Consider the following 57,671-nt stretch of genomic DNA (forward strand, 5'->3'; position numbering starts at 1 on the left):
TATATTAATGAGCAAGGATTAGCAGGATTTGATGATCCTACTTCTAGCTCACCAGGAATGGCAGTTGCTTTTCCAAAGGGAAGTGAACTAGTGGACGAAGTAAACCAAGTCCTAAAGGAAATGGAAGAGAACGGGAAGCTAGACGAATTAAAAGCAAAATGGTTATCTGAAGAATAATTTAACCAGAAAAATATTAAAGTGAGGTGTAAGGCATGAATTTGGATTTTAACCAAATTGTGCCTTATATTCCTTTTATCTTAGAAGGAATATGGGTTACATTACAGTTTGTCATTATATCAATTATCTTTGGTTTTATTTTAGGAACCCTATTAGCATTATGTAAAATTTCAAAAATAAAAGCGTTGAACTGGTTTGGGGATGCATACACCTCTATATTCCGTGGTACGCCATTAATTTTACAGTTAATGATCATTTATTTTGCCATTCCACAATTGACAGGCTATGATATTTCTCCGTTTTTATCAGCTATCCTTGCTTTTGGTCTGAATTCCTCTGCGTATGTATCGGAAATTATCCGTGCGGGAATTCAAGCAGTAGATAAGGGTCAAACAGAGGCTGCTCAAGCTCTTGGGGTACCTTATCGATTGATGATGAAGGATATCATTTTGCCACAGGCTTTAAAAAATATTTTACCTGCACTCATGAATGAATTTATTACATTAACGAAGGAATCGGCGATTGTCTCAACTATTGGGTATTTAGATCTTATGCGCCGAGCTCAAGTAGTCGGTGCTGATATTTATCGAAACTTTGAACCTTTGATTTTTGTAGGGGTCATTTATTGGCTACTTGTTATGGTATTAACGATCATTGGGAAAGTTGTTGAAAGGAGGTTGAAGTACAGTGATTAAAGTGGAAAACCTCTATAAACAATTCGGTGATAATGAAGTACTAAAGGGTATTTCGACCAATATTAATAGCGGTGAAGTTGTTTCAATTATTGGACCATCCGGGTCTGGTAAGTCAACTTTTCTTCGCTGTATCAACTTATTAGAAGTGCCAACAAAGGGCACCATCTCGATAGATGGTCAAAGTATTACAGATAAAAATACAAATATACTTAAGGTGCGCCAACAAATTGGAATGGTTTTTCAGCATTTTAACTTATTTCCGCATTTAAATGTACTTGATAACTTAACGTACGCTCCAATCAAAGTAAAAGGAGAAAGTCGACAAGTAGCGGAAGATAAGGCTCGTAAATTACTTGCGAAAGTGGGACTTACTGAGAAGGAAAAAGCATTTCCAAGTAACCTGTCAGGTGGACAAAAGCAACGTGTGGCTATTGCTCGTGCTCTAGCGATGGAGCCGAACTTAATGCTTTTTGATGAACCAACATCCGCACTTGACCCTGAAATGGTTAAAGAAGTTTTGAATGTAATGAAGGACCTAGCAAAGTCAGGTATGACGATGGCGATCGTGACTCATGAAATGGGATTTGCTCGTGAAGTGGCTGACAGAGTATTATTCCTTGATGGTGGGGTATTGCTTGAAGATGCAAGTCCAGCTGAGTTTTTTAGTAATCCTAAAACAGCAAGAGCGAAAGATTTCTTAGAGAAGGTATTATAAATATGTTATGTTAAGGGCTATCCAAATGGATGGCTCTTTTTATTTGTAAAAAAGTTTATATTTTTGCCAAATTAAAGGGCTTTTTATTATTGTGAAATTATTCCCAGGAAACAATTTTGGACCTGATTTTATTAAGGGAATAAAAGCACCACTTCCACAAGTAAATATTATGCCTACGGGTGGTGTTAGTCTTGAAAATGTCGACCAATGGATTAAAAACGGATGTGTAGCAGTAGGAGTAGGAGGAAATCTATTAGCACCAGCTAAAACAGGAGATTATGACCTTATTAAAGAGTATGCTATGCAGTATGTTGAAAAAGTTAAAGCTGCACGTGGGGAAAATGTGTTACAAGCGAAAACTATATAAATATGAAAGAAGGGTATTCAGGACATGAATACCCTTTTACTAGATTACATATTTTCCATTAAACGTTTGGCGATCTTTGCGTAATCGTCTCGGTCTATTCCTGGAGCAAATTCCTCCGGTAATTCCTCTAAATTTGGAATCGGTGCACCCTTAGGAGCTCCAGTAATTACTTTGAGTTGGTTTCCATTTTCAGGGTTTGTTCCTTTCCAAATTTTTGAGATATCAGTATAATGGCCCACATCATTCCAGGTATATAAAACATTAGATAATCCTTGATCCTCAAACTTTTTCGCATGGTCGAACTTTCTATTAGATAGATCAGGAATTGGTACCATTTTTTTGACATCTACACCAGTAGCAATTTCTAATGCTTTAGCATAAGCGAGTACATGTGTCCCACCTCTAACAAGTAAGTAACCTATCATTTCACGAGCAGTTTCATGTTCTGTCATTTCATATACTCGCATCTTATGTGTGCGTGCTCCAACCTCTAAAAAGAAATTATGAAGTAAATCTAGCACTAAGTTTCCGCTGCTAAACACATTGTCTCCGGTCCAAGGACGCCCCATAGAATCACCTGCTATTGCCGTTTGAGCAGTAGCTATAAAGTGATAGGTACTACGAGCATCCATGCCTTCACGTAAAGGGGTAACATCTGGATCCCCTGGAAAAGTGTTCCCACGTGATAACAAATTTATGGTATTACTAACAAGCTCCACATGACCAAATTCTTCAGCCGTAATACTTGCAACGAGATCGTAAAAAGGTTTTAATTTATCCTTCTGACGGAAGTTAAATGACTGATACATGTAATTGTTTAAAGTTGACATTTCTCCAAATTTTCCACCTAACAACTCCTGAACAGCTGCGGCTGCATTCGGATCACCATGCTCTGGAACGGGTAGGTCAATCAACAATTTATTTTCACGTTTAAACATCGAATGACCTCCTTATGCTCTAGGAATAACCCAGATAATTTGTTGTGTACGAATAAAGAATGGAGAACCACCTGATTCCACGACAATATGGTCAGGCATAACAGACTTAAGTAATCCAGTTACAGTCCCTCTGACTGTTTGGACAGCAACCATTCGCCCTATAATCCCTTGGAATGCATGATACACATACGAGTCAATATGACTGACAAAAGATGGTGTTTGTTGATTCATGAAGTTTCACTCCTTTGTTTTGTATATCAAACAGTTATATGTATGAAGAAATAGGAAAAATTATACATAATTAAATATAAACTATTATTTTATTCAGAAGTTTCTTGACATTATTTTTATAGATTGGTAAGGTTGAAAAAATTTCAATCCAAGTTTGAGATGGAAGGGAGTCGCATACGTTGAAGAATATCAACCCAATTGATGCTATTATACAAGAGCATTCACTAGTTATATTAGATGGAGCAATGGCTACCGAACTTGAATCGCAAGGATGCAATTTGGATGATCCTCTATGGTCTGCTCGTGTGTTACTTGAGAATCCGCAGCTGATTTATCAGGTGCATTTAGACTATTTTCGGGCAGGTGCAGATTGTGCGATCACTGCAAGCTATCAAGCAACAGTAGAAGGATTTATTAAACGTGGATTACAAGAAGAAGAAGCCTTGAAATTGATAAAAAAGACAGTAGTGCTTGCGAAGCGTGCAAGAGATGACTTTTGGCATGAAGAGCAACAACTTGATAGACCCAAACCATTGGTAGCAGCATCTGTGGGTCCATATGGTGCGTTCTTAGCAGATGGCTCAGAGTATGTGGGGAACTATGGAGTAAGCGATAAAATCCTTAGAAGTTTCCACCGTCAGAGAATGGCGGTACTTATTGAAGCTGGAGCTGATATTTTGGCATTTGAAACCATTCCTTCCCTTCAAGAGGCGAAAATATTAATCTCTTTATTGCAGGAGTTTCCTGGAACTTATGCCTGGCTTTCTTTCTCCTTGAAGGACGAAAGGTCAATAAGTGACGGTACGTTGTTACAAGAATGTGCTGAACTTACGGAGAAATGTGAACAAATTGCTGCTATTGGATTCAACTGTGCTCCATTAGATTATGTTACAGGTGCCATTAGCTATCTGAGTAACTATACAGAAAAACCTATCATTGTTTATCCAAACTCTGGGGAAACGTATGATCCTGAGACAAAAACTTGGCACGGTCAAGAATCATGCAATACCCTCGAGTCGAAATCAAAAGAGTGGTACGAAGCTGGAGCTCGTTTAATTGGAGGATGTTGCCGAACATCACCAAAGGATATTGAAGCTGTAGCGGGGAAGTGGCGCTAATTTCCGAGGAAATATCAAAAACTTCGTGAGGATTTTCCATAATTCGCTAAAAGTATTTACAACTATATTGCAAAAAACGCAAGTGACATTGAAAAGTCACTTGCGTTTTTTTATGAAATTAAAGCCCTTGGCTTAATAGCCATGCTGCCTCACTTATCTCAACAGTATCCTCAGTGGGCGTCCTATAAGAAGATGTTTGTTGAACATTTGCGTTTGAATTATTTCCTTGGAGTCTTTGGATTTCTGTTTTAATTTGCTGGATTTGTTTTTCAAGTTGTTGTATCTCTTTTTGTTTTTTGTCCTCGTCTTCTTTCGACGCTTTTACATTTTTCATTTGGTTTTGAAGTTGTTGCTTTTGCTTTTCTAATGCTGCAATGGAAGTGCATGATTGATTCGTAGAATAATATGTTGTAGAGTTTGATGCAACGGATATTTGCATAAATTAATACACGATCCTAAAAATTAAATAGGGATTTTACCCAGTCCCAAAATGATCCCGAATTTTCTGATGTTTGATCAGACGTTTGCATTGCTTGTTTGTTTTGACCTCGTGGATCTCCTGACATGTTTGACTGAGCAACTGTAGAATTGGTGGTACTCGATACAGAAGCTTCGGTAGTTTCAACCGTATTAGAGGTTTCCGTATTTTCTACTTCTTCAATCTCTTTATCAAAAACTAAAACATAAGTTTTTCGGTCATCTCCATTTGTTACGGATACAGAGATTGCGGTTTTTGCTTGATCCGGTAGAGCAACTGTCGTATTCGTGCTACCTTCGATTTCAACCTCTGCCTCACTTTCATCCGTTGTAGCCGCAATCGTAACACTAGTTACGTCTGTACCGACAGCAATATGATAGGTATAGGTATCTGAATCAAAGGCTTTATTCCAGGTTCCTGATGAAACGGTTAGAGCTGATAGATTAGCAGTAGTTGGAGTTTCCGTTTGTGCTCCAGTACTACTTGTCGAAGTTCCCTGAACAGTCGATGAAGATCGAGTCGACCCAGAGCTAGTTTGTGCAGTTGATACAAGATTGGTCATAGTCGGTTGGCTCGTAGTTGTTGTAGTTTGATTGGTATTGGTTTTTGTATTGTCAGTCGTATTTGTATCAATAGAATTGCTTACCATAGCCGCTCTTGTGATCGTAACAGTATACGTAGACTGATTTCCATTTTCTGCTTTGACCACGAATGACACGGTGGTTTTGCCTACTGGAAGTTCGATGGTATGGCCTTTTTGGGGATCCACAGTAGTTCCTTCCACATTAACAGTAGATGTGTCGACTGAGGTTTCAGGTTTAATTGTTATTGAGCTTATGGAATTTTCTACAGCAACTGAATAGCTTGTTATAGAAGGAGAAAAATTCAGAGTTCCACTAGAAAGAGTAAGATTTGATAGGTTGCTATTTTCATTTAATGCTCGAAAAATAGTTAGAGTATATGTAGTTACTTGACTACCATTTAGGAGCGTTATTGTGAAAATATTTTCACCTGTATTAAGTGAATAGCTCAGCTGCTCTTTACTGGTAACTTCCTCTCCATTTACCGTTACAAGTGTGCCAACGATTTCAGTATCCAGAAGTAAACTCATGCTATTTGTATCATTTGAAACAGTTGCTGTGTAGGTGGTAACATCTTTCGAAAACGTTTGATCGAGCTCAAACTCAAGTATTTCAAGTGCAGACAATCGAGTTGTACTTTCTGTTGTTAGGCTTTCCTCGGCACTAGCGTGATGAATAGGGAAAGCAGAAAAAGTAGCGAAGGTAATCATGGATCCAACAATTGCTACATTTAGCCCTTTTTTTATATGCATGATGCACCTCATTTCATAGTTTCTCTTAAAATATCATCTGGCCATGATCATCATGGCCAGTGAAAACTTATTCCTGACGAAGCGCTTGAATCGGATTTAATTTTGATGCTTTGTTAGCTGGGAACACCCCAAAAACAATTCCTATTAGTAGGGAAAATAGGAAAGCAAGTAATGCAACAAATGGAGAGTAAGAAATGGTGATGCTAGAGAATACCTCCATTAGTTTTGATACTCCTAATCCAATGACAACTCCAATAAAACCTCCGAGTGTACTTAAAACAACTGCCTCTATTAAAAATTGTAATAAAATTGATTTTCGATTGGCTCCAATGGCTTTTCGTATTCCGATTTCTTTCGTTCGCTCAGAAACGGAAACGAGCATGATGTTCATAATTCCGATACCGCCTACAAGTAAGGAGATGCTTGCTATGCCACCAAGCATAAGGGTCATCGTATCGGACACAGAAGTCATCGTTTCCATTAAATCCTCTTGACTTGATACAGAATAATAGTCACTTGAATTCGGAAAAAGGGTAGTCAGCACACCCTGTACTTGGAACATGGCACGATTTACATAATCTTCGCTCTCCGCTTGAAAATAGACGGTTCCGATTGCTGTACTCTGTGTTATTCTCTGAGTGGTTGAAAGGGGAGCGATCATAACGTTATCCCCACTCGTACCGAGAGAGGTACCAACGGAGTCTAGCACTCCCACTACTTGGAAGGATACACCTTCAATTTGTACACTCCGTCCAACTGGGTTTTCATATGGAAACAAGGTTTCAGAAGTAGTTGATCCAAGTACAACCACCTTCTGTCGTAGTACATCATCCATATCGGTAATAAATCGACCTTGACTGAGAGTTAAATTTCTAACGGTTAAGTAAGAAGGGGTGGTACCTGTAATTGATACTTGTGCTGTATTATCCTGATTTTTAGCATTTATACGCCCAGTAACAACAGGGGCCACCTCTGATATACCATTTAATTCTTGAAATTCGAGAATATGATCGTCCTTTAATTGGACTGATTCCGTATCATTTACACTCAAGGTAATCAGGTTTGTTCCTAAGCTTCCGATTTCATCCGTTACAGACTGAGAGGAGCCTTGTCCAACCCCGACAAGAGTGATAACGGAGGCAACCCCGATAATAATTCCCAACATCGTTAAAATGGCTCGGATTTTATTGCTCTTGATACTCTTGAGTGCCATTTTGATAGATTCGACTAGGTTCAAACCAATCACCTCCGTTTTCGTATAGCTGTCCATCATGGATACGAACGATTCGATTGGTTTCCTTTGCAACCTCTAAGTCATGAGTAATAATGACAATCGTCTGTCCGCGTTTGTTTAATTCTTTTAACATCTGCAATAATTCTTTACTAGTTTTGCTGTCAAGTGCACCAGTAGGCTCGTCAGCAAGAAGTACAGGAGGATCACCAGCTAAGGCTCTTGCTATGGCAACCCTTTGCTGCTGTCCACCTGAAAGTTGTGTAGGCATATGGTGGATTCGTTCACCCAGGCCCACTCTTTCTAGACTATTAATGGCTTTTTCTCTACGTTCTTTTGCACTTAATCCTCGATACACAAGAGGAAGTTCGACATTTTCAAGGGCGGTCAATTTATTGAGTAAATTAAAGTTTTGAAAAATAAACCCGATTTTTACATTTCTTATCGCTGCAAGCTCATGGTCCTTCATATTGTTGACTTTTTTTCCGTCAAGCAAATATTCACCTGAGTCTGGTTTGTCGAGGCAGCCAATCATATTCATAAAAGTAGATTTTCCTGAACCAGATGGTCCGATGATAGAAAGGAAATCTCCTTCATTAATTTGAAGGGAGACCTCTTGTAGTGCTTTGACCGTTTCGCCGCCTAGTTCGTATGATTTGGACATTTGATTGATTTCAATGACTGAATTTCCCATATTACTCTCCGCCTCTTCCTACTCTATCAGTAGGAGGTGTGCCCATTCCACTGCCACTAGGAAAGCCGCTTGCTCCGCCAGTTCCAGAAAAATCTCTCATTGCCCCTCGATCAGTAGCTGAGTCACTGCTCGAAGAGAGTGTAATAGCTAGTTGAATTATTTGCCCTTCCTCAAGTCCAGAAACAATCTCAATATTTTGGTCATCATTGATTCCTGTCTCTACCACTTGCTGGGTAGTAACCGCTTCTTCATCTTCACTTGTCGCAGACTCTTGGATCATTACATATTTTTCATTGCCATTAATTTTTACAGCTTCTATTGGAACATAAAGAACACTTTGTTTGCTTTCCGTTGTGATATTTACTTCAGTGGACATTCCTATTAAAAGATCTTTTGGATCATCAAATTGGACCGTTACCTCAAAGCTAGAAACACCATTTGTAGAAGTTCCTTCTTTAGACACCTTTGTAACCGTACCTGTAAATGATTCATCAGGATACGCGCTTGCAGTGATCTTTGCTACTTGTCCTTCTTTAATACTTGCAATGTCTAACTCATCTACCCCAATCACTGTTTGAAGAGTTACATAATCGGTCACATGTGCAACAACTTGCCCGTTCTGTAGGTTGTCACCAGCTTCCACATCAAGAGTGGTAATTGTTCCAGCATGTGGAGCAGTAATTGGATCGCTTCCATCCGTAAAAGTAACTAACTCAGTTCCTTCTTCGACCACATCATTTTCACTAACAAGAACCTCGTCCACTTCTCCTCCAGAGGCTGCTGCCACGTCGTTGCTATTAATGGATGCAACGGTGCCAGAACCACTAACTTGAACCTCAATATCTCCTCTTTGTACGGTAGAAGTCATGACTTGTGCTTCCGCAGTAGCAACTGTCTGATTGCTCTTATAAAGCCAAAAGCCCCCTCCAGCTAACAGAATCACAACAACTCCAATAGACATCCATTTCTTCAAACCTTTTACCTCCTTAAAATGAAAACATCGTTATGAGTTCATTATTACGAGGAAACCTTAAAAAATCCTTAAATTTGAAAAGGTAATTATTTGAGTGGAATTTGAAAATACCACAACATAAAGCTAATAATACCCATTGATAACACATAGGTTAAAATTGGACGTGTATAATGTAATCGAATCATGCTATACATGACTGGATAAAAGAGGAAATCCATCCAGTAAGAATAATTATTATGTAAAAGAAGTCTGTCGAATTTATAGAAAACATATTCGATTGCCATGGAAGAGAGGACCCATTGGCCAATAAACCTAATTTGTCTAAACAATGACTTATTAAACGGATAAAATGATAAGTACAAAAGAGTAATCGCGGGCAAGGTAATAAACGTATATAAAAGATCAATAATGGTGTGTGACATAAGGAAATAATCCGGCTGATATTCCCAAAGCATTTTGTCATGACAAAAGAAGTTATATAGTAAATTACATGTAATCACATAAAATATAGTGTGATTATATTTCAACCATTCTCGCCAATTTCCGAATCGGTAGGCAAGCAAGAATACAAGGGTAATTAATAGTAAGTGCATCGTTTTCTCCCTACAAATAAAAATGTTTGTGTCAGTATTATTTTTCCAATTAATTGAAAAAATATGTTAAAAAAGTATTGACGAAAGGTTAAATATTCTATATATTATCTAATAAATTACAATTCAATTTGCGATGAAAAGGACATGAATGTTACTGTACGGTTAATAGAGAGGGAAGACAAGGCTGGAATCTTCCTAACGCAGCTGTCGCATTTACCACCTTGGAGCTGTATTGGTGAAGTCATAGTAATCAATACCGTAGCTGCTACGATACAGCAAAACGAAGCCATCTCTCTTGTTAATAGAGGTGGGAAGTTGGGTGGAACCACGAGACAAACACACTCGTCCCTTGTTAGAGGGATAGGTGTGTTTTTTGTTTTTTAAAAGTAAATAATTCAAGCAAAGAAAAGGACATGAGTGAGACTGAACGGTTAACAGAGAGGGGAGACAAGGCTGGAATCTTCCTAACGCAGCTGTCGCATTTACCACCTTGGAGCAGTATTGGTGAAGTCACAGTAATCAATACCGTAGCTGCTACGATACAGCAAAACGAAGCCATCTCTCTTGTTAATAGAGGTGGGAAGTTGGGTGGAACCACGAGACAAACACACTCGTCCCTTGTTAGAGGGACAGGTGTGTTTTTTTTTTATAAAGGAGGCCATAACAATGGAACTAAATATTCAATTCCCTGATGGAAGTATGAAAAGATATCAAGAAGGTGTTACTTTAGAGGAAATCGCTCAAGGTATAAGTCCAAGTTTGCGTAAGAAAGTGATTGCCGGTAAGGTGAACGGAAAGATGTTTGATTTGGGAAGAGAGATCCACAACGATGCAAGTATTCAATTGCTTGAAAGAAATTCAGAAGAGGGTATTGAGATTATGAGACACTCTACTGCTCATGTGTTGGCTCAAGCAATTAAACGGTTGTATAAGGAAGTTCATTTATCTATCGGCCCAGTGATTGATAATGGATTTTACTATGATGTGGATGTCCCGGAAAGCATTACAGTAAAAGACTTAGGAAAAATTGAAAAAGAAATGAAAAAAATCGTTGCTGAAAACTTAAATATTGAAAGGGAAGAGTGGTCACGAGAAGAAGCGAAGCAAGTTTTTTCTTATGATCCTTATAAGCTTGAATTGATTGAGGCTATTCCTTCAGATGAAAAAATAACTGTGTATCGCCAAGGTGAATTCTATGATTTATGCCGTGGCCCCCATGTACCGTCCACTGGATATGTAAGAGAGTTTAAATTAACTCATGTATCGGGAGCGTACTGGCGAGGGGATAGCAATAATAAGATGTTACAAAGAGTCTACGGTGTTGCATTTTATTCAAAGGAAGAACTTGAGGAATATTTTCACTTTTTAGAGGAGGCGGCTAAGCGTAATCATCGGAAGCTCGGAAGTGAACTTGAACTGTTCATGTTTTCTGAAGAAGCGCCTGGAATGCCATTTTACTTAACAAACGGACAATTGATCCGAAATGAACTGGAAACATTTTTAAGGAAGATTCAAAATTCCTTTGATTATAAAGAGGTTCGAACTCCTTTTATGATGAATCAGCGTTTATGGGAACAATCTGGTCATTGGGATCACTACAAAGACAATATGTATTTCTCAGAAGTGGATGAACACAGCTTTGCTTTAAAGCCAATGAATTGTCCTGGGCATATGCTAATATTTAAGGATAAGCTTCGTTCTTATCGTGACCTTCCGATTCGTATGGCGGAGTTTGGTCAGGTACACCGGCACGAATTTAGTGGTGCACTTAATGGGTTGTTACGGGTAAGGAGCTTTTGCCAAGATGATGCACATATCTTTGTAACACCGGAGCAAATTGAAGATGAAATATCTTCTGCTTTAAAACTAATTGACTATGTATATAAAGTCTTTGGATTTGAATATAGCATCGAGCTATCGACAAGACCGGAAGATTATATGGGGGAAGAGGCGTTATGGGATCGAGCAGAAGGGTCTTTGATAAATGTGTTGAATAAACTTGGTCTGCCTTTTCAAGTGAATGAAGGGGACGGTGCCTTTTATGGACCTAAGATCGATATTCATATAAAAGATTCATTAAAAAGGAGCCATCAGTGCGCAACAGTTCAGCTTGATTTTCAAATGCCTGAAAAGTTCGACCTCTCCTATATTGATGAACAAAACAAAAAGGTCAGACCTGTTGTTATTCACCGAGCTGTATTTGGATCTATTGATCGCTTCCTTGGTATCTTAATAGAGCATTTTGGTGGAGCTTTTCCTGTATGGCTAGCACCAGTTCAAGTCAAGATTATTCCAGTTTCAAATGATATTCATCGTGAGTATGTGGAGAATGTAAAACAGTTACTTAAAAAGGAAGAAGTGCGTGTGGAAGTTGATTTTCGTGATGAGAAGCTCGGATATAAGATAAGAGAAGCACAAATGAAAAAGATTCCTTATGTATTAGTAGTAGGTGATCGTGAACAGGAAATTCAATCGGTTAGCGTGAGACAGTATGGTAATGAGACAACTGTGGATATGAAATTTGAACAATTTGCTAGCATGCTACGAGAGGTGATTGTTGACAAGAAGTTATAAATCGTCGGAATAACTTTAAGAAAATACTGAAAACAAATTGTAAATTGGAAGAGAATAGTATAGTATGTATGTTGGATACAGGGATTAACGCCTTGATCTATTGAATGATAAATGAAGGAAAATAATAATGCAGGTTAACGGACTCTAGATATATACGCTAGATTTTATAGCCACCATAAGCAATAGGAGAGATTCCTATTGCTTATGGTGGCTTTTTATCTGTAGTTTACAAAATAAATAGATAAGAAAGGAGAGTATCCTGCCCAATGGCTAATATTGGAGATGAAACCAAAAGCATTCTATTGAAGGATTTCATAGATATTAACATAAAAAAAGGCTTTTCTATCCTCTCAAAGAGCAAGGATGCCTTTTTGGTAATCAGCTCTCTAGGAAATATGGAATATGCCAGCCAGCCGTGTGAAGATCTTTTGGGTTATTCAACCAATCATTTGCTGCGGTTAGGATTAAAAGACCTATTCGATACAGAGATATTAAAGGAAGGTCACTCTTTTTATGAAGGAAAAGCACAGGGAAAACGAATGACCTTTGAATCAAGGGTAAAGGGTAAAGACGACAAGGTTATTGACGTAACGGTAACACTCATGCCTATTTACTTGAAAGATCAATGGATAGGCTCATATATTATTCTCGAGCAGTCTATTAACAATAATGATAGTAATGATGTCATCGATCAGTTAGCTCAATTGTCAGAAAAACGTGCAACTGCTGGTCACTTAGCAGCTGGCATTGCCCATGAAATTCGTAATCCTATAACAGCTATAAAGGGATTTCTACAGCTATTAAAGGATGAACATGCAGGAAATGAAGTTTATTACGGCGTTATTAATTCTGAGATCGAAAGAATAGAACTTATCCTAAGAGAATTGATGGTTTTAGCAAAGCCAAATAAGCAAAAGTATGAAAGGGTGGATATACAGTTACTACTTGATCAGGTGCTTACCTTGATGGAGCCACATGCGCTCTTAAACAATATTCAGCTACAGCGAAATATCTATTTTAATAATTCCTTCCTCTTAGGTGACACCAATCAATTGAAACAGGTGTTTATAAATTTTATCAAAAATTCTATAGAGGCAATGCCGGATGGTGGAAATATTACCATAGAAGGTAGAGTATTAACAGACTTGAGCATAGAGGTGTCAATAGTAGATGAAGGGTGTGGAATGCCCAAGGAAGTACTAGATAGGGTAGGCGAGCTGTTTTTTACTACGAAAGAAAACGGAACGGGCTTAGGGATGCTTGTTAGTCAACAGATAATAAAGGAACATAAAGGTACGATTGTTATTGAGAGTGACTCTGAAGGTACATGTGTCAAAGTAAGATTTATGCCGAGAGAGAACGAATTAAATCTTGTGAACTAATGAGAAAAATGGTATGATACTCCTTGTCTAATGTCTTGCTGTCATTAGTTTTAAAGCAATAATTTTATTATAAATAACGATTTTTTATACTTTATTATTTGTTGAATGGTAAATGGTAGAAACTATTATATAGTCGTCTTAACCGTGGCCTAACTTCTTTTTTTGAGAAGTTAGGCCTTTTTATTTATGTAAGGGGGATTTGAATGCTGGCTACGCAAGATGATTTGCATACACTCAGTAGTACATATAGCAAGCTTCTTAAAAGAGGATTTGGGAAAGGACCAGAAACCTGTTTTACTGTCTTTAAGGGGAACAAACTATACGTGTATATACGAAGTTTTATGACACCTGCAGAAGAAATTCTTTATAATAATGACCAAAATAATTTGATCACAGAGTTTCGAACCTCTGTCATTCAATCACTTTCGGAAGAGCTCGTACAGGAATCGTCTAAGTTATTAGGAGTACCTTTCCATTCCTTTTATCAAGATTGGAATTATGATACGAATTCAGGTATGCTGCTTCTCGTTTCTAATTCTGGTCAGCTGGATTTAAAAGCAGAGGAGAAGGGTAGTGAAGGAGTGACTAAGGTGATTCGAACAATAGGTACTCAGTTTCACAAACTCCCAGTTAATTTACGAACCGTTCCTTCCCCTACCAATAGCTATGCTGTTGAGGCAAAAGGTGTGTTACTACCACTTGAAAACTTCATTTTTGAAAGAGGACAAATGGATCTGTTATTTACCCAAGCTAGAAACGTTAAAAAGGGATATATGACACATAAGAGCTTTTTTGAAGAAGCACTAAATCGCTCCATTGAAGATATTTTTATTATGTGGGATTATGTGGAAAATAAGAATTATTTTATATTTATTTTTGGTAGAATAAATTAACAATTACAAAGAAAGAAGTGGACACAACAATCCACTTCTTTTTGTTTTGAGTGAAAAGAACTGGGCAACCTAAATTTAATAGCTAAATTAAGAATGTGAGGTTAACCAATATGTCTACTGAACTGCTTCATGAAAAACTCATGAACATAAGTAGTTTAACTAGTAAGATGTTACGAAAAAATTTTGGACGAGGTCCCGATTCTTGCTTTGCCTTTGCTAATGGTCCATATCTTGTTCTTTACATAAGAAGGTTTCTTTCTCCAATGGAATCTGTATTGCTTGAAAGTGGTAACATAGACAAGCTAGACATGTCCCGCACAATAGTTATGCATAAAATTTTAACTCAATTGAAGGGAATGCTCGAAATGGAATTTGAGGCTGATGTAAAATCAGCCTATCATGATTGGAATTATAATCAAAATACAGGTATGATCACGATTGAATTTGAGAGCAACGTAACTGAGGCAGTTTCTAAAAGTGAAGAGAATCATATCTATAAAAATCTTATTGATGAGGTAGACCGAATAAGCATTATCGTACAGAAAAAACCGGAAACAACCGAAGCGTTTTTTATCACTCCGAGGGTGTATTTGGTCAAGAGAAAGGGAATTTTGGTTGAAATTGAAAAGTCTTTGATAGAGAAAGGGTATGAGCAAACTCTCCTTGTTACAAAAGATGAATTAGAAAAATCATATTTGCATCATAATGGTCATTTTGAAGAAATTTTTAGCCGGCCGGTTGAAGATATTCTTGTAGATTGGGATTTACATAATGACGATAGCATCATCTGTTTTGTATTGAAAAATTGAAATAAGGGTAGACACCAAAATTATCCGACATTGTTCAGAATTAGAGGAATGTTTAAAACCAATTCCATTCGTTCATAAAGATAGTAGAATAATCTCCCAAGAGGTGTTTTTATGAACGATCTTTTGCAAGAACTTTACCATTCCAATAATCAGTTAGTGACTTTTATCCTTGGTTTAGTGTTTATTATTATAGTTGTTTCAATCGTTCGCTCGGTGTTTCGAATGGTACTTCCATTTGTAGTCATTGGATTAGTCATGGTTGTTTTTCTTGGACATTCTCCTGATGATGTGATGAATAAAGGAAAGCAGTTTATGGCTCAAGGCTCAAATTTGATTCAAAACCTTATACCTTTTCTTCAGTCAGATAGCGGGGAAAAGGATGAGGAACTTGCTCCCTTTTCAGAGGAAGATGAAAACAAAGAGATTTTTAAAAATGATGGAAATAATTTTGATATAAATAAGTTTTAATAAGTCGTTCTGGATGCTGTAAACAAAGAAAAGAAATCCTTTTTTCCTCCATAAGGTTTCATTATAATTAGTGAAGAGGTGAAAGCTTATGGCACGTGAACGGAAATTTTCCAATGAAGAACTGTTTCAGACAGTAAAGAAAATGCTCCTTCAACATGGTTATGAAGGATTCCATTTTGGCCTGTTAGCAGAGCAACTGGATATTTCAAGAGGAGCTTTATATAAATATTACGAAAACAAGGATGAGTTAATTACGGATTTTATGCTTTATGAAATGCAGATATTTATTGGAGATTTGGCTCAGATAGAAAATCAGGGAGACTTTGAAGCCCAGTTTGATTTCTTAATGAAGCTAATTTTTGATAAAGCAGAAGTTCATCAACTCATTACGGTTGTCAAACAAATGGGATCAAGTTCAAATGAAAAAGCAAAAGAAAATAAAGAACAATTAGAAAAGCTTCCTCTAGAAATGTATCGCTATCTGCAAAATTTTATTTCATTTGGGAAAAGGGAAGGCAAGCTAAAGGAACATATTCCTGATAGTGTCATACTCGGATTGATATTCCAATCGATAGCCATTCCCAATCATTTTGGCTTACCAAAGGGGGTTTGGGTGAATTCAATCAAGGAAATTATTAGTAAAGGAATGTTTGCACATTCATAATTGACACAACTGTCACTTACGCTTGATAATAAGGGTGACAATTGTGTTTTTTATTTTTATTTAAAGTAACACTTGTGTCACTATAAAATTTTACTAAGGGGAGAAAAGCATGAAATCCATTCTCAAGAGAATTACTGACCAAGTTTCTACCAGAAAAGGAACATGGGTTACGCTAGGTATTTGGGTCATAGTAACAGTCCTTCTTGCTGTCCTTGCACCGAGTGCGAAAGAATACGAATCATCCAATATTTCATCATTACCCAGTGATGCAAAGTCAGTTATTGCTCAAAATAAACTGGATCAATATTTTAAAGACAATGACGGAACACCGGCGATTCTCGTTTTTCAATCTAGCGACGATAAAGTAGTGAATGTAGCTGAATTAGAGTCATTTATCATGCAGGTTGAAAAGGTAGAGGGAGTCAAGGAAATTGTTCCAATAACCACTTTGCCACCACAAGCTACCGAAAGCTTCTTTTCTGAAGATAGAAGTACAGTCATCCTGCCGGTTACCTTTGAGGCTGGCTTCGAAGCGAAAGAAATGAGAACCTCGCAAGAAAAGATGATGGAGATGGCTAACGAATCTACGAACTTATCGTTAACGATAACTGGTCCTGCCGGTATTGCTGTAGACGCCCTTGATTTGTTCTCACGAGCAGATGTTGTGCTCCTTTTATCAACGGTTGGCCTTATTCTTATATTGCTAATAGTGATCTACCGTTCACCTCTACTTGCCTTAATTCCACTTCTTGCAGCCGCATTTGTCTATGAAGTGGTGAATCAAGTGCTGGGTCTAATGGGAAAAGCGGGATTACTTATTAACAATCAAACATTTTCGATCATGACAATTTTATTATTTGCAGCAGTGATTGATTATTCATTATTTGTCTTTTCTCGCTATCGTGAGGAATTGAAAACGTATGATAGTAAGCATGAAGCCATGAAAGAAGCGATGAGGGAAACCGGATTACCAGTTTTCTTCTCTGGTGGTACAGTGCTTGCTGCCATGTTGGTATTATTCTTCGCAGAATTTGGGGATTACCGAAATTTTGCACCTATTTTTGCAACGGCCATGCTAATTATTATGATTGCATCTGTCACATTAGTTCCCGCCCTTTTTACACTATTCGGAAGAAAATCGTTCTGGCCTAAAATTCCTAGAGTTGGGGAGGAAGCAGTTAAAACTAATTCTTTCTGGAGTAAAATTGGTCGAAGTGTAGTGAAGAAGCCAGTTGTTTCAACGGTCGCAATTGGGATTATCTTAGTGATATCGGCATTAAATATGTTCAATCTGAAGTACGAGTTTGATACAATGAAGAGCTTTCCAGAGGATATGCCATCTAGAATAGGGTATGAAATTTTAGAAGCAGAGTTTGAAAAGGGAGATTTAGCTCCAACAACTGTCCTGTTTGAAGCTTCTGAGCCAGTCACGATGGAGCAGCAGGACGCAATCATGAAAGAGCTGCAGAAACAACCACTTGTTAGCGGTGTTCGTCCAAGTGTTGTATCTGAAGACCAAAAAGTAGTTCAATTTACACTCACCTATACAGAAAGTCCATACGATATTGAAACGATGGATGCGTTGGAGGAAACGAGAGATGATTCGCAGCAGATCCTAAAGGATGCAGGTCTTGAGGGTGAGCTTTATTTTGCTGGCGAAACAGCCAATCGAATTGACGATCGTGCAACGAATAACAGAGACCTTATCGTCATTGTTCTTTTAGAGTCCATTCTCATCTTTGCTATGCTTATTGTAATGACAAAGTCGTTCAAGCTACCTTTATATATGATGGGGACCATTTTATTATCATTCCTGGCAGCTGTTGGGTTAGGGATGTTCCTGACAAACCTATTTTTTGATATTGATACAGTTAGTAACCGCGTCCCACTTTACTCCTTCGTCTTTTTAGTGGCGTTAGGAATTGATTATAATATCATTCTAATTTCAAGGTTTATGGAAGAAAGAAAAATTCATCCAGTCAAGAAAGCTGTAGAAATTGCGGTAGCCAATACAGGTGGAGTGATCTCTTCAGCAGGAATCATTCTTGCTGCAACCTTTGCTGTGTTAATGACACAACCGATTCAACTATTATTTGTATTTGGTTTTATTGTGGCGGTTGGAATATTATTAGACACCTTCTTAATACGAGGAATTTTATTGCCTGCATTGCTTGTTTTATTTGAAAAAGATTCGTCTTTGCAAAAGAGTCAGCAATAAGAAAAAGAGCCAGTCACAAATAAAGGTGACTGGCTTTGTTTTTACCCTTCTATACTTTGTTCGTTTGCTAATTGTGTACGTTGTTTCTTAGACTTTTTAAAATGTAAAAGCTCATAAATCACGGGTATGACCACAAGCGTCAGTAGGGTTGCTGCTGCTAATCCACCAATAACTACTACAGCTAAGCTTTGTGACACAAGGGCACCTGTCTCTGCTTTTTTAAACAAAAGTGGGAGCATGGCACAAATGGTTGCAACTGCTGTCATTAAAATCGGACGCATTCTCGTTGCGGTTGCTTCGACAATCGCTTCCCGAATGATCATTTTTTGTTCGTTTTGTTTAATACGGTCTAACAATACAATCGCATTCGTGACGACGATACCAATCAGCATAAGGGCACCCAATAGAGCCGTTACATCCACAGGAATTCGGCTAATTACAAGTCCAAGTACAGCACCAATCGCTGCAAGTGGAAGTGAGAATAGAATAGCGATAGGAGCTCTTACTGTTTTGAAAGTAATCACCATGATTAAGAAAACGGCTCCAATGGAAACGATCATCGTCATAAATAAATCAGAGAAGTCATTCGCTTGTTGAACACTCGCTCCTCCAACAAAAATTTCTACCTCATCAGGAAGTTTGATTCCGCCATTTCCCTTAACACCAAATATAGCTTCATTTATTTCCTTTGAGATGTCTGAAACGCGTGCTGAATCAATATTTGCTGTTACTCGAACATATTGGTCTCCATCTTTATGGAAGACACTCGTTGATTCTTCTCTTTTCGTAATCGAAGCAACCTTAGAAACAGGAACTAAGCCTGTTGGAGTCATAACAGGGATATCGCTAATCTCATCCGCTGTAGCTGGAGATAGCAATGCTTCCAGTAATACAGGCGTATCTTGTTCTTCTAGTTGTAGCATACCAATTGGCATAGCATTTAGCATGGCAGCTAAGCTTTGAGCTGTTTGTTCAGAGTTCACTTTACTGGAGTCCACTTCAAGTGAAAAGACCGTTTTCTTTTCTTCGAAATTGGTAGAAACTTTTTCAACACCATCAATTCCTGAAATCTCAGCCTTCACCTTTAAAGCAGTTTTTTCTAGATTAGCTAAGGAATCACCCATCACATCGATGGTGATTTGTGAGGATGAGCTAGACATCATTGAACTAGCTGAAACCGTAAGCTCGGCATCGTCATAATTCTCTTTTTCACCTTCAATCAGTTTGATCATGTGATCGGTATCGTTTTTATCTTTAAGAATAATTGAAAAGCTTGTTGCAGTTGGTGATTTTACATCCCCGTATTGAGCAGCTTCAGCTGAATTCCCCATTTGAGTAAAGTTATGTTCAACCTCTTCTTGCTTAAGAATGAACTCCTCTAGTTTAAGGGAGCCTTCCTTAACCTCGTCAATAGGGGTATTATTCGGGTACGTTAGATTAGCCACGATGAAATCGGAGCTTGAGTTATCAATGGCACCTTTCGGAAGCGTTACATAGGTTACAATCGAACCAGCAAAAACAAATAATGCTAGGAGAAGGACTGCCCATTTATGATTGAGTGACCAAGTTACTAACTTTATGAATTTTACCGCTGGCTTATGTTCTGGTAGCTTTGTATTTTTCAGCAACCCTGCGCTCATTAGTGGAACGACGGTTAACGCTACGACTAATGAAGCGAGCAGAGAATAGGTAATCGTTAATGCAAATGGGAGCATGATATCCTGAAGGGATCCACTTACAAGACCGATTGGTAGAAATACTGCCACAGTTGTTAAGGTGGACGACGTGATAGCGGTTCCTACTTCTTTTGTTGCCTCTATTACTAAAGGTACTGAGAATTTTTCTTTTTGCATTTTGCGGAAAATATTTTCGATTACTACGATACTATCGTCTACTAAACGACCAACGGCTACTGCCACTCCCCCTAAAGTTAGAACATTAAGTGTAATTCCTGAGCGTGACAGAAGGAATAACGTAAAGGCTAGGGACAGTGGGATAGACACAATTGTAATAAAAGTCGAACGAAGGTTTCTTAGAAAAAGCATAATTACAATTGTTGCAAACAATGCTCCAAGTAACACTTCCTTCATCATGGTGTGTACAGAGTTTTCAACCATATCTGTTAAGTCTAAAACCACTGTCGTCTCCGATTGGCTAAACTTTTCGTTCAGTTCCTTGATGGATTGATCAAGCTCTTTACTGATAGATACAGCATTAGACGCACTATCCTTTGTTACTATTAGGAAAAGACCATCTTCACCATTAATGTGATTCAACGTATCATTGGGTTCTTGTTTATCAACTGTTGCAATATCTTTTAAGCTAACCCCAGGAGATACTTGTAGATTTCTTAGCTCATCCAGACTATCGATACTGCCAATAACTTTAATATTACTGGATTTACCATCTATTGTTTGCTCACCTACAGCCATCGATGAATTCTGTCCTTGTAACATAGTCATGATGGTTTGAAATGGAATCTGTGTTTGTGCAAGTTTTTCGTTATCTATTTTCACAGATACATAGGAATTTGCTTCGCCCATGGTTTGGATATTGGCAATTCCCTCAATATCTTTTAATACAGGAACAATTTCTTTTTTAGCAAACTCCACATTCTCAGCTGTTAATCCATCCTCGAACGTGATTGAAATCTGTGAGATTGGGATCATATTTGTATTCAGTTGAATAATATTTGGTTTTGACACGTTTGGTGGAAGACTTAGCGTAGTCAGTGCATCCTGTACCTCAAGCTTTGCATCCTTCATATTGGTTTTGGAGTCGTAAAAGATATCAAGCTTTGAATATCCATCTCCTGTAGTCGAAAAGATATTTGTTTTTCCTTTTACTCCTTCAAGTACCGTTTCCATCGGATTCGTCACTTGCTTTTCCATCGTGTCAGAGTCTGTTCCTTGACCGAGCACAACGACTGAAACCTGTGGCTGGTCAGCTGCTGGAAAGAACTCCATAGGTAATGTTGTGTAGCTTAGGATTCCTAAGCCGAGGACCAAAATCGTCAGAATCGATACAGCAGCTTTGTTGCGAAAGGCCCACCTTGTAAAAATAGACATTGTAAAATTTCTCCTCTCATGGTAAAAACTAATAATAATCACAAGATGTATCTTAACATAATTTGTTCATGACTAAGAACGGTCTCGAGACCGATACCGCAATACTTACAAAGACTTAATATAAGGGTTTTCTTGAAGTTAATGAAAATTTATTGTTAAGATTGTTCGTTTTATTGAATTCTATAGAGTCAGGAATAATTGAGTGCTGATTTCACTGTGTTTGAAAATTAAGCGGAAAAATTCCGGTTAAATTAAGAAATACTTATATTTTCTTAAAAATAAGGGGAGTTTTTCCGTTTATATTAGTCAAATCGTTGAATTTGGTCATATTTAGAGCATTTAATCGGAATATCTCCGCTTATTTCTGCTTCATAGGATTCCCCTATATACATTAGCAGGAAATTCTCCGCCTATGACCTCTCATGGATACACGACATCAATACGTTGAAAGCAGAAATGGTTTGCAAAATTCTCAATCCTAAGAATTAGTAATTAAAGCAAAAAGAGCAAGGGAATAAGCCCTTGCTCTACTTTTGTTATGCCTTTTTATGCCGTGGTTTCTTCCTTAGCAAATTCTATTTCAAATCCGAGGTCTTGAAGCATCTTGTGGTCTGCTGTTGTTTCTTGCCCAGCGGTGGTTAAATAATCACCCACAAAGATCGAATTAGCTGGGTACAATCCGAGAGGTTGAAGACTTCGAAGATTAACTTCTCGGCCTCCAGAAATCCGAATTTCCTTCGATGGATTAATAAAGCGCATTAAGCAAAGCACTTTTAAACAATAACGCGGATTTAACTCATTTACTCCTTGCAGCGGTGTACCATCAATTGCATGAAGAAAATTAACAGGGATAGAATCAGCATCCAATACTTTTAGGCTTTTCGCCATGTCAATAACATCTTGTTTTGTTTCCTTCATTCCAATAATGACGCCAGAGCATGGAGAGATGCCAGCGTTCTTTACTAGCTCAACTGTGTTTACTCGGTCTTCATATGTATGGGAGGTAGTAATGGATTCATGGTGACTCTCTGACGTGTTAATATTATGATTGTATCTGTCGACTCCCGAGTCTTTTAATCGTTGTGCCTGTTGTGGGTTAAGTAGACCCAGGCAAGCACAAACCTTCAGTCCGTATTTATCCTTTATCTCCTCGACGGCAGAAGTGACAATATCCACTTCTTTGTCACTTGGACCTCTGCCGCTTGCAACAATGCAGTACGTACCGGCATTTAGATGATAGGCACGTTCGGCCCCTTGTAGAATCGTATCCTTGTCCATCATTCGGTATTTTTGGATAGGTGCGCTTGATATACTCGATTGCGCACAGTAACCACAATTTTCTGGACATAGTCCTGATTTGGTGTTGATAATCATGTTAAGCTTTACTTTGTTGCCGTAATAATGACTTCGTATCACATAAGCTGCCTGAAGAATCTCAAGCAGCTCATTGTCAGGACAAGTAAGGATACTTAACGCCTCATCATTCGTGAGCTCGTGTCCATTTAATACATTAAGAGCAAGAGTTTTCCAGTTATTCACCATGTATCCTCTCTTTCCGCTATTAAGCAGTTCTTTTTAAATGTTTGAAGCTACCCTTTGATAAAACTGTTTTTTCAAGTCTAAAAGCAAGAATCGCAGCTAGAACTGTTAGAATGATATCTTTTGGCATTGGGACGACCATCCAAGACCATGCCATTTGATACGTGAAGCCCTCAGGAGCTGCCGCCCAAAGTTTGTATGCCCCATACATCCAATTTGTTCCGAATACATAATTAATAACAAGTCCGACCATAGCAGCTGTGATGAAGCCAGAAAGGGATCGATTCTTTTCTACGATTTTCCCAACTACAAAAACAGCAATCACAAACGAAACAATAAATCCAAAGGTAGGACTCAACAGAGTGGAAAAACCAGCTCCGAATCTAGCGAAAACTGGGACGCCCACTAGTCCAACAAGCGCATATACAGTCATAGAGATGGTTCCCAAGCGACTACCAAGAATCAAACCTGCTAAAATAGCAAAAAAAGTTTGTAGCGTAATTGGAACTCCTCCAACCACCAAAAATGGCACAAATGAGGTAATGTTTGCACCTACAGCCATTAATGCAACAAACATTGCTGCTAATGTAAGATCAATTGTTTTTAACTTCATAAAAATATCCCCTTTATTTTTTATATAATTAAAGAATAAATTTTCAAAGTATTTTTTGTCAACTAAATATTTTTTAGGTTAACATAAAAAGATTCGAGCTCTTGTAATTAACTTTTTAGAAAAGCTCAAAAAATTGTCATATTCCTTTTATCAAATCATGTTTCTTTTTCCTCACAACCGTAGTAAAATACGCTTATAAAATGGAAGGGAAGAGAAGAGAAAGATGAAGTTTCCTAAAGATGTAATACTTGATTCTGTTGCTGAACGAAAAAATCATGAAGCCTATGGATTAGAATTTGTCCAAGAACTTGGAAATGATGATGCGGGTTACTCAGAAATGGTCGTTATCATTTTTAAATATAGAGATAAATACTTCAGTGTAGATATTCAACATGTGAATGGTGAGAATAACTACGATCATTGGGACGATGAGGTTGACTGCCCGGAAGTCGTTCGAAAGGAAGCCATACAATATTATTGGGAAGAAGTAAAACAATAAGACAATGAAAAAGGCATCAAGATGGACTTTCATCTTGATGCCTTTATTATTCCTTAACGGCAATGACACGAATTCTTTTATAGTCTGCAATCCATTGATGATTGTGAAATAAGCTAGACTTTACTTGATGTTCAACCTTATTGATGATATCCTCTTGCTCCTCTTCATCTAATCCAAGAAAAAAACTCGGTGCGAACATCTTTATCCAGTTCTTTAAACCGTTCGCCCCTTCTAGTGGAGTTGGTCTATCATAGTGTTGGGCAAAAGTAACTCTAAAACCGACTTCCTCCATTAATGATGAATATTCACCAATACTAGGATAATACCATGGGAAATCAGTTCTATGGATATCTCCCCCTAATTGATGGCTAATTTCATCAATGATAGTTTGTACATTCCCTTTACCACCAAATTCTGCTACGAATCTTCCGCCTTGTTTCAAACAATTGTATATACATTCTAAAGCTTGCTTAGGTTGTGTTACCCAATGAAGAGCAGCATTAGAAAAAACAGCATCAAATTCATTTGTATAAAGTAGTTTTGTTGCATCTTGGACGAAAAATGGTATTTCAGGATATTTTTCTATTGCTTGTGCGATCATATTATTTGATTTATCTACTCCTATTACTTGGGTCCCTTGTTCAAATAATCTTTTCGCCAAATCACCGGTTCCGCAACCTAAATCAAGGATGCACTCTCCTTTGCGGGGTGCTAACAATTCAATGAGACTATTCCCGTATTTTGAAACAAATGAGTGATTTTCATCATAGAAGTTAGCATTCCATTGATCCGTTTGATGTGAAACGTTTTCCATAGCCAACTCTCCCTTGATTGAATTATTGAAATTTTAACATATTTAAGCGTATAAGAAAAATTTCCCAATCGAAATATGATATGGTATAAGATAAGCGGTAGAATTAAGGGGAAATTAATAAGTAATCATTTAAAAAAAGGAGGAAAATCGGTGTGAGTGATACTACAAAAAAGGAAGTATATTCTTGGTTTAAATCAATTGTGTTTGCATTTATTGTTGCTTTTATTTGTCGTCACTTCCTATTCTCTCCGGCGATTGTATACGGAGAATCTATGTTACCAACCTTTCAAGAGCATGACCGGCTGTTGGTAAGTAAAGTATCGGATATTCAACGATTTGACCTAATCGTATTTAACGCACCAGATTCCGACGAGCGGTATATTAAAAGGGTCATTGGCTTGCCTGGAGATCAGATAGAAATGAAGGATGATACCCTTTTTATCAATGGGAACCCTGTGAAAGAACCGTATTTAGAGGATATAAAGAAAGATCTATTATTAGATAAATTAACTGGAGACTTTACACTTGAGGAGTTAACAGGGGAATCAGTCGTGCCTGATGGAGCGTTATTTGTTATGGGAGACAACCGGCTACATAGTAAGGATAGTCGATTTTTTGGCCCAATTCCTATTTCTTCTTTAATAGGAGAAGTGAAGTTACAGATTTATCCTTTAAGAAAGATAGGTATGCCAGAATAACTATTTTAGGCACAGTATAAATTCATGTTTTTATCAAAAGCTAGGAAGGTTAAATCATAGTGAGGTGAAACCATGTATTTTTACAAAGAGGATTTAATTAATATGATTGTACCTGATAAGCCAGATCCAGCAGCGGCTAAAGTTCTCCAGGAAGCATTGGGTGGACGATTTGGTGAGATGAGAACCATGATGCAATTCTCGTTCCAAAGTGCTAATTTTAGAGGAAATGCTAAACCTTATCGTGATTTAATTCGTGGTGTATTTCTTGAAGAACTATCTCATGTGGAGCTTGTTCAATCGACCATTAATCAACTACTAAATGAGTCTGGTTTAGACATGCCTGGAAATGCAGGGGTAGATGATGCGCCGCTTGATGAGGCAATTAAACATGCGAATCCACATCACTACATAATGGGAGCCAAAGCTTCTCTTCCAGTAGATGCGGCTGGTAACCCGTGGAATGGAAATTATGTGTATGACCATGGGAATTTAGTAGCTAATCTTTTAGATAATGTTGTTCTTGAATCAACAGGTGTATTACAAAAGTCGCGTATATATGAGATGAGCAATAATAAAGCATTTCGTGAAACACTTGCCTTTTTAATTGTGCGTGATAATGCTCATCAAAATGCATTTGCAAAAGCATTAGAGACATTAGGAGTGGATTGGGGTAAGCTTTTCCCTATTCCTAACTATGATATTAATAAATACCCTGAATGTAAAAAATATGTGGACATGGGCTTCCATAACGCGCAGTTTAATTTCCGACTTGATGCTACATTAATGGGGCAAATATTCTCAGGACAAACTCCTAGTAGAAACGGAGGGGAGCTACGGGTAATAGAACCTCCGGCTGGCTACCCAGTTCCACAAATGCCAGAAATGCCAAATGAACACGCACCAGGGTTAAGTGATTTAAATAATTAATTAAAATGTGAAGCACTTCGCAATAGGGAAGTGCTTTTTTTATGTAAAAAAAACTGTGTTAGAAAATGTAACACGAGTGTTGGGGGAGTATTGTAAACCATATATACTAAAACCAACTTAGATCTTCAAAATTACATAATGGCTCTCGAAGTAGTATCGGTGGGAGCAAAAAGCTGTCTAGGGTTCCGTTGATATGGTGTATCAAGTCTGGTCCAAGAGAGAGCGTATAGAAAATTTATTCTATATACACGGAAGGATAAAAGCCTGGGAGATTCATTCTCTCATTCTTTTATCCTTCTTTTATTTTTTCAAAAACAAAATCTAACAATGAGGTGAAGAGAATGAGAAAAATGAAGCATGTATTTTTAGCAGTCGTATTGGTGGGAACAATGTTCTTAAGTGCTTGTGGAAGTTCAACAAAAGAAACCTCTGGTAGTGAATCCAGTGGCAATACTATTAAGATTGGTTTTAGTGCTCTACCTAGCTGGTATTTATGGCATCTCGTTGATCAAAAGGGATTCTTTGAAAAGTATGGTGTTGATGTTGAATTAGTCTGGTTCCCAGTGTACGCGGACTCTTTATCTGCTTTAAATACCGGAAAAATTGATGGAAACACTCAAGCTCTGTTAGATGCAATTCCACCTTTAGACAAAGGAATTGACTTAAAAACCATTTTTATCACGGATAATTCAATCGGTGGCGACGGAATTGTTGCGATAAACGATATTCAATCGGTGGAAGATTTAAAAGGAAGGTCTGTTGGAACGGAACTGGGAACGATTGAACACTTCTTCCTACTGACTGCTCTTGAAGATGCTGGTATGAAGGAATCTGATGTGAAATTCACAAACCTGACTGTACCTGATGCAGGAAATGCTTTCTTATCCGGAAATATTGATGCAGCTGGACTTTGGGAGCCATTCTTAAGCAAAGCAGTTGCTAAGGAAGGGACGCATAAACTGGTTACTTCTGCTGATTATCCTGGTTTAGTATCTGATGTGTTTGTGGTTCGAGAAGATGTTACGAAAGAGAAGAAAGAAGAGTTACAAAAGATTGTAAATGCTTGGTTTGATGCCGTTGACTACTTGGAAAAGAACCCGGAAGAATCCATTGACATTATTGCCAAAGAGGCTGGTATTACTAGTGAAGAGTTAGCAGAAGGATTTAAAGGATTCAAAATGTTTACTCCCGAAGATAATCTTGCATCCTTTAAAGAAGGAAACAGTTATGATTCATTCTATTATACTGCAGAAAAAAATGCAGCGTTTTTAAAGAGACAGGACTATTTGGAAGAGATACCTGACTTCTCCGATTTTGTTGATTCGTCCTTTGTTGAAAATGTTTCAAAATAATAAGAAGAGAAAGGATGAGTTCAATGAACCTACCAAAAAATAAAACAATTAGAAGCTTAACTTCTATACGTGAAGAAGTGCCTAAAAAATGGTATTTGTTTGGAGTGTGTATTACCTTTCTATTACTCTTCCTTTTCTGGGGTGGATTTAGTTTTATTAACATCGTTGATGAAGTCTTCCTCCCAACACCAAATGCAGTCGTATTTTCGTTAGCACACTCTTTTGGAAGCCCTGAGTTTTGGGAGCATATTGGAATAAGTGTGTATCGGGTATTTATGGGATTTTTACTTGCTTGTGTGATTGGTATACCGCTTGGAATATTGGCAGGAACCTTTAAATTCGCAGAATCATTTATTTTACCAATGTCAGAATTTATCAGGTATATGCCTGCAGCAGCCTTTATACCTCTTATCATGGTATGGGCAGGAATTGGAGAGACAGCCAAGATATTGGTGATCTTTATTGGTTGTTTCTTTCAGCTCATCTTGATGGTGGCAGATGATACAAATCGTATTAGCAAAGATTTGCTTTACGCTTCTTATACTCTTGGAGCAAACCGAACACAGGTGATTTTTAAAGTTATCATTCCCGCGTTACTACCAAAACTCATGACAACTCTACGTCTAATTATGGGGTGGGCTTGGACATATTTAGTCGTTGCTGAGCTGGTGGCAGCGAATAATGGACTTGGGTATTTCATTATGAAGGCACAGAGATTCTTAGATACAGAGTCTATCTTTGTGGGGATTATTGTCATTGGACTATTAGGGCTGATTATTGATAGAGCATTTGCGATCGCGAATAAAAAGTTATTTCCTTGGGTGGAAGGTGGGAATTAAATGGTGACTATTGTACAGCCAAAAGTGGTCGTTGATCCGGTTGACATTGAAATTGAAATCAGTGGATTATCAAAAATCTACGAAACGAAAAACAACACGTTCCAAGCGTTGGAGGATGTTTCTTTATATGTGAAAAATGAGGAGTTTGTTTCCATTTTGGGGCCATCTGGCTGTGGGAAATCAACCATTCTTCGAATATTAGCCGGCCTAGAAGAAGCAACGTCTGGGTCAGTTAAAGTAGCTGGTGAGGAAGTACAAGGTCCAAGCGTTAAGCGGGGGATGGTCTTCCAATCTTATACCCTTTTTCCATGGTTGACCGTTCGTGAGAATATTGAATTTGGTTTGAAGTTAAAAGGTGTTAGCTCAAAGGAGCGGAAAGACATTTCCGATAAATACTTAGAGCTTGTTGGTCTTGAGCGGTTTGCCAATTCTTATGGGAAAGAATTATCAGGTGGCATGAAGCAGCGTGTGGCTATTGCTCGTTCATTAGCAAATAGTCCAGAAGTATTGTTGATGGATGAACCGTTCGGGGCACTTGATGCACAAACGAAGCAGTCCATGCAGCAGTTGCTATTAGATATTTGGAAAAAAGAAAAAACAACCATTGTATTTATTACCCACGACATTGATGAATCTATCTTTCTTTCCCAACGAATTTACGTAATGGATGCTCGCCCTGGAAAAATAAAAGAAGAAATTAACGCTGATCTTCAACTATTTAAAAATGGCGAGCTAGTAGAAGTGGACCGATTTATGAAACTAAAAAAACACATCATTACGCTATTGAAGCATTGATGATGATGGTTAAGGAGGAAATAAAGGATGACACAAGTTTGGTCGACCATTCTTTCTCCTGGTGGAAAATGGTCTGGGTTTATAAAACGAGGGAAATTTATTCGTTTTACTGCACTTGAGGAAGGTGCCAATGTATCCATTCTTTTTTATAATGCGAGAGATTTAACCGAGCGTTATGTTATGTCTGACACACTAAAGTCTCAGTTTACAAGCCATTTAACAAAAGGTCATGTTCTATTAAGTGATAATGGCCGAGTGTTAGCAAGTATTGTAGAAGATAGTGTTGGCTGGCATGATCCGATCGCTGGATGCACGACCCGTAAGAAAACAGATGCTAAATATGGAATAACTACCTATCAAATTCAGCGAAACGAGTGGTTTCGAAGTGGGCGAGAAAACTTAATTACCGAGCTTGCACGAAATGGCTTAGGAGCACGTGATTTAGTACCAGTAATCAATTTATTTTCTAAAATAGCTACAGATGAAAATGGTCAATTAACATACCAAAAAAATCATTGTCCAAAAGGTTCTACAGTTACCTTAAGAACGGAGATGGATTTGTTAGTTGTCCTTTCCAATACACCTAATCCTCTAGATCCAAAGACAGAGTATCCGGCTGTACCAGTCAAAATGGAGTTTTCCTCTTCACCAAAAGTAGAAGAGGATGACTTCTGTGTTAACAATCGTCCTGAAAATCGACGTGCATTTGAAAATACATGGGCTTATTATGCGTTATACTGATACTTTTCCCAGAAGGAGGATCTAACAAATGCCTGTTTTAACGAAAGTGGAAAGTCCACGTAAGGCTAAGGATGCGATATATAGTGAAACCATTTTGGCTGGAAAAGGATTTATGCATAAGCTTCTACCTGGGCAAGTTATTAGAATCGTGGACTTAGAAGGAAACCAATCAGTAGATGCGTTGTTTTATGATGCGGAAAATCCAGACGATCACTATAGTACCGTTTTAACCATTGCTGAGCAGGAGAATATGTACCTAAAGACCGGTTCGACCCTACTTGCGGAATCAGGTAAAGAACTCGTGACCATCGTTGCGGATACGGTTGGTTGTCATGATGCTTGGTTTAGTTTTTGTTCTGCACAAAGCAATACGGTCCGCTACGGACATGACAAAATGGATATGCATAACTGTCGTGATACTTTTTTGCTTTTGATGGAAGAAAATCAAGCGGGTTATACAAAAAGAGATCTACCGCCAAGTGTAAACTTCTTTTGTATTGTACCTTTTACACAAGATGGTGCCATTGAATTCGTTGATGGTATTTCTGCACCTGGAAGCTATGTTGAGCTAAAAGCGAAAGGTAGCATAATGGTCCTTCTTAGCAACTGCTCACAGCTAAACAACCCATGCAATGACTACAACCCTACACCTATTAAAGTGTATATCTGGGAATCGTAGACTGTAAGGCTTTCTTAACGGAGTGTAATTCATCAAAAGGAGGAATTGTTCTGGAGAAGTTGATAGACTTAAACTGTGATATGGGTGAAAGCTTTGGCCTGTATAAATATGGTGCCGATGAGGAATTAATGCCATTAATAAGCTCTGCGAATATTGCGTGTGGTTTTCATGCAGGGGACCCACATGTTATGCGGGAATCGGTTGAGTTGGCAACTCAATATGGTGTAAGGGTGGGAGCACATGTAGGGTTACCCGATAGACTAGGCTTTGGTCGTCGTGAAATGAAAGTGAAGCCACAAGAGATATACGATTACACTCTCTACCAGCTCGGAGCACTTGCTAGTTTTTTACAAAAGAGTCATACAAGATTGTCTCATATTAAACCGCATGGTGCTCTTTATATGATGACAGCTGAAAAAAGAGAATTAGCGGAAGTAACGGTAGAAGCTGTCTTGGACTTTAATCGTGATATTGAGATCTATACCTTGCCTAATTCCGAGCTGTATCATGCGGCAATAGAAGCAAAATTAAACGTAGTGACCGAATATTTTGCTGATCGGCCGTATGTAAATAATTATGTGAAAATGTTTGGCTGGACGTTAGAGGAAATTGGACAGCCGAACACAATGGCCAAAAGAGCTTTGCAGTTGTTGGAGCAAAGCCCCGTTGAAACGATTTGTGTTCATAGCGATACACCGAATGCATCAGCAATTATGAGATCGGTTCGAGAAGCCTTATTAGAAGATGGCTGGCTAATCGGAAGGAAAACGTTAATAGTTAAGTAAGTTGAAGATTCCTTCTATATGAAGATAATAAACAAATAATAAGCACCAAAGAATAATTGCTAATATGAGGAGTGAGTGTTTAAATAATTTCATCATAGTATTAGTTTGAGAAGTATAGTTTGAAATATTCCATTCTACATGAGGAATTTAACAGAATTTGAATAATAAAAAGGTGTCAGCAAGAAATTCTGACACCTTTTTGATGCATCTATTTTTTCACTTGTTTAAATACCCATTCAATCATTTCTTTATTTTCATACGCAGGTACCCATGAAGCATGGTTATATCCCTTCTCAGATGGATATTCTGTATAAATTGGATTCCCACCAGCATTCTGAATGGCTGTTATAATGTTTTGTGAGTAAGAAACCGGGATGATAGCATCGTCTACTGCATGGAAAGCCCAGATTGGTTTATTCACTAGCTTAAAAGCTTGAGTTGGATCTCCACCACCAGCAATTGGTACCATCGCAGCAAAAAGATCAGGATATCTAATGTTCAGATTGAACGTACCAAAACCACCTTGGGACAATCCAGTAGAGTATAGTCGGTTGCTATCAATATTGTATTCATTTCTAACTTTTTGAAGAATATCATAGGCAGTACCTAAGTCTTGGGAGAACTCGAACACTCTGCTTAGATTAATATTATTATTTGTGTCTCTAGTGATTCCAAATCCACCATCATGTACACTGCGTGCTTGAGGGGCAAGGACAAAGGCTGGATGCTTTGCTTGATTTTCAGGCGCTGCCCAGATCACAGCACCATCATTCGCTAGAATTTGCTTTTCGTTATCAGTGCCTCGCTCTCCACCTCCATGTAGGAATAGAACTAACGGGTACGATTTTGATGGATCGTAATTTTCAGGTACATAAAGGCGATAAGGCATGTTATTGTAGGTGAAACTTAGGAACTTTGAAGCGATATCTTCTTTGGTTGTGAATGAATAAGTGAACGTGGATACCTTACTTTTTGCACCATTACTAACTTCGTTTGCAATACTATTGTTCTTAACTTCATAAGCTATCGCTTTAATTGTCGTATCTTGATTAACAGTAATAGGTGTAGAATATAAATTACTATCTTTTGAAGGTGTCGTTCCATCTATTGTGTAATAGATAGATACACCAGGAGTTGAGGATTGCAGTTCAACGGTTTGTGATTTGTAATATGTACCCGACTCAATGGAGGCTTCTGGTGAAGCAATTTGACCCTCTGAATTTAGTTGCTTTGCTTGTCCTATAGGTGCAAATGCTTGAAATGCGAGGACGACTAAAAGTAGTGCACAGATGCTTTTCATTACGAATCTCTTCATGAATTTTCCTCCTATTAACATAGTAAAATACAAGGCTAATCATAAGATATAAGCGCTTTCATAAAAAGATAGCCTTTTTCCTTTTTTCTTAGGAAAAAGTTTGCGAATCCTATTAAAACAAGAAAGAGCTACATTTTTATGTAGCTCCTTCATAAAAAAGAGTTCTATTTTCCTGGTAGTTAAGACTTAATTTAGAGTTGCTACAAAAGAGATTTACTCTAGTTTAACTCTGACCTTGTCGATTGCATGGTAGCCATAGCCTTTTCGATTCCAAAAAGGCTTCTTTGGTTGAACACGTTTATTTGAGTCTGTTGCTCTAGACATAATGGTGTATTCCCCTTTTTGTTCAGCTCTCCAGTGGTAGTACCAAGTACTCCAGGAATATCCAGTATGGTCGATAGTTTCTATGTTTGCTTCGTTCCACGATTCTCCATTGTCAGTACTAATTTCAACCTTCTTTATATAACCTTGGCCAGTCCAAGCTATTCCTCTTATGGTGTGTGCACCTGTTTGTAGGATGTCTCTATCGATTGGATGCTGAATCGTTGAATTTACATGGAGGTTGGTCACTGGAACAGCTTCTTTGTTGCTTTCTTTGTAAGGGTAATATACATAATCCACTGTTTGAAAGGGACCTGTAAAAGGTGAATCAGTAACGATTATTTGCTTTAGCCATTTAACTGAGGCCATAGCATACCACTGTGGAACAATTAATCTTAAAGGAAAGCCGTGCTTAAAAGGGATAGGTTTGCCATTATACTCATATGCAATAATCGTATCTGGGTGAAGTGCTTTTTCTAAAGGCAGACTTCGAGTGTAAGAGACTAATTGATTATTGTCTTTACGCTCTCCGTAATCATATCCTTCAACAACTACTTCTAAAGCACTTTCTTTAATACCTGCAAGGTCTAGTACATTTTTTAATGGTACACCTTTCCAAATCCCCTGACTCATCGCCCCTTTTTCCCACTGCTCACCAAACACTTTCGGTTCGAAAAAGCTTCGCTTATTCCCAGAACATTCAAGAACTGCTTTTACCTGTTTTGAGGGTAAATAGGTTAGTTGTTGCAATGAAAAAAACAATGGCTTTTTTACATGACCACTAACGGGAAACCAGTAGCTAGAGGATGAGAGCGATGGATAAGAAAAGTGATTGCGTCTATAGAAAAGTCGGGAAGAAATGGTGTCGTTGTCTAAAAAGGAGATGGGTGACTCTTGATTTTCAGGATGAAGGCTTTTGGTAATCAAATAAGGTTTTGCATTAGGTTGGAAGTGATTATTCATCTGTCTCCTCCAAATGAAAAGAATGTTTTTTAAACAATATGTGGCTATCGGATGAAATAGTCTTTTGTGGCTGTAAAGACCTTGTTTTTACAAAGACAATTTGGCAGTATAAGAGAGGGTTAAAACTAGTTTGATCGGAGGAATACAAATGGCTAACTTGCCAAATTGTCCAAAGTGCCAATCGGAATACACATACGAAGACGGTACATTATATATTTGCCCAGAGTGTGCACATGAGTGGACAGCAGAAAGTGAAATAAGTGAAGAGCAAAAGGTAGTGAAGGATGCAAACGGGAATGTACTAACCGATGGTGACACAGTTTCGGTGATTAAGGATCTAAAAGTAAAGGGGTCGTCATCTGTGATTAAGATCGGTACGAAGGTGAAAAACATACGACTTGTCGAAGGTGATCATGATATAGACTGTAAAATTGATGGATTTGGTGCCATGCAGTTAAAATCGGAATTTGTGAAGAAGATATAGAATGAAAAAGCCTTAGAATACATATTTGTGGTATTTACTGGATATATAAGGATATACTAGTAGGAAGGGAACATCCATATGGTCTTCTAGTTCTCATTGTAGAAGGCAAGAGACCCTTAGGAAGGATGGCCAAAAAATGACTGTTATTGGTTACCAAGCTCAGGTAGCGGATGGAATTAGAAAAAAGGGAATTAAGCGAGTGAACTCCTTTTTTAAAACACCTGAAGAAGCAGTAGAAGAGGCTTTTTCTTTAAAGGAAAAGTTGGATACAAGATACAAAAATAAAATCAAGTGGGACTATGGTAAAAAAGTTACAGGGACACTTGAAAAAATGAAGATTCTAAAGGGCTACTTAGATGGTAATGAAGATTCCAGTGCTTTTTATCTTCAAATTACTACATCAGAGATTCAGAGGAATTTAAAGTTATCTACACCTAGTAAGCCTAAAAAAGTTACTGCGAATGACAAAAAAGTGATGACTAAAGTCGCTAAAATATTTGTATAATTACTTCCCTTTGTGGTTGGAGAATATATGTAATTAATACTTTTCATTGTGTTATTACTCATAACCTGTTATTCTTAGAAAGAATTATTTTTGTTCGGTCTGTAAGGAAAAAATAGTGAAAGCTTTTTCGCCTTTGATTTCTCATTGAGCAATGATAGTATTAATTGTGGAATATTCCACGCAGGAGGAAACAACATGCAACAAGGTACAGTAAAATGGTTTAATGCAGAAAAAGGCTTCGGTTTTATCGAGATTCAAGGTGGAGAAGATGTATTTGTTCACTTCTCAGCGATTCAAGGCGAAGGATTTAAATCTTTAGACGAAGGTCAAAAGGTTACTTTTGATACAGAGCAAGGTCAACGTGGACTTCAAGCTACGAATGTAAAAAAAGCATAATTATATATGTAGAAACAGATGGATAAATAGCCATCTGTTTTTTTATGTCTTCAATTTAGAAAAAAAGTGGTGCTAAAACCTTTTCGGTTTCAGCACCACTTTTATCATTATTCATACACTTTAAACGTATTCACCATTGCTTGAAGGTCTTCAGCCATTTTTGCTAATGAATGAGCCGAAGCTGTGATTTCTTCCATCGAAGCAAGTTGTTCCTCAGCTCCTGCAGCCACAGTTTGAGAACCTGATGAAGATTCTTCCGTTTTCATGGAGATATCAAAGATACCGATTGCAACCTGTTCCACGCTTGAAGATAACTGCTTAACAGCGGCAGAAACTTCAACCGATTGTCTAGATACGTCCGCAGCAGAATGAAGAATTTTTTCAAAAGATTTACCAGTATCATTAATCAACACAAGACCAGTTTGTACTTCTGTTGTACATTTATCCATTGATACAACTGCATTGGAAGTACTGCTTTGAATATCATGTATTAAATGAGTAATTTGTTCAGCAGAACGTCGAGATTCCTCAGCTAATTTTCTTACTTCATCGGCCACCACTGCGAAGCCTTTTCCATGTTCTCCTGCTCGTGCTGCCTCAATAGCTGCATTTAAAGCAAGTAAGTTTGTTTGGTCTGAAATTCCAGAGATAACAGCCAAAATTTTCTCTATCTCAGAAGAACGTTCTCCTAGGTCCTTAATAATACTAGATGATGTTTGTACGGTTTCATTGATAGATCCCATTTGATCTATCGTTTTCTTAAGTGCGATATTTCCCTTTTCTGATTCTTCAGTTGTAACATTTGAATGATCAGAAACCAATGTGATTGAATCTGCAATATTTGAAATGCCAATTGCCATTTGCTGTGTAGAAACAGATACAACTTCTGTACCCTTTACAGAGGCTTCGCCATTAGCTGCCATAATAGAACTAGCTTCAGCAATTTGTTCTGCGGCTTTATTTGTTTCTTCAGCACTTGCCATTAGTTGCTCAGATGAGGCTGCTACTTGGTCGGAAGATTCACGAACCATCATAATTAGTGATTTAATTTGGGAAATCATTTCATTAAATGATTTTGAAAGGTTCCCAATTTCATCCCTTGACTCGTAGTTACTATGAACGGTTAAGTCCCCATTTTTAGCTTTTTGCATTAGGTATTCCATTTGCTTAAGCGGGCCGTAAATCGATCTTGATATGATCCAGCTTGTAGTAACAAATAGTATGATTGATAGCACAATGATGCTTATCATTACTATTGATGAATTTCTGTTGTTTATTTGATTCTCATCATTTGCTTGTTCTGCATATTTACCATTGACTTCGATCAACTTTGTATACAGTTGGTCTAATTCAGTTAGAAGGGGACCTGTTTCTTGAACATATACTTCGTATGCTTCAGAGTTTTGATTTTTGAGAGCAAGTTCAAGTGTTTTTTCTTTTGAAACTTGGAATCTTTCAACTACGTCCTTAATACTATCAAACACTTCTTGTTCTTCTTGCCCTGAACTTTTATAGGCTTCTCTAATTTCTCGGTTCATTTCTAGTCTAGCTTCTAATTGTTCTACAAGTTCTTTATTACGAGTCGTATCTCTATTAACCATTAATTCTACTAAAGCCGTCTGTACATATTGTGCATTGCTTTTTAGTAAGCTGGCAGCTTGAATGGGTTCGAGATTGTCTTTATACATAGCTGTTAGTTTATTTCCTGTCATAGTTTGTTGAGTAAGACCGGAAATCCCAACTATTAAAAGGCTTACAAGAGTAATTGTTGATAATAAAAGCATTTTTTGTACAATTTTTAAATTCTTTATCCATTTCATCGACAGTTGCTCCTTTTGTAGTTTTGTATTTTTCGATGAAGTATTCGTTCTCCTTTGTTATCGGCATTTTGTCGGAATAAGTTAATACTTTTATACTAGAACTTTTGTCAAAATAGTTAACAAAATAAAAAAGCCTCAGCAAAACTGAGACTTTCGTTTTATTTCCCTTCATTAAACCAAAGTGGATCTTGATTATCTTCTTCACCATTGTAGTTGATTAACACTTCTTCTCCAGCTTTTATATCTTTGTAAGCATAAAAATCAAATGTATGATTTGGAAAGTTGATCTCATACGTTGCATTTGGCTCATACGAATGGTTGAACAGCATACCATATCCAAGTAGCAGAGCGGAATGATTGATTCCATACTCGAAAGCGTAATCCGCAAGAAGTGTTTTTTCGATATGTTCGTGCTGGTCATTCGGATAAGGAATAACAGGTGCCTCATGAATGAGTTCACCTTTTTTTATATCTCTTGTTGCAAATACGCCTCTATTGAGTTCTCCATCACTGAGTGTAGAAGTTCTTATCTCAATCACAGTTGTCACCTTCGCCTTCGTTTTTGTCTTTCATCTGATTGTATCAGTGTTGACTGTAAAAAGGAACCTTATCGCTTTAATTGCCCATACGTATGTCCAATTAGATGCATACAGTAGAGGAGTAGGACAAAATGGATGAAAAGAGGTAGATTGATATATGACTAATAATCGAAATGTATACGGCGGTGGACATCACCACGGAGGACATCATCACGGTGGACACCACCATGGAGGACATCATCATGGAGGACATCACCACGGTGGACACCATCATGGATATTATGGTGGAGGATTTGGAGGAGGGGGCTTTGGGGCGGCGCCATTAGCTGTGGGTCTGCTTGGGGGACTTGCGGCAGGAGCTTTAACTCAAGGAACAGGTTATGGTTATGGATATGGCTATCCAGCAGCCACACCTTATCCAGCTTATAATCCATATGGGGTTTATCCGTATTATTGATAGGAGAAAGCGGCTGTTTACTAAACAGTCGCTTTTTTCGTGTAAAACAAATTGAACAAAATTTCAATTAATTTCTGTATACAAATTCTCTTAATATTGTTATTATGTAAGGAAATATAACATTAATGTGTTAGGAGAGTTTACGTGATTGTTCGAGATGAATTGAATCGGTACTTCCATTTTTCTTCTTCTGAGATTACGAGCATACTTCAACGAATATTGTTGACGAAGGAACAAGAAATTCATGAGTTAAAAAATAAAATCACAAAGTATGAAGAGAAAAGACGAGCTGAGGACGCGTTTTATCAATCGTTGTCTCCTGTACGGAAATTTTTTGCAAGCCGTCCACCGAGTCACCACCAAGCGGTTGAATACATTGTCCATGTGAAAGATCGCTTAAAGCAAATTGACACACTGAAACAACGAATCTATGAAATTAACTTAGCTATTCGTCAATGTGAAGAAATAACGAGTGGTGATGAACTTGAACTATCAAGTGTGATTACGGAAGACATCATCAAGCTGAAGAAAGTCGAGGAGTAGTAGTAATGACGATTGAAACATTGAACTCAGGATTAGATACGATATGGGTCGTGTTAACTGCTGCAATGATTATCCTCATGGAGGGTGGCTTTGCTCTTTTAGAGGCTGGCTTTGTTCGGCATAAAAATAATGTAAATATCATAATGAAAGTATTTGTTGATATTACCATTGGTGCACTATGCTTTTATCTGGTTGGTTTTGCTTTTATGTATGGAAGTGATGCGTGGGGAATGATCGGAACAAGCGGTTTTGCCTTGTTAGGCGATTTGTCTCATATCCAGCTTTCCATATCACTTGATACGTTTTGGCTATTCCAAGCGGCCTTTGTTATTGCAGTAATTTCCATTGTCTCAGGCGCAGTGGCGGAGAGGATTAATTTTCGCGCTTATATTCTTTATGCGATGATTATGACGGCGATTATTTATCCGATTGCAGGACACTGGGTATGGGGAGGAGGCTGGATTAGTCAGCTAGGAATGCTTGATTTTGCTGGTAGTGCTGTTATCCATGCGCTCGGTGGTTTTTCAGCTTTGGCTGCAGCCATGTTTATCGGTCCGCGTAAAGGGAAGTTTACCCCTTTGGGAACGAGTACAATCGCGCTACCGAGTAATATTCCTTTAGCTTCAGTAGGAGCGTTTCTTCTTTGGTTTGGATGGTTTGGTTTTAACGCCGGAAGTACATTAAGCGGTACAGATGCAAGAATTGGACATATTGCAATTGTGACCATGTTATCTGCCGCTTCTGGAGGGGCAGCAACGCTTTTATACACGCTTTTCCGTTACAAGCGTTCGGATGCACCGGCAGTTATTAATGGTTCATTGGCTGGATTAGTAGGAATAACAGCAGGATGTGCGTTTGTTAGTGATCAAGCAGCTATTTTGATAGGGGCAATTTCTGGTTTATTGATGTTATTTGCTACCAATTGGCTTGAGTCACGGAAAATTGACGATCCAGTTGGAGCGTTCCCAGTTCATGCTGTATCTGGGATGTGGGGAACAATCGCACTTGGCTTGTTCTCAATAGAAGGGGGCCTTTTTTATGGAGGAGGCTGGCATCTACTGGGAGTTCAAGTGTTAGGATTAATCGTTCTATGTATATGGGGCTTTGCAATGACCTGGCTAGGCTTATCGCTCATCCGTCTATGGATACCTGTTCGTTCTACAGAAGAGGAAGAAGAAATGGGATTAGATATTAGTTACCATGGAGTGCTAGCTGCTTATCAAGAACACGAGTTTATTAACTATCAAGATCACTATACGGATTTTTCAAAAAAAGATGATTAGACAAGGGGCTCTATTACATTGGTAATAGAGCCTTTGTTTATGTTAGTTATTGGTCAAGTAATCATTTCATATATTGGAAAAAAGAGAGGTGAATGCTTTGACCAAGAACTTTCGTCAAGAAGCACTATTTGAACTGAATTTTTGGTTACAGATACTTGGAGATCACGCGAGATTTATCCATGATTCTTTAGCGCCATCGGAAACTCAATACATCAGCCAAGCAAAGAACTTTATGACGTTGTTTGATCAATTATTAACAATATCACGTAGACAGCCTGCAGATGAGGAGCTTATGCAATTGCTACATAGAGCCAATCAAGCAGGAACAGAAATTAGAGAATTGAAACTCAGCTTGGTGAGAGAGCATTTGGTGGGAGAAGTGAAAATTACTTTGCCACCATCTTTTTTAAGTCATATGGTCAATGAACTAGAAGAGGCATTGAGAGTATTTTCATTTTTTCTTAAAGGAGAAATCCCTCCAACCGTTCATCCGTTACATCATGATTTATTATGGCTATTAGATGCCGCAGGACATGCGGGGGCCATAGATGCCAATTTAGACACTGTGGAAAAGAAGCTCAAAGAAAAAGGGCGAGAGTTCACAAAGGACTGGGAGGAATTTTATTTAAAGGCTGTTGAGATGGCAGGTTTCTTACGTGCGAAGGTATATTCTTTCCCCGCATTAAGTCGTTTTCACAAAGAAATAGAATTAGAAATGGAGATTTTCAAAAGTTTTTTAAGAGAGTTAGAGGAAATGGAGTTAAACAAAGAAACACTCGGAGTATTAACACCTCTTATGGCGGATCACATGGCTCGAGAAGAATGTTATTATTTAATGAAGCTTGCTGAGACAACAGAAGTGAAAGATCCTAATTGCGATCCAACCAAACCAAGGACAACAAGTTAGAAGGATTAAATGCAAAGTCTCTAGTCTTTGACTAGAGGCTATTTTGTTTTTATAAATTTCTATTTTTTAAAAATAATGAGTGCGTTTTCATAATGTATAATGAAAATATTCAAAAAACTGAGAATATGGAGCTGGCTCATGGAACTATTATTCGTTGTATTATCAGCTTTATCTGTAATCGGTGTAGGCTATATCGGTCAAAGAACCATTGGATTTGATCGAAAAGCAATTTCTTCCATGGCATTATATTTAATGCAGCCTTTTTTGGCATTTCGAACCTTTTATACGAATGCAATCACGATGGAATATCTGTATATCCTACTGTTTTCAGTGCTTCTTTGTGTAGGGATGATTGTTATTGTTCAAATTACAGCAGCAGTAAAAAAATTACCTCGCTCAAGGCATTCTGCCATGGTGCTTTCAGGAGTATTTATGAACAGTGGTAACTATGGTGTTCCCATTATCTTACTTGCTTTTGGGAATGTGGGTGTTGATTATGCTGTTATCATGATGGTCATACAATCCTTCCTAATGAGTACAATCGGGGTGTATTATGCTGGAAAAGGAAGCGAGAGAGGATATTCAATCCAACAATCCATTTTAAATATTATAAAAATGCCAATGATATATGGCTCTTTCTTGGGAATCCTTCTTCAACTCTTATCCTTGCCAGTACCAAATCTGATCATGAAGCCTATCGATATGATTGCCGATGCAACCATTCCAACTATTATGCTAGTACTAGGTATGCAACTGGGGGCCATTACAAAGAAGAATGTTAGTATCGGAGACGTTTCTACGATTATGATCCAACGTATGCTAATTTCTCCTGCCTTAGCTTTACTTTTAGTATGGCTTCTACCCATAGAAGGAATGCTTGCCCAAGTTCTTATTGTTCTATCAGCAATGCCTTCAGCAGCAAATACCATGATGCTTTCGCTTGAATTTGGAACAGAGCCAGATCTTGTTTCTTATAGTACGTTAGTGACGACTTTGTTAAGTATATTATCGGTTCCGTTGATGTTGATGTTGGTGATGTGAAAAGTAGAAGTCGATATGTAAGGAATGCTGATATATATAATCAGCATTTTTTTATATTAAAGGGTGTACTATTTTCTGAAAAATACATAATGTGAAAAAGAGGGAGTTTCAATACATTGGATGGAGGTGGGAAAATGGGAGTTCCGCCAAAGCATATTGTGTCAGCCGTCGCTTTCGTTCGGAATGATGATAATGAAATACTTTTAGTGAGAAGCCCGCGAAGAGGTTGGGAGTTGCCAGGAGGACAGGTTGAAGAAGGGGAGTCCATTAAGGCAGCTGCGATAAGAGAAACAAAAGAAGAAAGTGGGATAGAAATTGAGATTGTAAAGTTCTGTGGGATTTTTCAAAATGTAAAGCACTCCATTTGCTGTACTTTGTTTATCGGGAATGTAGTTGGTGGTCAACTGACTACGTCACCTGAGAGTTTAGAAGTGGGTTTTTTTCCGATAGAAAAAGCACTTGAAATGGTCACGTGGAAACATTTTAAGAAGAGAATAGAATATTGTTTAAATGATGCGGTCCAGCCTTTTTTTGTTGAGGTTTGATCAACCATAACAAAAGGAGCTGCCCTAAACATTGGGCAGCTCCTTTCGTTATTTTACAAATGGTTGAATCCTTGGAAAAACCTTTAGTGCGGTTTCATAAAACACCTGTCTGTGGTACTCTTCCGGAATTAAATTCTTGATGAACTCAATATACGGGGCAATCGGAACCAATGGCCAATCTGTACCGAATAGAAGTTTGTCATAAGAGTCTGCAAATACCAATGCATGACGTAAATGATCAAGAAAACGACCTTCACTTTTCGCTGCTAGCTCCTTCTTGGTTCCGACAATTAATCCAGATAGATCTGCAAATACATTTGGATTTTTATAAATGATCTCTGCACCTGTTAGTGTCCACGGGTCCCCGAAATGAGCCATCATGAAATTTACATCACGGTTGTCAACGGCAACCTCATCAATGGTGAGGGGGTGGGAGTATTTTAAATATCCCCTTTCTGAATACGTATCGCCCGTATGAAAGACGACCGGAAGATGGTACTTTGCCGCAAGTCTATAAACGGGTTTATAAACAGGATCGTAGGCATAGAACGGATAATAACCAAGGTAAATTTTTATCCCAACCGTTTTCGGGTGTAATAACATTTTTTCTAAACGAGTAAGTGCCTCCTCGCCTAAGTTGTACGGATTGATTCCCGCGCAGGTAAAGATAGAAGATGGTAGCTCATCGGTTAAATCCAGCCCCATCGGAGTTTGTGTTTCGTAATCAGGAAACCCCATTTTAGCTGTTTCTGTTAACCCCATTCCTATGCCTAGTACTACTCCTGCTTCCTCAAATTCTTTAAGTATACCTGAAGGTGAATAATCGACAAATGAAATTTTTTCAGCTGTTTCATGAAATGATTTTATGTTTGATAGATGGATGTGTGCATCGATGATTTTCATAAGAGCTCCTTTTAAAATTGGATGTTTCGTAGTTTTTGTACAGCCTCTGTTGGGAGAACTCGCTCATCAAACAGAAAGAATAGAGGAGCAGTCTTTTTCTTCTCCTTATTCGCAAAACCTGGCTGAGCAGCAACTAGTTGAAAGGCTTCTTTATTCATATATGCTTCGGTTTCTTCACTGTTTAGACTCGAAATTACATAAAGTTTTTCTTTCTTTGTTAGTGATTCTATATAGGATTCTTGTGGCAGGTACATGGGTAATTCCTGTTTACCTGCACGATACTGTGTATTACCACCTTTAATAGAAAGGTTCGGTAATGCTTCACCACCAAGGAACAGGTCGGTCAGCCATTTTTCTTCCTCCAGCCATTTCCCACCATCATGTTTGACCTGTAAAAATGTTGCTAAAACAGGAATGCCCGGAAGCATTAAATAATGTTGAATATACTCGACATTTTTCCATTGTGAATGCTCTTTAAATTTTGTGTAAATAGCAATGCCTCGCCATGTATTTCCTTTACGATCACAGATATTTGTTGGAGAAATAGTTGTTTTTTCTTTTAAAAGAGAGAAGGTAGTGATTCCCTCCGGAGACCATTTCATTCCTCCAGCCCATGGATTCCACCAGCTTTTGGCAGTTCTTTCAGGATACTCAGTATCTAGCCACTCATGTCCGTTTACTTTCAAGGAATACAAACCTGGATAAAAGTCCTCATTTGCTTTAATCGATAAGCAACCATTCTCAACAACTATGGATCCATCTGACTCTGTACTTGAGGAAATGTCTCCACCTGGTGATAATAGTAGATTCTCAAAATTTGTCCGGATTCCTTCTTGTTGAAAATGAGCCGAAATATGAGAAACAGGATGATTTAATGAAAGTTGTTGTTCAAACGTAATAGAATTTTTCTCTTCTTCTGCCAGAATAATCCAGTTGCTGACAGGAGTATGGTCACAAGCTACCTCGAGTGTTCCATTCAAATAACTGTTTCGATAAGTCGTTAACGTGAAGGTGGAGGATGAATTAGAAGGCACAATCATTTGATTTGCCTCGAGCTGAAGTTCGTTGGTGATCTCATACGGTTGGATCAGATGTGTTTTCTCAGCATAAGTTTGAAATTGATATGCTTCCTGGAACGAGTTCAGTGCTACAATTATTTTTTCTGTAGTAGCCTTTGCTCCAGGTTTCATTTCACCAATTTTTTGTTCAATGACAAACTGCCAGCCTTCTGGTGCTGCATGACTATTCTTTGGCCAAGTTAAGCCAATCGTTTGCCCTTCCGTTTTGGAAAAATACCAATTACCCGATATCAAGGCTGGATTTAGGTCTCCGAACTCAAGTGGACGATCCTTCGAAAAATAAACAACTCTCTGATCAAGTGGGAAATACGTGTTTCCAAGTTCTTGATATACAGGCTGACTGATTGCGATATTTTGGTAAGTAGTAGGATGCACATTTTCAATCTCTACCCACTGGTGAACAATTCCATCTCCAAAAAGTTGAAAGCACTCCGTTAAGTAGATACCTGGATATTCACCCGACTGCAACACGAACGTAATCAAGATAGATGAATCTTCAGTATGCCAAGTTACTGATGTTGGCTTCTTTTTGTTAAATTCGTTTGTATATGGTTTTCCAAGCTTAGGGGCAAGAAATGCAAAGGAAGGCTTTTTCGTTCCAGCCTTCTTTTTTAATTGGACATTAAGATCAAGCTTTCGAATATTTAACTGACTATGGCCATTGTATACATGCCAGAAAAGTGATGATTCTCCACCAAATTTCTTTCCTTCTCCCTTGAAAGCAACCGATATTTGCTGTTTAAATGTGAGTACCTGATTGGCAGTCTTCGTTTGAACATGAATAATTGGAGCGTAAAAGCCGTGCTTTTTAACGGTTATAGGTATGGAAATGGTTTTTCTTCCTTTAGCAGGTACGGTAACTTCGTATGTTTTTTGTTCCAGACTAACCAGGTCATTCTCAGGAATGGTTAGTACAAAATCTGTTGTGTTCGAGAGATTATTTTTTAGCTCAAGGTGAAACTTAGATTTTGTTTCTAAGTAGGCAAAATGACCTTCATTGAATGCTTCAAGCTTAGCGGGTAGCATAGGGAAAATTCCTAGGCTCATATCGCAAGGAACTCCATTAATTTCAACGGTTATTTGGATGCTTGGGTGAGTACGCCAAATACTTGGCTCTTCGCCTTTTCCTATAGTAAAAGTCTCTGAGAGTGTAAGGTCCTTTTCTATGTTCAGTTTTCCTGTGTTGAGTAGATATTCGACTCGAGCATTCTTTTTACCGGTGGCTTGAAAGGAAAGAGGGATACCGGTTTTGTTCACGACTTTTAATTGATAAGTATGTTCCATTTCCTCAATCACTTCATGGTGATCCATTGAGAGCTGAACGAGGAAGTCATCGGTTTCAATTAAGGTAATGCCCCGACTCGTGCGCTCGAATTGCACTCTAGCATTTGTTTCCGGTGAACTCCAGCTATATTCGTAGAAGGTAAACCCGTTTTGTTTCATTCCATCTGGTTTCACGTCAATTTGTCTCGTACCGGCTTCATACCAGTCTAGTTTTTCAAATAGTGGCTGAAGAAGCGGCGTATTTACTACTTGAGGAATGAAATTCATCAGATGGGTAATGTCGTCACGATCCTCCCAAAAGAAGCCGCATTTTTTGTAAAGGGGTACTGCTTTAGTGTTGCCTGGCCAGGTGTACAAATCAAGACGAGGCCAACCAAGTTCAATCGTTTTTTCAAGAGCTTTCATGACAAGCATTTTGCCGATTTTTTTTCCATGATAACTTGGAAGAACATTGAGTAGTGGGATGTATAAAGAGCCAGTATCCTCCTTATATTCTGATAATCCACAATAGCCAACGACTTCGTTTTCATCAAGCGCTAGATAAAGCTCAATATTTTCGGAATTGGCTTCCTTAGTTTTCACCTGATCTTCGGTCATGACACGAGTGTCGCCACCCCAACTGTCACGGCTTAAATTCCACATTTTTGCTACCCCTGCGGCTAATCCTTCGTGATAACTTACAATTTGGATCCCATTTATTACAGATGGCATATAGTTTCTCCTCTCACTAAGTAGATTCTTCCTTTTTTATTTGAACTTGCTTTTCTTTTATTCTTACTTGAATCATCCCGCATCTCCTCCTTATGTGTATTAGGAATGTTTTTCCATTCCAACTTCAATCGTAACCGCTTAAATTTTCAAAGTAAAGAAAATTCGGACTACAAATTATGTGCAAATACTAGGACTGAATGAAGACCCAGACAAGAAAAAAGCGAGAGTCTCAGACTCTCGCTTTTTTCATTAAGTGTCCACGCCACGCGGACAAAAACCACAAAACTGTCCACGAACGGTGACAGACACCACAAAAAGACAGAAGGGAGTGATTTGTCCACGGAGGGTGACAGACGCCGCTTTTTATGGGTTGGTGGACCAGAGGCCGGCTGATTTTAGGAAGACTCGTGGGTGTAGCTTTAAGCCGGATACGATTAGGTCAGCTAGGTCTTCTGGGTGCATGACATTTTCTGGGTTTCCAGAGATTAAGTTTGCTTCCGCAGCGAGGTCTGTGACAACTGTGCTTGGTGTTAGACCGATCACACGGATGTTGTGCTTTCGAACTTCTAAAGCTAAGGACTCTGTTAAGCCTAGTACACCAAATTTAGATGCACTGTATGCACTGGTTACAGGAGCACCTTTCTGTCCAGCACTAGAAGATATGTTGACAATATCTCCAGTTTTTCTTTCAATCATTTCTGGCAAAACTGCACGTGTAGTGTTGTACACACCCATAAGATTCACTTTAATGATGTTTTCCCATTCTTCAGGGGAAAGGTCTAAGAAACCGCCAAATTTAGCTGTGCCTGCATTATTAATTAATATTTCTACGGCTCCAAGTTCTCCTCTGATTTTCTCGACTGCAGTAGAAATAGAATCAAGATCTGCCACATCAGCTGTTGCAACAGCTACTTTCACTTGAAACTCGCGCAACTCCTCAGCGACTTTTTCAAGATTAGAAAGTGTTAATCCTACTAATCCAACATTTACTCCTTCTTTTGCAAGAGCAATGGCTGTAGCACGGCCAATTCCTCTGCCTGCACCCGTTACAATCGCTGTTTTTCCATTAATAGATTGCATGTTTACCACTCCTTTTCTTATGTAATGTAATTAAATATATCAGGAACCATTTAATCTAGCCATTGAGACAACTTTTTGATTCCAAATTGGAAAGACAGACTTACTTTGTACAATTCTAGTCAGCTTTAGTCTATTTCTTAAGTAATTTGCCGAATAAAGTCGAAATAATTATCTGAAAATTCCGTTGACGAAGTAGAGAGGCTAGGATATAGTATTAACTATAATATAACAATATATAACGTCATATAATGTTGTATGTTGAATGAAGGGAGGATAGGCAGTACCCCATACGAAAAAAATACTTAGGAGGCTTTATAAAATATGAGTACTGAACTAATCGTAGATGTAAAAAACCAAATCAAACATGCGCTTGAGGAAGTAGAGAAGAAACAAGTTGATAATGTCTTTTTTGTAGCTTGTGGGGGTTCATCTGCTTTAATGTACCCAAGTAAATACGTTGTTGATCGTGAAGCGAAAAAGCTAGATGCACATCTTTATAGCGCGAATGAATTTATTCATCGCAATCACTCAAAGCTTGGGGATACTTCTCTAGTAATCCTTTGTTCTCATTCTGGTACAACGCCTGAAACAGTAGAAGCTGCTAAATTTGCTCGTGCGAAAGGAGCCTTAACGATTTCTCTAACAAATGAACCAACTTCACCTTTGGCTCAAGCTTCAGAAGTTGTCCTAAAATATGAGTGGGGCCCAACAGCGAATGCATTTGCTACAAACTACTCTGTCCTATATCAACTAGTCTTTGGAGTGCTTAAGGTTGTAGAAAATAACGAAAAATTTGCAACGATCGAGAAGAGTCTAGAAAACCTACAAACTGTTTTTGAAAAAGCTGCTTCCAAATATCATGATGCTGCTGTAGAATTTGGAAAACAGTATAAGGATGAAAAAATCATCTACACGATGGCTAGTGGTTCAAACTACGGTGTGGCATATTCTTTTGCGATTTGTATTTTAATGGAGATGCAATGGGTTCATTCTCATGCCATTCACGCAGGTGAGTACTTCCACGGGCCATTCGAAATCATTGATGAAGAAACACCATTTATCATCCTTCTTGGTCTAGATGAAACTAGATATCTTGAGGAACGCGCCCTTGAATTCTCACAACGTTATGGGAAGAAACTAATCGTTTTAGATGCAAAAGATTTTGACTTTTCTGGAATCGATGAAGAGGTTCAAGGATATATTGCTCCACTAGTATTAAACTACGTCTTAAGAAGATACGCAGAAAACCTGGCAGAACAGCGCAATCATCCATTATCTACAAGAAGATATATGTGGAAAGTAGAATATTAAAATCTAACAGGAAAAGCGAGGAAACCTTCGCTTTTCCTCTCATTGCTAGATTTATAGAAAACAATCTTGAGGGGGCCAGATTCATGAAAAAGTTTAAAATCTTTAGTATTATCGCCGTATTAATTCTCTCAATGCTAGCAGCTTGTTCCTCATCTAGTCAAACAGCTTCAGAAGACAGTGATACTGTCGAACTTCGCTTTTTCCACAGATGGCCTACAGAACCCAAAAAGCAATATTTTGAAGAAGCAGTTAAAGAGTTTGAAGAGCTACATCCGAATATAAAAATAAAAACCGAAGCGGTTTTGAATGACTCGTACAAGGAAAAGATTCGTGTTGTTTTAGGTTCAAATAATCCTCCTGATGTGTACTTTTCTTGGAGTGGTGAGTTTGCTTACAATTTTGCAAGAGCTGGACAATCCTTGGACTTAACAAGCTATGTTGAGGAAGATAAAGATTGGTCAGGTCAGATCATTGAATCACAATTTGGACCATTTACTTTAGATGGAAAAATCTATGGAATTCCTTGGTCTACAGATGGAAAAGCCTTCTTCTATAATAAAAAGGTTTTTAACGATTTAAACCTTGAAATCCCTACCACATGGGATGAGCTCCTAACTGTCTCTAAAAAAATTAAAGATGCAGGCATTACTCCAATTGCTTTCGGAAGTAAAGCACCTTGGACGATTTCTCACTATATTGGATCACTGAATGAGTATGTCGTTCCGGAAGATGTTATTGCAAAGGACTATAGCCTAAATAATTCAGATGGGGAATTTACTCATCCTGGTTATGTAACTGCCTTGGAAAAATTCATTGAATTAGAGCCGTATTTCAATCAAGGAGTGAACTCCGTTGACCACCAATATGCGAGAGAGCTATTTAATGGAGGAAAAGCAGCAATTGGGTACTTTCAGTTAGCTGAAATTGGTTTGATTGAGCCAAGTCTTGGTGAAGATTTAGGTGTATTCAATACTCCATTCGTGGAAGGTGGAGAAGGAAACCCAAGCTCTATTACTGCTGCACCAGAAGGAATTATGATTTCTTCTAAAACAAAGCATCCTGAAGAAGCAATGGAGTTTATTAAATTCTTAACTTCTAAGGAAAAAGGAATTGAACAACTAAAAGAGGTAAGTGAATACAGTGCTGTTAAAGATACAACAACTACTGAAAACGGTTCGGCTCTGCAACAAGAAGCAATCGACCTAATCGTAAATGCTGATAAGACTTACTTATGGTTTGATACGGCTGTAGATATCAAAATTGTTGATGCGTACTTAAATGGTGTTCAACAGATGTTAGATGGAAAAAAATCAGCTGAAGACGTAATGAAAGATGTTCAAAAAGCAGCGAAAGAACTGAAGAAATAGCTTAAAAGAAAGGTAGTGTAGGGGACCGAAACTACCTTTCTTTCATAAAACAAAACAAGAAAAGGGTCGGAAAGGACCTGAAAAAAAAGAGGTGAATACAGTGACACTTAGGAAAATGGCTCCCTACTTATATATTGCCCCTTGTATTTTGTTAATGGGATTGTTCGTTTATTATCCTATTGTAGAGAATTTCCGATTTGCTTTTTATGCGTTTTCTGCTTTTGCCCCAGATAAGGTGTTTGTTGGATTCGAAAATTTCCTTGCTCTGTTTCAGGATGAGGTTTTTTATATAGCTTTGAAAAATAATATTTGGTACGCAGTAATCTCAATTGTATGTCAGGTATTCGGTGGGTTAGTTTTAGCTGCCATATTAGAGGATCCTCTGACTAGATTACTAAGTGGTTTTTTCCGTACCGCTTTCTTTCTTCCGGTAATCATATCCATTACGGTTATTGCTTTATTGTTCAGCTTTGTTTACAACCCAGATATTGGGATCCTAAACAGTTTTCTCCGATTGCTCGGTCTTGAAGAGTGGACAAGGGCATGGCTTGGGGAATCTGAAACAGCTATTTTCGCTGTAATTGCTGTATCTCAGTGGCAAAGTATTGGATATATTATGATGCTTTTTATCGTTGCCATTCAGTCTATTCCTCAAGAGCTGTATGAGGCAGCTGATATTGATGGTGCAAATAAATTTTACAAGTTTCTTCATATTACAGTTCCCCAGGTAAAAGAAATGCTTTTTGTTGCAACATTAATTACATTAACAGGTGCATTTACGGTATTTAATGAGCCGTATATTTTGACAAGTGGCGGACCTGGAAATGCAAGTGAAGTGCTTGGTACATTGCTTTACAAATCTGCCTTTTTTAGAGATGAGATGGGGTATGCCTCAGCGATAGCGACCATCATATTGGTGCTTTCGTTGGCGGCAGCTATTATTCAAATGAAGTTATTCAAGACAGGGAAGGAGGATTAATAGATGGAGGCAGATAAAGTAACTTCAACAGACTATAGCATTCAATCGACCAGAGTTCGTTCTAATAGAAGGAAAAATGTTTCTGGAGCGATCCCACTGTACACGATATTAATCTTCTATTTTTTAATCATTGCCTATCCTTTGTTTTGGATGGTGGTTAATTCCTTTAAAACGACAGAAGAAATCTTCTCTAATAGCTGGGCGCTTCCAACGACATGGCTTGTATCAAATTATGTACACGCGTGGAATACGGGGATATCAGGGTATTTTTTAAATAGTACGATAGTGACGATAAGCACTTGCCTACTTACCGTTTTTATAAGTTCGCTTGGTGCATACGGCTTAACACGTTTTGAATTTAAAGGAAAGAAGCTACTATTAATTTTGTGTATGGGTGGGATGATGCTCTCTCCTCAGGTAAGCTTAGTCCCTCTTTACAAGCTTATCCAAGCGATGGGGATTCATGACACTTACTTAGCGCTCATTCTTCCTTATGTTGCGTATCGTATTCCGATTACGGTGCTATTAATTCGAGCGGCATTTCTAGAAGTTCCGAAAGAAATGGAGGAGTCAGCCTTCTTGGACGGGTGTTCTACCTGGAAGGTATTTACAAAGATCTTCTTACCACTCAATCTTCCTATTTTATTCACGGGTGTCATTCTAACAGCTTATTTCACATGGAATGAATTCATGTTTGCGCTTATTTTCATTGATTCAGATAGCTTGAAAACCATTCCAGCTGGTCTGATGCAATTCCGTGATGCACTTCAAACGAATTGGGGCGTGTTACTAGCAGGTCTAATGATTTCTGCCATCCCGATTATTACATTGTTTTTATTTTTACAAAAGTATTTTGTTCGTGGTCTTGCTTCTGGAAGTTTAAAAGGATAAGGGAGGTAATAATAATGAAGTTACTTGCAATTGGAGATAATGTGGTGGATGTATATTTGGATCGAAATGAGATGTTTCCAGGTGGAAATGCGTTAAATGTTGCCGTATTAGCGAAGCAATACGGAGCAGAAGAAACGGGATTTATTGGCATTGTTGGAGATGATGTGGAAGGTGATCACATTATTGATTCTTTAGAAAAGAATCATGTGAATATTAGTCATATCCGAAGGGCTTATGGGGAAAGTGGAAAAGCGTATGTGGATATTGATGCGACTGGCGACAGGGTTTTTATAAAATCGAACAAAGGTGGGATTCAATCGAAGCTACGATTGAAATTGGATCCATCAGATTTTGATTATATCAACGGTTTTGATGTTCTTCATACGAGCATTTATAGCAGTTTGGATGACCAGCTTCCCCAGATCAAACAGCTATTACCGATTTCCTATGATTTCTCCAATCATTTTACAGATGAATTGCTAAAGGTGGTATGTCCACATATTACTTTTGCCTTTATATCTGGTAGTGACTTTGGTGACAAGCAAATCGAGGAATTAATTAACAAAGTTCATGAATATGGCACGCATTATGTGATTGTTACCCGAGGGTCAAAGGGAGTGATCATGTCCGATCGGACACAAAGTTATATACAGGGAATAGAAGATGCAGAGGTAATTGATACGCTAGGTGCTGGTGATTCATTCATTGCTGGGTTCTTAACGAGTTATTTGAACCACCATACAATAAAGCAGTCACTTCAACTAGCTGCATTACGAGCGGCACGTACTTGTGAAGTGAACGGAGCATTCGGACATGGAAAGCTACTTGTAAAATGAAAAATGGGGACTGGCTAAAAGCCAAGTCCCTTTTTATGTGGTTATTGTATAAGCAATTACTGTTGTTAAATTTTTAAACGTAGAAAGATGAATAGGTACTTTATTCTTATCGTACACAATTTTGTCTATATTAAATAAAATCTCGCCAATTTCACAATTAAGATGTTCAGCTTCTACAGAAGAGGCGGGAATTCCAGTGATCGTTTTTTTTGTTGTAATGTCTTTCATATCCACATGATAAATGTTGCTCAGAACATCATAGGTGGATTCGTAATCAAAAATATGCTCTTGAATGTTAGGAAAGCGCTCTATCGGATAATGAGTTAAATCAAGAGTAAATGGCTCTTCATCCATATACATTAATCTTAAAAGTTTGAGCACTGGAGCATTCACCTCTATTTGAAGATCTTCAGCAATTTTCTTTGACGCCTTAATTTCCTCACAAAGAAGAACTTTCTTTGCTGTCTTTTTTCCGAGCTGTTTACTAAAATCCGAAAAGCCCTCGATTGTTACTAATTCACGAGCAACCTTTTTCCTAGCAACAAACGTACCTTTTCCTTGTTTTCTTTCCAACAATCCTTCATCAACTAAATCTTGAATGGCTCTTCTAACTGTAATTCTACTAACACCATAAATATCACAAAGCTCCCCTTCATTGGGAATTTGCTGACCTGGGCGGTAGGTGTTCTGGTCAATGGCTTCTTTTATGGTGTTAAATAATTGTTCGTATAATGGACGTGAACTGGCACTGTTTAACTTCATAGGAGAACTCCTCTCAAAGTATAAATCGTTATATAATATTATATAACATTTAACGGAGAAATGTATATAATTAGTCTGAGAATTTCGAATACTAAAGTAGTAAAACAATAGATAATTAGCAATAAAAAAAGCTCTGGCATGCAATAAAAATGCAGGCCAGAGCTTTTATACCTATTAAGCTTTTACAGAAGACCCCTTTGGAGCCCAAGTTTTTTTCCAAGACATCTGTGCAACAATTAAAACGAGTAAAGCTAACACTCCAATTCCTGCATATACGAGGAATCCTGTTGCATATGTGCCTGTGATTTCTCTTAACGTTCCAAGGATATTGGGAATAAAGAAACCTCCAACACCACCAGCTGCTCCTACAATTCCTGTAACCATCCCGATTTCTTCTTGGAAGCGCTGTGGGACAAGTTGGAATACTGCTCCATTCCCCATTCCTAAACACATCATACCGACAAATAATAATAAGGTAACAAATGCGATGGAAGGTAGTTGGCTAACTCCCAGCATGGTTAGAGCAACACCGATAAATAAGAAGGTTAAAAGGCGAACGCCTCCAATCTTATCTGCGATATACCCTCCGACTGGGCGAAAGAAGCTACCGGCTGCTACGCAAAGGGTAACAAAGTCTCCGGCTCTTACTCTTGAAAGATCGTATTGATCAACGAAAAAGATACTTAAAAAGCTAGATAGTCCAACGAATCCACCGAAGGTAACGCTGTACAATAAACAGAAGTATAGGGCATCTTTTTGTTTAAAAACATTAAAGTATTCTTTAAGTGGTTTTGGTGCTGGCTGGGAAGGAGCATCTTTTGCAATAAGAACAAAGATAATAAACACAATAGCAAGAGGAATAAGAGCAACTCCCAATACATTATGCCAGCCAATTTGTTCAGCAAGGCGGGGACCAAATAAGGTTGCAAATAAAGTCCCGCTATTTCCAGCACCAGCAATCCCCATTGCTAACCCTTGTAAATGGGGTGGATACCAACGACTCGCCATTGGTAAGGCTGCTGCAAAGCTGGCACCAGCTACTCCTAATAGTATTCCGATAAAATAAAGTTCCGTTAATGTCGTTCCAAACAGCCACCCCCATATAAGTGGAACCATGGTAACGACCATTCCAATGATTGATGTTTTCTTTGGACCAATTCGGTCGGTTAAAACACCAAGAACGAGACGGAAGAAAGATCCACCGAGAATAGGGATCGCTACAATTAATCCCTTTTGTGAAGGGGATAGACCAAAGTCTTTGGTGATATAGACCCCAAGTGCCCCAAGAATTACCCAAATCATGAAACTGACATCAAAGTACAGAAATGATGCAAATAGGGATGGTGCATGTCCACTTTTTCTTAAATTTGCTAACTTCATAGTCACTCTCTCCTTTTAATAGAAATGTATTTCAAATGTGTTACCAGCCAATATAATTTTTTCGAGAAAATAAAATTTTACCTAATACATAGAAGAACGAGAAAAAACCTAGCTTGTTTGTCATTGGAAATCCCCCTTAATTAATGTCTAGCTCCAGCGCCTAGCCCCTCGATGGAATAATATAAAGCCATTATTCCTAGGTCATAAGCCAAATCTCTCCAGAAGGCAGGCCTTCCTACGAGATCCGTCTTATACTTGTCGGGGCTGAACAAGGCGCTTTTGCTTTTCTGCTTTGTCAGAGTTTTTATCATCTTTGTCTTGTTAAAGAATAGTATGCATGCTCTTGCTTTGTCTCAGAAGGTGTTAGCTAATCTAACACGGAAATTTATTAGAATTTTCTAACGGGTTGGATTTTTATACTTGTAAGCGCATTACAAAACCAAAGAAAAATCGAAAAGATATGAATTTACTTCGTAAATAGAAAAATGAGTATACCGTAATAATGCATAAAAATACTGACTGTTGGAGGAGTTCTTATAGTAAATAACACCCAAATAGTACATATCGTGTTAGAAAATGTAACAGGTTAAATTCCATTTCAGTAGATGTATGAAATAATAAAACGAAATTTGGTTTGAACATCCATCTACTGTTTGTTGGGGGTTATAACATGAAAAAGCAAAAGTTAGTTATGGTCGGTAATGGTATGGCCGGAGTTCGGTGTTTAGAGGAAATTCTTAAGACTGATTCCGACATGTTTGAGATTACGGTAGTTGGGAGCGAACCTCACCCAAACTATAACCGAATCCTTCTATCTTCCGTTCTGCAAGGAACTAAAAAGCTTGAAGAAATAACCATTAATGATTTTAAGTGGTATGAGCAGCATCAGATTCAACTTTTTACAGGAGAAACTGTTGTTGCTATTGATCATAAAAGCCAACTAGTGATGACAGATAAAGGTCGCAGCTTGTACTATGACCGATTGATATTGGCAACGGGTTCCGTTCCTTTTGTACTTCCCTTGCCTGGAGTGGAGAAAGAAGGTGTCATCTCATTTCGGACAATTGAGGATTGTCAAAAGATGCAGGAAACGGCCAAAAATCATAAAAAGGCAGTCGTCATTGGTGGTGGATTATTAGGGTTAGAAGCAGCAAGGGGACTATTACACCTCGGAATGGAGGTGCATGTTGTTCATATTAGTAGCTTCTTAATGGAAAGACAGCTGGATGAAACCGCAGCAAAAATGCTACAAGCAGAGCTTGAAAAGCAAGGGATGAAGTTTCTATTAGAAAAACAAACCGAAGAGATTTTAGGTGATCAACGAATCGAAGGGATCCGTTTTACGGATGGAACCTCTGTTGAGGCCGACTTGCTTGTAATGGCTGTTGGCGTAAGACCCAATATTCACTTGGCGAAAGAAAGTGGCATAACAGTTAATCGGGCGATTGTCGTTAATGACTTTCTAGAGACGAGTATTCCCAATATTTTTGCTGTAGGAGAATGTGTGGAACATCAAGGTATGGTATATGGCCTTGTAAAGCCACTTTATGAACAGGCAGTTGTCTTAGCGAAGCGTATTTGTGGGGTAGATGGACAAAGTTATAAGGGTACTGTGTTAGCCACTCAATTAAAAATTTCCGGTGTTGATGTGTTTTCTATCGGAGCATTTCAAGAGGATTCAGAAAAAAAGTCAATAAAAATACATGATGAAGTGGAAGGTACTTATAAAAGGCTGGTATTCCAAGAAGATAAAATAATTGGAGCAGTGCTCTTTGGGGATACGAGTGACCGAACGAAATTACAAAATATGATTCTTAAAAAGCAAGATGTATCTGATATGGAAAAAGTGACTATTTTTCAATCAAGTGGTTCGGGAACAGCGGTTACCTCCATGGCAGCTACTGAAATCATCTGTAATTGTAATGGAGTTTCCAAGGGGACAATTATTGAAGCTGTTCATAACCATGGTTGTTCTACTGTAGACGACGTAAAAGCATGTACAAAGGCTTCCGGCTCTTGCGGAGGGTGTAAACCGCTTGTTTCAGAGCTATTATCTTATATTCATAGTG

General features: G+C 38.2%; 58 protein-coding genes, 1 pseudogene and 1 riboswitch (2 of these 60 only partly in view). Of the genes and pseudogenes, 38 read left to right on the top strand and 21 right to left on the bottom strand.

Features of this window, described 5'->3' with window-relative positions; genetic code table 11:
- From M3175_RS14190 to M3175_RS14205, 4 genes and pseudogenes are all read left to right on the top strand, one after another.
- A protein-coding gene (locus tag M3175_RS14190; RefSeq protein WP_251519978.1) for a transporter substrate-binding domain-containing protein crosses the window boundary here: on the top strand, positions 1-177 show its final stretch. The gene continues 591 nt to the left of window position 1, outside the view; only the last 177 of its 768 coding nucleotides appear in the window; its start codon lies off the left edge, out of view; the stop codon is at positions 175-177.
- A 35-nt stretch (positions 178-212) separates the two neighbouring features.
- Positions 213-872 (top strand): amino acid ABC transporter permease, encoded by a 660-nt coding sequence (locus tag M3175_RS14195; RefSeq protein ID WP_251519981.1) that lies wholly within the window; start codon positions 213-215, stop codon positions 870-872.
- A complete protein-coding gene (locus tag M3175_RS14200) occupies positions 865-1,587 on the top strand; it encodes an amino acid ABC transporter ATP-binding protein (RefSeq protein ID WP_251519983.1) in 723 nt (240 codons plus the stop codon). Before M3175_RS14195 ends, M3175_RS14200 begins: the two co-directional genes overlap by 8 nt.
- 88 nt (positions 1,588-1,675) lie before the next feature.
- Positions 1,676-1,954, top strand: a pseudogene (locus M3175_RS14205) (beta/alpha barrel domain-containing protein); the annotation flags it as partial.
- Between the two features lie 44 nt (positions 1,955-1,998).
- On the opposite strand, the gene M3175_RS14210 reads toward M3175_RS14205, so the two are convergent.
- Entirely contained in the window at positions 1,999-2,892 is an 894-nt protein-coding gene (locus M3175_RS14210) for a manganese catalase family protein (protein ID WP_251519986.1), read from the bottom strand.
- Between the two features lie 12 nt (positions 2,893-2,904).
- Entirely contained in the window at positions 2,905-3,123 is a 219-nt protein-coding gene (locus tag M3175_RS14215) for a YuzF family protein (protein ID WP_251519989.1), read from the bottom strand.
- 188 nt (positions 3,124-3,311) lie between these two features.
- Between M3175_RS14215 and mmuM the strand changes: the two genes are divergently transcribed.
- Positions 3,312-4,241: a homocysteine S-methyltransferase gene (gene mmuM / locus M3175_RS14220; protein WP_371321698.1), complete on the top strand. Its 930-nt coding sequence runs from the start codon at positions 3,312-3,314 to the stop codon at positions 4,239-4,241.
- 118 nt (positions 4,242-4,359) lie between these two features.
- Here mmuM and M3175_RS14225 read toward each other — a convergent pair whose 3' ends face one another.
- From M3175_RS14225 to M3175_RS14250, 6 genes are all read right to left on the bottom strand, one after another.
- Positions 4,360-4,680, bottom strand: a complete 321-nt coding sequence (locus M3175_RS14225; RefSeq protein WP_251519992.1) for a FlxA-like family protein — start codon at positions 4,678-4,680, stop codon at positions 4,360-4,362.
- Between the two features lie 16 nt (positions 4,681-4,696).
- On the bottom strand, positions 4,697-6,052 hold the full coding sequence (locus M3175_RS14230) for a cadherin-like beta sandwich domain-containing protein (protein ID WP_251519995.1): 1,356 nt from the start codon (positions 6,050-6,052) through the stop codon (positions 4,697-4,699).
- 67 nt (positions 6,053-6,119) lie between these two features.
- Positions 6,120-7,265: an ABC transporter permease gene (locus M3175_RS14235; protein WP_251519998.1), complete on the bottom strand. Its 1,146-nt coding sequence runs from the start codon at positions 7,263-7,265 to the stop codon at positions 6,120-6,122.
- Positions 7,237-7,977 carry an ABC transporter ATP-binding protein gene (locus M3175_RS14240; protein ID WP_251520001.1) on the bottom strand — a complete coding sequence of 247 codons (741 nt, stop codon included), beginning with the start codon at positions 7,975-7,977 and terminating at the stop codon, positions 7,237-7,239. Before M3175_RS14240 ends, M3175_RS14235 begins: the two co-directional genes overlap by 29 nt.
- 1 nt (position 7,978) lies before the next feature.
- Positions 7,979-8,950, bottom strand: a complete 972-nt coding sequence (locus M3175_RS14245) for an efflux RND transporter periplasmic adaptor subunit (RefSeq protein WP_251520003.1) — start codon at positions 8,948-8,950, stop codon at positions 7,979-7,981.
- An 86-nt stretch (positions 8,951-9,036) separates the two neighbouring features.
- Positions 9,037-9,543: a CBO0543 family protein gene (locus M3175_RS14250; RefSeq protein WP_251520005.1), complete on the bottom strand. Its 507-nt coding sequence runs from the start codon at positions 9,541-9,543 to the stop codon at positions 9,037-9,039.
- 144 nt (positions 9,544-9,687) lie between these two features.
- Between M3175_RS14250 and M3175_RS14255 the strand changes: the two genes are divergently transcribed.
- The 9 genes from M3175_RS14255 (at position 9,688) to M3175_RS14295 (ending at position 18,551) form a co-directional block, all read left to right on the top strand.
- Positions 9,688-9,927, top strand: a complete 240-nt coding sequence (locus tag M3175_RS14255; protein WP_251520007.1) for a hypothetical protein — start codon at positions 9,688-9,690, stop codon at positions 9,925-9,927.
- Between the two features lie 29 nt (positions 9,928-9,956).
- Positions 9,957-10,235, top strand: a complete 279-nt coding sequence (locus tag M3175_RS14260; protein WP_251520009.1) for a hypothetical protein — start codon at positions 9,957-9,959, stop codon at positions 10,233-10,235.
- Positions 10,210-12,117, top strand: coding sequence for a threonine--tRNA ligase (gene thrS, locus M3175_RS14265; protein ID WP_285852283.1), 1,908 nt, complete (start codon positions 10,210-10,212; stop codon positions 12,115-12,117). Before M3175_RS14260 ends, thrS begins: the two co-directional genes overlap by 26 nt.
- Positions 12,118-12,383: 266 nt before the next feature.
- Positions 12,384-13,499 carry an ATP-binding protein gene (locus tag M3175_RS14270; protein WP_251520011.1) on the top strand — a complete coding sequence of 372 codons (1,116 nt, stop codon included), beginning with the start codon at positions 12,384-12,386 and terminating at the stop codon, positions 13,497-13,499.
- 203 nt (positions 13,500-13,702) lie between these two features.
- Positions 13,703-14,392 (top strand): Na-translocating system protein MpsC family protein, encoded by a 690-nt coding sequence (locus M3175_RS14275; RefSeq protein WP_251520013.1) that lies wholly within the window; start codon positions 13,703-13,705, stop codon positions 14,390-14,392.
- Positions 14,393-14,502: 110 nt separating this feature from the next.
- Complete coding sequence (locus M3175_RS14280; RefSeq protein WP_251520015.1) at positions 14,503-15,201, top strand: Na-translocating system protein MpsC family protein; 699 nt, start codon at positions 14,503-14,505, stop codon at positions 15,199-15,201.
- Between the two features lie 111 nt (positions 15,202-15,312).
- Entirely contained in the window at positions 15,313-15,669 is a 357-nt protein-coding gene (locus tag M3175_RS14285) for a hypothetical protein (protein ID WP_251520017.1), read from the top strand.
- Between the two features lie 88 nt (positions 15,670-15,757).
- A complete protein-coding gene (locus M3175_RS14290) occupies positions 15,758-16,333 on the top strand; it encodes a TetR/AcrR family transcriptional regulator (RefSeq protein WP_251520019.1) in 576 nt (191 codons plus the stop codon).
- 109 nt (positions 16,334-16,442) lie between these two features.
- Positions 16,443-18,551 (top strand): MMPL family transporter, encoded by a 2,109-nt coding sequence (locus M3175_RS14295; RefSeq protein ID WP_251520021.1) that lies wholly within the window; start codon positions 16,443-16,445, stop codon positions 18,549-18,551.
- Positions 18,552-18,592: 41 nt separating this feature from the next.
- Here the strand turns inward: M3175_RS14295 and M3175_RS14300 are convergent, their stop codons facing one another.
- From M3175_RS14300 to M3175_RS14310, 3 genes are all read right to left on the bottom strand, one after another.
- On the bottom strand, positions 18,593-21,619 hold the full coding sequence (locus M3175_RS14300; protein WP_251520023.1) for an efflux RND transporter permease subunit: 3,027 nt from the start codon (positions 21,617-21,619) through the stop codon (positions 18,593-18,595).
- Positions 21,620-22,165: 546 nt separating this feature from the next.
- The gene (gene bioB, locus M3175_RS14305; protein WP_251520025.1) at positions 22,166-23,158 is read right to left on the bottom strand and encodes a biotin synthase BioB; all 993 of its coding nucleotides are present in this window, start codon (positions 23,156-23,158) and stop codon (positions 22,166-22,168) included.
- A gap of 22 nt (positions 23,159-23,180) precedes the next feature.
- A complete protein-coding gene (locus M3175_RS14310; protein WP_251520027.1) occupies positions 23,181-23,771 on the bottom strand; it encodes a biotin transporter BioY in 591 nt (196 codons plus the stop codon).
- A 223-nt stretch (positions 23,772-23,994) separates the two neighbouring features.
- On the opposite strand from M3175_RS14310, the gene M3175_RS14315 reads away from it, so the two are divergent.
- Positions 23,995-24,270: a hypothetical protein gene (locus M3175_RS14315; RefSeq protein WP_251520030.1), complete on the top strand. Its 276-nt coding sequence runs from the start codon at positions 23,995-23,997 to the stop codon at positions 24,268-24,270.
- Positions 24,271-24,316: 46 nt separating this feature from the next.
- Here M3175_RS14315 and M3175_RS14320 read toward each other — a convergent pair whose 3' ends face one another.
- On the bottom strand, positions 24,317-25,084 hold the full coding sequence (locus M3175_RS14320; RefSeq protein WP_251520033.1) for a class I SAM-dependent methyltransferase: 768 nt from the start codon (positions 25,082-25,084) through the stop codon (positions 24,317-24,319).
- Positions 25,085-25,236: 152 nt separating this feature from the next.
- Between M3175_RS14320 and lepB the strand changes: the two genes are divergently transcribed.
- The 8 genes from lepB (at position 25,237) to M3175_RS14360 (ending at position 31,900) form a co-directional block, all read left to right on the top strand.
- Complete coding sequence (lepB, locus tag M3175_RS14325; protein WP_251520036.1) at positions 25,237-25,782, top strand: signal peptidase I; 546 nt, start codon at positions 25,237-25,239, stop codon at positions 25,780-25,782.
- Between the two features lie 72 nt (positions 25,783-25,854).
- On the top strand, positions 25,855-26,709 hold the full coding sequence (locus M3175_RS14330) for a manganese catalase family protein (protein ID WP_251520039.1): 855 nt from the start codon (positions 25,855-25,857) through the stop codon (positions 26,707-26,709).
- A gap of 166 nt (positions 26,710-26,875) precedes the next feature.
- Positions 26,876-26,982, top strand: a riboswitch (guanidine-I (ykkC/yxkD leader).
- A 68-nt stretch (positions 26,983-27,050) separates the two neighbouring features.
- A complete protein-coding gene (locus M3175_RS14335) occupies positions 27,051-28,061 on the top strand; it encodes an ABC transporter substrate-binding protein (protein WP_251520042.1) in 1,011 nt (336 codons plus the stop codon).
- A 23-nt stretch (positions 28,062-28,084) separates the two neighbouring features.
- Positions 28,085-28,900: an ABC transporter permease gene (locus M3175_RS14340; protein WP_251520045.1), complete on the top strand. Its 816-nt coding sequence runs from the start codon at positions 28,085-28,087 to the stop codon at positions 28,898-28,900.
- The gene (locus M3175_RS14345) at positions 28,901-29,695 is read left to right on the top strand and encodes an ABC transporter ATP-binding protein (RefSeq protein WP_251520048.1); all 795 of its coding nucleotides are present in this window, start codon (positions 28,901-28,903) and stop codon (positions 29,693-29,695) included.
- A gap of 27 nt (positions 29,696-29,722) precedes the next feature.
- Positions 29,723-30,436, top strand: a complete 714-nt coding sequence (locus M3175_RS14350; protein WP_251520052.1) for an urea amidolyase associated protein UAAP1 — start codon at positions 29,723-29,725, stop codon at positions 30,434-30,436.
- A 28-nt stretch (positions 30,437-30,464) separates the two neighbouring features.
- Positions 30,465-31,115, top strand: a complete 651-nt coding sequence (locus M3175_RS14355; protein WP_251520054.1) for a DUF1989 domain-containing protein — start codon at positions 30,465-30,467, stop codon at positions 31,113-31,115.
- Between the two features lie 59 nt (positions 31,116-31,174).
- Positions 31,175-31,900, top strand: coding sequence for a 5-oxoprolinase subunit PxpA (locus M3175_RS14360; protein WP_285852285.1), 726 nt, complete (start codon positions 31,175-31,177; stop codon positions 31,898-31,900).
- A gap of 208 nt (positions 31,901-32,108) precedes the next feature.
- Here M3175_RS14360 and M3175_RS14365 read toward each other — a convergent pair whose 3' ends face one another.
- Together M3175_RS14365 and M3175_RS14370 are read right to left on the bottom strand one after the other, a co-directional pair.
- Positions 32,109-33,215 carry a chitobiase/beta-hexosaminidase C-terminal domain-containing protein gene (locus tag M3175_RS14365; protein WP_251520058.1) on the bottom strand — a complete coding sequence of 369 codons (1,107 nt, stop codon included), beginning with the start codon at positions 33,213-33,215 and terminating at the stop codon, positions 32,109-32,111.
- 213 nt (positions 33,216-33,428) lie between these two features.
- Complete coding sequence (locus M3175_RS14370) at positions 33,429-34,499, bottom strand: sulfite oxidase (protein ID WP_251520060.1); 1,071 nt, start codon at positions 34,497-34,499, stop codon at positions 33,429-33,431.
- Positions 34,500-34,647: 148 nt separating this feature from the next.
- Here M3175_RS14370 and M3175_RS14375 point away from each other — a divergent pair, with 148 nt between their 5' ends.
- The 3 genes from M3175_RS14375 (at position 34,648) to M3175_RS14385 (ending at position 35,884) form a co-directional block, all read left to right on the top strand.
- Entirely contained in the window at positions 34,648-34,983 is a 336-nt protein-coding gene (locus M3175_RS14375; RefSeq protein WP_251520062.1) for a zinc ribbon domain-containing protein YjdM, read from the top strand.
- A gap of 136 nt (positions 34,984-35,119) precedes the next feature.
- Positions 35,120-35,488 carry a hypothetical protein gene (locus M3175_RS14380; RefSeq protein ID WP_251520064.1) on the top strand — a complete coding sequence of 123 codons (369 nt, stop codon included), beginning with the start codon at positions 35,120-35,122 and terminating at the stop codon, positions 35,486-35,488.
- Between the two features lie 195 nt (positions 35,489-35,683).
- Positions 35,684-35,884 carry a cold-shock protein gene (locus M3175_RS14385; RefSeq protein WP_066056568.1) on the top strand — a complete coding sequence of 67 codons (201 nt, stop codon included), beginning with the start codon at positions 35,684-35,686 and terminating at the stop codon, positions 35,882-35,884.
- Between the two features lie 107 nt (positions 35,885-35,991).
- On the opposite strand, the gene M3175_RS14390 is transcribed toward M3175_RS14385, so the two are convergent.
- Complete coding sequence (locus M3175_RS14390) at positions 35,992-37,704, bottom strand: methyl-accepting chemotaxis protein (RefSeq protein WP_251520067.1); 1,713 nt, start codon at positions 37,702-37,704, stop codon at positions 35,992-35,994.
- Positions 37,705-37,862: 158 nt separating this feature from the next.
- Positions 37,863-38,243, bottom strand: coding sequence for an SET domain-containing protein (locus M3175_RS14395; RefSeq protein ID WP_251520070.1), 381 nt, complete (start codon positions 38,241-38,243; stop codon positions 37,863-37,865).
- A 157-nt stretch (positions 38,244-38,400) separates the two neighbouring features.
- Here M3175_RS14395 and M3175_RS14400 point away from each other — a divergent pair, with 157 nt between their 5' ends.
- The 6 genes from M3175_RS14400 (at position 38,401) to M3175_RS14425 (ending at position 43,019) form a co-directional block, all read left to right on the top strand.
- Positions 38,401-38,700 carry a hypothetical protein gene (locus M3175_RS14400; RefSeq protein WP_251520074.1) on the top strand — a complete coding sequence of 100 codons (300 nt, stop codon included), beginning with the start codon at positions 38,401-38,403 and terminating at the stop codon, positions 38,698-38,700.
- 144 nt (positions 38,701-38,844) lie between these two features.
- Positions 38,845-39,243, top strand: a complete 399-nt coding sequence (locus tag M3175_RS14405; protein WP_251520077.1) for a hypothetical protein — start codon at positions 38,845-38,847, stop codon at positions 39,241-39,243.
- A gap of 5 nt (positions 39,244-39,248) precedes the next feature.
- A complete protein-coding gene (locus tag M3175_RS14410; RefSeq protein WP_251520080.1) occupies positions 39,249-40,526 on the top strand; it encodes an ammonium transporter in 1,278 nt (425 codons plus the stop codon).
- 97 nt (positions 40,527-40,623) lie between these two features.
- A complete protein-coding gene (locus tag M3175_RS14415; RefSeq protein ID WP_251520083.1) occupies positions 40,624-41,433 on the top strand; it encodes a DUF2935 domain-containing protein in 810 nt (269 codons plus the stop codon).
- Positions 41,434-41,571: 138 nt separating this feature from the next.
- Positions 41,572-42,474: an AEC family transporter gene (locus M3175_RS14420; protein ID WP_251520086.1), complete on the top strand. Its 903-nt coding sequence runs from the start codon at positions 41,572-41,574 to the stop codon at positions 42,472-42,474.
- A gap of 134 nt (positions 42,475-42,608) precedes the next feature.
- On the top strand, positions 42,609-43,019 hold the full coding sequence (locus M3175_RS14425) for an NUDIX hydrolase (protein WP_251520089.1): 411 nt from the start codon (positions 42,609-42,611) through the stop codon (positions 43,017-43,019).
- Positions 43,020-43,067: 48 nt separating this feature from the next.
- On the opposite strand, the gene M3175_RS14430 is transcribed toward M3175_RS14425, so the two are convergent.
- The 3 genes from M3175_RS14430 to M3175_RS14440 form a co-directional block, all read right to left on the bottom strand.
- Positions 43,068-43,922 (bottom strand): amidohydrolase family protein, encoded by an 855-nt coding sequence (locus M3175_RS14430; RefSeq protein ID WP_251520092.1) that lies wholly within the window; start codon positions 43,920-43,922, stop codon positions 43,068-43,070.
- Positions 43,923-43,933: 11 nt separating this feature from the next.
- Positions 43,934-46,996, bottom strand: a complete 3,063-nt coding sequence (locus tag M3175_RS14435; RefSeq protein WP_251520094.1) for a GNAT family N-acetyltransferase — start codon at positions 46,994-46,996, stop codon at positions 43,934-43,936.
- 363 nt (positions 46,997-47,359) lie between these two features.
- Positions 47,360-48,076, bottom strand: a complete 717-nt coding sequence (locus M3175_RS14440) for a 3-ketoacyl-ACP reductase (RefSeq protein WP_251520097.1) — start codon at positions 48,074-48,076, stop codon at positions 47,360-47,362.
- Between the two features lie 321 nt (positions 48,077-48,397).
- Between M3175_RS14440 and M3175_RS14445 the strand changes: the two genes are divergently transcribed.
- From M3175_RS14445 to M3175_RS14465, 5 genes are all read left to right on the top strand, one after another.
- Positions 48,398-49,387, top strand: coding sequence for an SIS domain-containing protein (locus M3175_RS14445; protein ID WP_251520100.1), 990 nt, complete (start codon positions 48,398-48,400; stop codon positions 49,385-49,387).
- Between the two features lie 83 nt (positions 49,388-49,470).
- Positions 49,471-50,754 (top strand): ABC transporter substrate-binding protein, encoded by a 1,284-nt coding sequence (locus M3175_RS14450; protein WP_251520103.1) that lies wholly within the window; start codon positions 49,471-49,473, stop codon positions 50,752-50,754.
- A gap of 115 nt (positions 50,755-50,869) precedes the next feature.
- The gene (locus M3175_RS14455) at positions 50,870-51,733 is read left to right on the top strand and encodes a carbohydrate ABC transporter permease (RefSeq protein ID WP_251520327.1); all 864 of its coding nucleotides are present in this window, start codon (positions 50,870-50,872) and stop codon (positions 51,731-51,733) included.
- Positions 51,734-51,736: 3 nt separating this feature from the next.
- Entirely contained in the window at positions 51,737-52,624 is an 888-nt protein-coding gene (locus tag M3175_RS14460; protein WP_251520106.1) for a carbohydrate ABC transporter permease, read from the top strand.
- Between the two features lie 14 nt (positions 52,625-52,638).
- Positions 52,639-53,460 carry a PfkB family carbohydrate kinase gene (locus tag M3175_RS14465; protein WP_251520109.1) on the top strand — a complete coding sequence of 274 codons (822 nt, stop codon included), beginning with the start codon at positions 52,639-52,641 and terminating at the stop codon, positions 53,458-53,460.
- A gap of 33 nt (positions 53,461-53,493) precedes the next feature.
- On the opposite strand, the gene M3175_RS14470 is transcribed toward M3175_RS14465, so the two are convergent.
- Complete coding sequence (locus tag M3175_RS14470) at positions 53,494-54,222, bottom strand: UTRA domain-containing protein (RefSeq protein WP_251520112.1); 729 nt, start codon at positions 54,220-54,222, stop codon at positions 53,494-53,496.
- 174 nt (positions 54,223-54,396) lie between these two features.
- Entirely contained in the window at positions 54,397-55,602 is a 1,206-nt protein-coding gene (locus M3175_RS14475; RefSeq protein WP_251520115.1) for a nitrate/nitrite transporter, read from the bottom strand.
- A 670-nt stretch (positions 55,603-56,272) separates the two neighbouring features.
- Between M3175_RS14475 and nirB the strand changes: the two genes are divergently transcribed.
- A protein-coding gene (gene nirB / locus M3175_RS14480; RefSeq protein ID WP_251520118.1) for a nitrite reductase large subunit NirB crosses the window boundary here: on the top strand, positions 56,273-57,671 show its 5' portion. 962 nt of this gene lie beyond the right edge of the window; only the first 1,399 of its 2,361 coding nucleotides appear in the window; the start codon lies at positions 56,273-56,275; the stop codon falls past the right edge of the window.

Origin of the sequence: Robertmurraya korlensis (genome assembly GCF_023715225.1) — a bacterium.
Classification (GTDB): Bacteria; Bacillota; Bacilli; order Bacillales; family Cytobacillaceae; genus Robertmurraya_A.

What these genes read in the sequence shown, in the direction of transcription:
- M3175_RS14400 (WP_251520074.1), top strand. Translation starts at nt 38,401, where the DNA reads ATGACTAATAATCGAAATGTATACGGCGGTGGACATCACCACGGAGGA.
- M3175_RS14270 (WP_251520011.1), top strand. Translation starts at nt 12,384, where the DNA reads ATGGCTAATATTGGAGATGAAACCAAAAGCATTCTATTGAAGGATTTC.
- M3175_RS14315 (WP_251520030.1), top strand. Translation starts at nt 23,995, where the DNA reads ATGAAGTTTCCTAAAGATGTAATACTTGATTCTGTTGCTGAACGAAAA.
- M3175_RS14195 (WP_251519981.1), top strand. Translation starts at nt 213, where the DNA reads ATGAATTTGGATTTTAACCAAATTGTGCCTTATATTCCTTTTATCTTA.
- M3175_RS14300 (WP_251520023.1), bottom strand. Translation starts at nt 21,619, where the DNA reads ATGTCTATTTTTACAAGGTGGGCCTTTCGCAACAAAGCTGCTGTATCG.
- M3175_RS14460 (WP_251520106.1), top strand. Translation starts at nt 51,737, where the DNA reads ATGGAGGCAGATAAAGTAACTTCAACAGACTATAGCATTCAATCGACC.
- M3175_RS14420 (WP_251520086.1), top strand. Translation starts at nt 41,572, where the DNA reads ATGGAACTATTATTCGTTGTATTATCAGCTTTATCTGTAATCGGTGTA.
- M3175_RS14450 (WP_251520103.1), top strand. Translation starts at nt 49,471, where the DNA reads ATGAAAAAGTTTAAAATCTTTAGTATTATCGCCGTATTAATTCTCTCA.
- M3175_RS14385 (WP_066056568.1), top strand. Translation starts at nt 35,684, where the DNA reads ATGCAACAAGGTACAGTAAAATGGTTTAATGCAGAAAAAGGCTTCGGT.
- M3175_RS14310 (WP_251520027.1), bottom strand. Translation starts at nt 23,771, where the DNA reads ATGAAGTTAAAAACAATTGATCTTACATTAGCAGCAATGTTTGTTGCA.
- M3175_RS14340 (WP_251520045.1), top strand. Translation starts at nt 28,085, where the DNA reads ATGAACCTACCAAAAAATAAAACAATTAGAAGCTTAACTTCTATACGT.
- thrS (WP_285852283.1), top strand. Translation starts at nt 10,210, where the DNA reads ATGGAACTAAATATTCAATTCCCTGATGGAAGTATGAAAAGATATCAA.
- M3175_RS14295 (WP_251520021.1), top strand. Translation starts at nt 16,443, where the DNA reads ATGAAATCCATTCTCAAGAGAATTACTGACCAAGTTTCTACCAGAAAA.
- M3175_RS14410 (WP_251520080.1), top strand. Translation starts at nt 39,249, where the DNA reads ATGACGATTGAAACATTGAACTCAGGATTAGATACGATATGGGTCGTG.
- M3175_RS14255 (WP_251520007.1), top strand. Translation starts at nt 9,688, where the DNA reads ATGAATGTTACTGTACGGTTAATAGAGAGGGAAGACAAGGCTGGAATC.
- M3175_RS14250 (WP_251520005.1), bottom strand. Translation starts at nt 9,543, where the DNA reads ATGCACTTACTATTAATTACCCTTGTATTCTTGCTTGCCTACCGATTC.
- M3175_RS14350 (WP_251520052.1), top strand. Translation starts at nt 29,723, where the DNA reads ATGACACAAGTTTGGTCGACCATTCTTTCTCCTGGTGGAAAATGGTCT.
- M3175_RS14260 (WP_251520009.1), top strand. Translation starts at nt 9,957, where the DNA reads ATGAGTGAGACTGAACGGTTAACAGAGAGGGGAGACAAGGCTGGAATC.
- M3175_RS14290 (WP_251520019.1), top strand. Translation starts at nt 15,758, where the DNA reads ATGGCACGTGAACGGAAATTTTCCAATGAAGAACTGTTTCAGACAGTA.
- M3175_RS14375 (WP_251520062.1), top strand. Translation starts at nt 34,648, where the DNA reads ATGGCTAACTTGCCAAATTGTCCAAAGTGCCAATCGGAATACACATAC.
- M3175_RS14430 (WP_251520092.1), bottom strand. Translation starts at nt 43,922, where the DNA reads ATGAAAATCATCGATGCACACATCCATCTATCAAACATAAAATCATTT.
- M3175_RS14465 (WP_251520109.1), top strand. Translation starts at nt 52,639, where the DNA reads ATGAAGTTACTTGCAATTGGAGATAATGTGGTGGATGTATATTTGGAT.
- M3175_RS14370 (WP_251520060.1), bottom strand. Translation starts at nt 34,499, where the DNA reads ATGAATAATCACTTCCAACCTAATGCAAAACCTTATTTGATTACCAAA.
- M3175_RS14235 (WP_251519998.1), bottom strand. Translation starts at nt 7,265, where the DNA reads ATGGCACTCAAGAGTATCAAGAGCAATAAAATCCGAGCCATTTTAACG.
- M3175_RS14425 (WP_251520089.1), top strand. Translation starts at nt 42,609, where the DNA reads ATGGGAGTTCCGCCAAAGCATATTGTGTCAGCCGTCGCTTTCGTTCGG.
- M3175_RS14230 (WP_251519995.1), bottom strand. Translation starts at nt 6,052, where the DNA reads ATGCATATAAAAAAAGGGCTAAATGTAGCAATTGTTGGATCCATGATT.
- M3175_RS14475 (WP_251520115.1), bottom strand. Translation starts at nt 55,602, where the DNA reads ATGAAGTTAGCAAATTTAAGAAAAAGTGGACATGCACCATCCCTATTT.
- M3175_RS14440 (WP_251520097.1), bottom strand. Translation starts at nt 48,076, where the DNA reads ATGCAATCTATTAATGGAAAAACAGCGATTGTAACGGGTGCAGGCAGA.
- M3175_RS14445 (WP_251520100.1), top strand. Translation starts at nt 48,398, where the DNA reads ATGAGTACTGAACTAATCGTAGATGTAAAAAACCAAATCAAACATGCG.
- M3175_RS14455 (WP_251520327.1), top strand. Translation starts at nt 50,870, where the DNA reads ATGGCTCCCTACTTATATATTGCCCCTTGTATTTTGTTAATGGGATTG.
- M3175_RS14225 (WP_251519992.1), bottom strand. Translation starts at nt 4,680, where the DNA reads ATGCAAATATCCGTTGCATCAAACTCTACAACATATTATTCTACGAAT.
- M3175_RS14435 (WP_251520094.1), bottom strand. Translation starts at nt 46,996, where the DNA reads ATGCCATCTGTAATAAATGGGATCCAAATTGTAAGTTATCACGAAGGA.
- M3175_RS14215 (WP_251519989.1), bottom strand. Translation starts at nt 3,123, where the DNA reads ATGAATCAACAAACACCATCTTTTGTCAGTCATATTGACTCGTATGTG.
- M3175_RS14280 (WP_251520015.1), top strand. Translation starts at nt 14,503, where the DNA reads ATGTCTACTGAACTGCTTCATGAAAAACTCATGAACATAAGTAGTTTA.
- M3175_RS14365 (WP_251520058.1), bottom strand. Translation starts at nt 33,215, where the DNA reads ATGAAGAGATTCGTAATGAAAAGCATCTGTGCACTACTTTTAGTCGTC.
- M3175_RS14380 (WP_251520064.1), top strand. Translation starts at nt 35,120, where the DNA reads ATGACTGTTATTGGTTACCAAGCTCAGGTAGCGGATGGAATTAGAAAA.
- M3175_RS14355 (WP_251520054.1), top strand. Translation starts at nt 30,465, where the DNA reads ATGCCTGTTTTAACGAAAGTGGAAAGTCCACGTAAGGCTAAGGATGCG.
- M3175_RS14275 (WP_251520013.1), top strand. Translation starts at nt 13,703, where the DNA reads ATGCTGGCTACGCAAGATGATTTGCATACACTCAGTAGTACATATAGC.
- M3175_RS14335 (WP_251520042.1), top strand. Translation starts at nt 27,051, where the DNA reads ATGAGAAAAATGAAGCATGTATTTTTAGCAGTCGTATTGGTGGGAACA.
- M3175_RS14330 (WP_251520039.1), top strand. Translation starts at nt 25,855, where the DNA reads ATGTATTTTTACAAAGAGGATTTAATTAATATGATTGTACCTGATAAG.
- M3175_RS14285 (WP_251520017.1), top strand. Translation starts at nt 15,313, where the DNA reads ATGAACGATCTTTTGCAAGAACTTTACCATTCCAATAATCAGTTAGTG.
- M3175_RS14320 (WP_251520033.1), bottom strand. Translation starts at nt 25,084, where the DNA reads ATGGAAAACGTTTCACATCAAACGGATCAATGGAATGCTAACTTCTAT.
- M3175_RS14240 (WP_251520001.1), bottom strand. Translation starts at nt 7,977, where the DNA reads ATGGGAAATTCAGTCATTGAAATCAATCAAATGTCCAAATCATACGAA.
- M3175_RS14345 (WP_251520048.1), top strand. Translation starts at nt 28,901, where the DNA reads ATGGTGACTATTGTACAGCCAAAAGTGGTCGTTGATCCGGTTGACATT.
- M3175_RS14470 (WP_251520112.1), bottom strand. Translation starts at nt 54,222, where the DNA reads ATGAAGTTAAACAGTGCCAGTTCACGTCCATTATACGAACAATTATTT.
- M3175_RS14210 (WP_251519986.1), bottom strand. Translation starts at nt 2,892, where the DNA reads ATGTTTAAACGTGAAAATAAATTGTTGATTGACCTACCCGTTCCAGAG.
- M3175_RS14390 (WP_251520067.1), bottom strand. Translation starts at nt 37,704, where the DNA reads ATGAAATGGATAAAGAATTTAAAAATTGTACAAAAAATGCTTTTATTA.